Raw genomic sequence first — 57671 nt, 5'->3', positions numbered from 1 at the left:
CCCATTCCATCTGGATCTCAGGGACGGGGACCACGCTTTTTTCCTGCTGCTTGCGGGTGGTAAAATCGTCATCCTGCGGATGCCAGCCCATCGCTTTCCACACTAATGCAATAGCCTCAAACATGCGCAGGCGGAAGATCTCACGCTCTTGTTTTGGCATCGCCGACGGCAGGGTCAGGATCAGCGTACGCAGCTGGCGAGGCGAGGCCGGAAAACCAAGGCGCAGGCGTGTCGCCACGCTGTTAATTTGCCCCAGCGCCTGCGCCAGAACTTCGCACAGCATATGAGTCATCAGCGTGCTGCGACTGTACTGCGGTGAGAATACCGGCAGCCGGTCATCCTGCGGCAGGCTAAACAGCGGTTGACCATCATCGTTCATCAGATTCATCAGCGGGAAGGCAGTTGCCAGCGGTTCGCGCTGAGTTTTGCCATTCATCTGGCTAAAGCGCCAGTCGTGCAACACCGGTGTTTCATCCCACAGATACCGACGCGGGCTGGAGATCCCGCTGCTGCCTTCGGTGCCGACGCGCTGCATGGCCAGCTTGCGGGCTTCATCGCCGACACGAACGATCGACGGCCATATGAAGGCATCGTCACGACCGCTCTCCACGGAAAAGTGCTGTTTCCCAAAACGCGCCTCGGAAAACTCCAGTCGGCTGGTGAACAGCGGATCGTTGAGGTATTGCGGCTCGCTTAATGAACGGACCTGTAATTCTGCCGTCTGGCGTAGCCCGTCATTGGCGTCACCGTGATCTTCAATCAATACGCCGCAGGTATGGGTATTGCCGATATCCAAGATCAGATCGACGGGAATGGCCGGGGTGCTAAGGGTGTGCGTCACCAGCTTCACTTCCGGAATGGCAAGCTGCTCGCCTAACAGGGTCAGCACATTCAGCCAGTGCGCCTGATATTCGAAATTTCGCAGCGCGAGCTGGATCTCTTGTTCGGCGCGGTTTTCTTGTTGCGTCACATAGTGCAAAAAAGACTCGCGCAGCCAGCCGTCAATCCACGTCTGGTCGAGGAAATCAGCGATTTCTTTATCGTGCCAGGCCAGCGCAAATCGCGTGCCGTTGAGCAAATCGTTTTCATTTGGCGTCAATACGGCGGGGGCATGCTCGGTTAACTGGCTGTCCAGCGCCACGGTCACACGGTGCGTGTTGCCCGCGCTGTCCGGTTGTGCCAGCTTGCGCACCTGTACGCGCGCCCAGTTATCCGGGCCTTCGACAAATGTGCGCGGCGGGTTAAAGCGCAGGAACGGCAGCGGCAGCCAGACGCCGTCGAGCACGTCCAGTGAATAATGTAATGTCTGGGTGCTTTCTGGCTTGACCACTTCGGGTTGCCCGCCAGTGCTACCTGGTAACGTATAGCGACCCGTTGTCAGGTCGAAATCCAGTCGCAGCAGCGGGCCGTTGGCCGTTTTGCGCACAAAGCGCCCATGATGCGCGGATTCCTGCGGCGTCAGGCCAAAATCCAGAAACTGTACGCCGCTATTGGCGATGAGCGTCACGCTCTGTTTGTAATCACACAGATTCACCAACATAAAATCAGGCACCTATCTTTTTGATGGTCATGGGGATCTCCGCGTGATCGTCATAACGTGCGGTACAGGCGGCTACGTCGTTGGTTCCCGCTTTACAGGTGATTTCCGGCATCGGATAACGCGAGCCGTCCGTACAACGCGCGTTCCCACGACTTTTAATCATTAATTCACCCGACTGGTGCAGACCGGAGAAAATCTCCGCACGACACACCACATTGTCGCCGTGGACGACTCGCGCAGTGCCTTTATTGGTCTGGATCTGATAACGCAGCGAGGGCGCTTTACCGCTGACCGGATCTTTGATGTCGACCATCACGCGCCAGTTACCGTTGAGGAAGCGGGTGGTGCCGACCTTCATCTGGTTCGCGTCCATGACCAGCGCATCTTTCGGGATCGCGGCAATCACCACCGGCCCCTCGGCAGGCTTCTCTTTTTTGACCACCGGGACAACTTCCGCGCGATGCAGCGGCAGCGAAGGTGTCAGTACGGGTAGCGGCTTGATGTCGACCCTCGCAACCTCAATCGGCTGCAGCGCGGGCGCAGGGCGTGTCGCCTGCTGTTTCCACAGCAGCGGTCCAACGATAGCGGCAATGATGACCGCGGCAACCGGCAGGCTCCACAGCGGCAGTTTACGCGCAGGTGTTGGCAATACGGGCGGTGGTAAGACCTCGGGTTCATTTACGATGACCGGGGGCTGCGGTTCAGGTTCTGCGGGCTTGGGTGTTTCCACGACCGGAGTCAGTAAAGGTGCATCGGCTTCGGCAAAGGTGATTTCCGGGACGACCATATCTTCTTCAGGTTCGGCTTGCGGTGCGGGCATGACCGGAGGAATATCGGCAATCCGCAAGCAGTCGAGCACATCGTCACGCGTGTTTTCGTTCAGATTGACGAATCCCCAGAACGTTATCACCGGTTTGCCATCAACCAGAAAAACGTGATTTTCCCCAGGAAACTGAACGGCCTTTTCCAGCAGAGATCCAAACAATTGCAGCGAGGTTTTACCCGATTGCAGGCTTTTACGACTGAGAGTCGCCGCGCTGTCCAGCGTGCTAGCCAGATAGCGTAATGCCCGAAAGCGCGCATCTTCATCAGCGGCCTTCCAGGCGACGGCTTGTCCTTCAATCGGGGAATACCAGTCAACCCGATCGCCATTATCATTGACTTGCGGGATCGCCAGACAATCGGCCATGGCCTGCTGTTTTCGCAGACGAAGCGTTTCACGAATTTGCAATGCTGAATCAAAAACGGCCTGACCACCGCCGCCCACGGCCTGATAGTCATCCAAATTGCCGCTGCGCAAGAGAGTTTTTGCCACGTTGTTATCCCTTAGACTTCTTCACACATCTACTTTACGGCTTATAAACGCGAGCAAACGGTGGAAGAGAGGCAAAAAGGGGCGAATTTTCATGGCATAGAGCGCGGGGAAAAATCTTGACGTCTTGAAAAAGACTTAAGGGAAATTATTTCACCGGTGCTGTCGAATTAATCAGCGAAAACCACCGGATAAGAATAACCTGATAGTGATTTGTTATTAGTCAGTTTTTGTCAGCTATGCTCTGATAATGAGATGAATAATAAAATAAGAAGGTATACAACAATGATTGCAAGGAAAACGTTGCTCGCGCTGGCGCTCAGCGCGGTATTACCAACCGGTGCTGCATTTGCTGCCAATACCGACACCCTTATCTACTGCTCTGAAGCGTCTCCCGAATCCTTTAACCCGCAAATCGCCAGCTCCGGTCCGTCATTTGTGGCCAGTTCTCAGGTGCTGTATAACCGACTGATTAACTTTGATCCGGTGAAAAATACCCCGGTGCCGTCTCTGGCTACCGACTGGACGATATCCCCGGATGGCTTGACGTATACCTTTACCCTGCGTCAGGGCGTGAAGTTCAACAGCAATAAATTCTTCAAACCGACCCGTGATTTCAACGCGGATGACGTGCTGTTCTCGGTATTACGTCAGAAAGATGCCGAACATCCGTACCATAACGTCTCGCAGGGTAACTATGAGTACTTCAACGATGTCGGGTTGGACAAGCTGATCAAAGAGGTGAAAAAGGTTGATGATTATCATGTCCAGTTTGTGCTGAACGAACCTAATGCGGCGTTTCTGGCTGACTGGGGGATGGACTTCGCGTCCATTCTCTCTGCAGAATATGCCGACCAGATGCTAAAAAAAGGTACGCCGGAAAACGTCGATACCTGGCCGATTGGCACCGGACCTTACGTGCTGCAACAGTATAAGCAGGATTCACAGATCCGCTATCTGGCCAACCCGAACTACTGGGATGGTGACGTTCCGACCAAACACCTGATCTTCGCCATTACGCCAAACGTGCAAACGCGACTGGCAAAACTGCAAACCAATGAGTGCCAGATAATTCCCGCGCCTGCGCCGGTGCAGTTTGAGGAAATTAAGAAAAACAGCGACCTGACGCTGCATTCGGTCGATGCGCTGAACGTCGGTTATCTGGCGTTTAATACTGAGAAAAAACCGTTTGATAACGTATTGGTACGTCAGGCGCTGAATTACGCGACCGATAAAAAAGCGATCATTAACGCCGTCTTCTTAGGTTCAGGCACGGTGGCAAAATCACCGATTCCACCGAATATGCTGGGCTTCAACAACGATCTGAAAGACTACGATTTCGACCCGCAAAAAGCGAAAGAACTGCTGAAGAAAGCTGGGCTGGAGAACGGTTTTGAGGCGACGCTATGGTCGATGCCGGTTCAACGTCCGTACAACCCGAACTCCCGGCGGATCGCTGAGATGATCCAAAGCGACTGGGCGAAGGTTGGCGTGAAGGCGAAAATCGTTTCCTGGGAGTGGGGTGAGTACCTCTCCGGAATGCGTAAGGGCGAGCACGACACCGCGCTGTTTGGCTGGATGTCTGACAACGGCGATCCGGATAACTTCGCTGATGTCCTGCTGGGCTGCAACAGCATTAAAACCGGATCCAACGCCGCACGCTGGTGCGATAAAGCGTATAATGCGCTGGTGCAAAAGGCGAAACAGGTGAGCAAGCCGCAAGAACGTGCCGCGCTTTACCAGCAGTCGCAAGAGATTTTCTACCAGCAGGCGCCGTGGATCGCGCTGGCAAACGGCAAAACGTTCTATGCCACACGCAGTAACGTCAGCGGATACAGCGTTAGCCTGATGGGCAGTGATTTTTCAAAAGCTAAATTAAATTAATCAGTTAAGGAGAAAGTATGTCGCACCTGGATGAGGTCAGCGCCCGCGTCGACGCCGCCATTGAAGAGAGCGTCATTACGCATATGAACGAACTGCTGATTGCGCTCAGCGATGATGCAGAACTGAGCCGGGAAGATCGCTACACCCAGCAACAGCGTCTGCGCACGGCGATTGCGCATCATGGTCGTCAGTATAAAGAGGATATGGAAGCCCGCCGCGAGCAGCTCACCAAAGGTGGCACCATTCTCTGATATTTCGTGCCTGATACGCGCCCGCCATCAGGCCATTAAAACGCGCGTCTGGCTACCAGCCAGGCGCCGATTACCAGCAACACCGCGCCACAAACGGGCCCCACCAGCGCACGCAGCGGTACGCCGTTGCTTCGCAAGATATCCAGTAGCAGACCGCCAATCAACTGACTGGCAACCAGCACCGCAATGGTGGTGGCAGCCCCCACATTTTGATAGCCGCTAATACTGGCGAAGACAAAAAACGAACCCAATAAACCGGGAATTAACGTCCACCAGCGTACGCTGGAAACCAGCTCGCCAAACCCCGCCATACCTTGCTTAAACCACAGAATGCTGACAAACAGCACAATCCCCACCAGCGAATTGAGCAGCATGGCAATCAGAATGGTTGAAGAGGTCTGAGTAATACGTACCATTAAGGTGTTCTGCACCACCAGACCAATGCCGGCGGCAATCAGAAAGGAGAGGGTTAGCGTCGAGTTCATCCGCGTGCGTCCGGATCGCGGCGATCGTCCAGTTGCAGCTGCATAAAGGTCAGATCCAGCCAGCGGCCAAACTTCGTCCCCACCTGCGGCATTTGCGCGGTTAAGACAAAACCGAGCGTGCTGTGCAGGTGCAACGATGCCTGATTCTGCGACTCAATGCCCGCGACCATCACATGCTTACCGCACCTGCGGGCCTCATCAATCAACCGGCTGAGTAATGCGCGCCCCAGGCCTTTGCCTTGATGATCCGGATGCACATACACCGAATGCTCAACGGTATGACGAAAACCATCAAAATTACGCCAGTCACCGAAAGACGCATACCCGGTGACCACGTCATTCTCTTCACTCACCAGCACCGGATACCCCAGTATTTGCCGGGCTTCGTACCAGGAGATACGGTTTTCGGCATCAACAGTTTGATCGTTCCAGATAGCCGCCGTATGCAGCACCGCGTGATTGTAGATTTCTGCAATAGCGGCGCAGTCTTCTTTACTGGCAAAGCGAATTGACATGTTGAACCTCAGGTGTTGTTCACTATAGTATTACAATATGAATACTATTGAAGACAGCATAAATCAACGGATCGGTGCAAGAATTCGCATAGAACGGGAATCTCGCGGCTGGTCGCTGACGGAACTTGCCGAGCGCGCGGGCGTGTCGCGGGCAATGATCCATAAAATTGAGCGTGGCGAGAGTAGTCCAACGGCAACGCTGCTGGGGCGGCTTTCCGGGGCATTTGGCATCAGCATGTCAACGCTGATGGCGCGGGCTGAAATGCAAGAGGGCAAGCTGCTGCGCTTCGCCAACCAGCCTGTCTGGCACGATCCGCAAAGCCATTATCTGCGCCGCCACGTCTCCCCGCGCAGCGATCTGCCCATCGATCTGGTGCAGATAGAACTGCCAGCCGGGAGCGACATTCCCATGCCCGCTTCGTCCTACGTGCAGGCCAGACAGCTAATCTGGCTGCAGCAGGGGGAGTTAGTGTTTGTCGAAGGGGACACGCGCCACGAAATGAAGGCCGGTGATTGTCTGGAACTCGGCCCGCCGAATGACTGCCGATTTATTAATGAAACCGCGCAACCCTGTGTTTATCTGGTTGTGCGGTTAAACGCCGTCGGCAATTAATGTGAAAGCATCGCTAGCGCGGGGCGTCTACTATTGATGGATTCATGCCAAAAGCAGAGGAGAACATCAATGAGTCAACAACTGCAACGCAATCGCCGCTGGGTACTGGCTTCGCGCCCCCATGGCGCTCCGGTACTCAGTAATTTCCGTCTGGAAGAGGGTGCTGTCGCCACTCCCGGGGACGGGCAAGTTTTACTGCGCAACGTGTATCTGTCTCTCGATCCCTATATGCGCGGTCGCATGAGCGATGAGCCTTCATATTCTCCCCCGGTGGAGATTGGCGCGGTGATGGTCGGCGGTACCGTCAGCCGGGTGATGGCATCAAATCATCCTGATTATCACGTTGGTGAATGGGTTCTGAGCTACAGCGGCTGGCAGGATTTCGACATCTCCGATGGTAGCGGGCTGGTAAAATTAGGCGATAACCCTGAACATCCATCCTGGGCGTTAGGTCTGTTGGGGATGCCGGGCTTTACCGCGTATATGGGGCTGCTGGATATCGGCCAACCTAAAGCCGGAGAGACGTTGGTGGTGGCAGCAGCCACCGGGCCGGTAGGCGCAACCGTCGGGCAAATTGGCAAACTCAAAGGGTGTCGGGTAGTCGGCGTGGCCGGTGGAGCGCAAAAATGCCGTCATGCCACCGAGGTGCTCGGCTTTGATATTTGCCTCGATCACCATGCGCCTGATTTCGCGCAACAGCTGGCGCAGGCTTGTCCGCAGGGGATCGACATCTATTATGAAAACGTTGGCGGCAAAGTCTTCGACGCGGTGCTGCCGTTACTCAACACCTCTGCACGCATTCCGGTGTGTGGGCTGGTCAGCGGTTATAACGCCACGGCGTTACCGGCAGGTCCCGACCGCTTACCGCTGCTGATGGCCACCATACTGAAAAAGCGCATCCGGATGCAGGGCTTTATTATTGGTCAGGATTACGGTCATCGCATTCATGAGTTCCAGCAGGAGATGGGGCGCTGGGTCAAAGAAGGCAAAATCCAGTACCGGGAACAGATTACGGAGGGGCTGGAGAATGCTCCGGCAGCCTTTATTGGTCTGCTGACCGGGAAAAACTTTGGCAAGGTTGTGATCCGGCTCGCTGAAGATTAATCGCGAAAATCCGCTGTGCCGCTCTGTTTGTGAGCGGCACGTTAAGCATTTATGGAGAAAATAAGAAGGTTGTTGCCAGAAAGCGAATAAACACTCCACTTTGAGATAAATAATGATTACTATTCTCATTCTTAAAAAGGCAAAACCATGATTTTGCTGATTGAAGCATTGTGAAGCAGTAACAAATGAATTTATCAAAGGGAGTCGTCATGTCTTTACGTCATCTGTTTTCACCGCGTCTGCGTGGTTCTTTACTGTTAGGTTCACTGCTTGTTGCATCCTCTTTTAGTACGCAGGCTGCGGAAGAACTGCTGCGCAAAGCGGTAGGCAAAGGCGCCTACGAAATGGCGTACAGCCAACAGGAAAACGCGCTGTGGCTTGCCACCTCCCAGAGTCGTAAGCTGGATAAGGGCGGGGTGGTTTACCGTCTCGATCCGATCACGCTGGAAGTGACTCAGGCGATTCATAACGACCTGAAACCGTTTGGCGCCACCATCAATAATGCGACACAGACCCTGTGGTTTGGCAATACTGTCAACAGTGCAGTCACCGCGATGGATGCTAAAACCGGCGACGTAAAAGGCCGTCTGGTACTGGATGCGCGTAAACGTTCGGAAGATGTCCGTCCGCTGCAGCCGCGTCAGCTGGTAGCCGATGACGCCACCAACACGATCTACATCAGCGGGATTGGTAAAGAGAGCGTGATCTGGGTGGTCGACGGTGAAACCATCAAACTGAAAACCACCATTGCTAACACCGGTAAAATGAGCACCGGTCTGGCTGTCGACAGCAAGGCTAAACGCTTGTACACCACCAATGCTGACGGTGAGTTTATTACCATCGATACCGCAGACAATAAAATCATCAGCCGTAAAAAGCTGCTGGATGACGGCAAAGAGCATTTCTTTATCAACCTGAGCCTTGATACCGCTGGTAACCGCGCGTTTATTACCGATTCTAAAGCGGCAGAAGTGCTGGTGATTGATACCCGTGACGGCAAAGTACTGGCGAAAGTCGCCGCGCCGGAATCTCTGGCTGTGCTGTTCAACCCTGCGCGCAATGAAGCCTACGTGACGCATCGTCAGGCCGGTAAGGTCAGCGTGATTGACGCCAAAAGCTATAAAGTCGTCAAAACATTCGACACCCCGACGTACCCGAACAGCCTGGCGCTCTCCGCTGATGGCAAAACCCTGTATGTTAGCGTGAAACAAAAATCTTCACGTGAGCAGGAAGCCACACAGCCGGATGATGTGATTCGCATCGCGCTGTAATTTACCCGGAGGGGGAAACCCCTCCTGTCATTTATCCATACCCCACGATACGCCTCGTTACACCCCATCGCTGGCCTGATAAACATCAGGGACTTACACTAGGTCCTTATCGGCTCATTACATAACACAGGAATATCATGAAAAAGCCATTTATCTGCCTTTGCGCAGGCGTAATGCTGTTTACTCTGGCAGGTTGTTCAACGGATTACGTCATGACCACGAAAAGTGGGCAAACTATCGTCACCCAGGGCAAACCGCAGTTGGATAAAGACACCGGGATGACCAGCTATACCGATCAGGATGGCAACGCGCGGGAAATTAACAGCAATGATGTTGCGCAGTTAATCGAAGCCAACTAAGAAAGCAGGCCTGACGGGGATACGCTGTCAGGCCTGAATGCGATTACGGTGCGGTGCGCTGGATTTCCGCCACGCGTTTACGCACGCCAAACCATCCGGCAACCAGCAGAATAGCAATCAACGGTAACGACGCGATGGTGTAGGTGCCGTTCGGATAATCAAAGGCCATCAGCACCAGCACGCTTAGCAGGAACAGCAGCGTTAACCACGAGGTAAACGGCGCGCCCGGTAGCTTGAAGCTGACGTCTGCCGCTTTGCCGTCTTTAATGGCCTGACGCAAACGCATCTGGCACACCACGATAAATCCCCACGACGCAATAATCCCTAACGACGCGAAGTTCAGCACGATCTCAAACACCTGCGAAGGCACCAGATAGTTGAGGAAAACGCCGACCACATACACCACCAGTGTGGCGAGGATCCCAGCCCAGGGGACCTGCTGACGGCTCATTTTCGCCATAAATTTGGGGGCTGAACCGCCCATCGACATCGAACGTAAAATTCGCCCGGTGCAATACAACCCCGAGTTGAGGCTGGAAAGGGCGGCAGTCAGCACCACAATGTTCATGATACTACCGATATACGGCACGCCGAGTTTCGAGAAGAAGGTCACAAACGGACTTTGGCCCGCTTGATAGGCGTTCCATGGCAGCAGCAGCACCAGCAGTACGACGGAGCCGACGTAGAACAGACCAATGCGCCAAATCACGCTATTGATCGCTTTTGGCACCATGGTTTGCGGATCTTTGCATTCTCCGGCGGCCGTACCCACCAGTTCAATAGAGGCAAAAGCAAAGACCACACCTTGTACCAGCACCAGCGCGGGTAACAGACCGTGCGGGAAGAAGCCACCGTTATCGGTGATCAGATGAAACCCGGTGGTGTTACCGTCCAGCGGTTGTCCGGTACCTAAAAAGACGGTACCAACCACCAGAAAAATGACGATTGCCAACACTTTGACCAGCGCAAACCAGAACTCCATCTCGGCGAACCATTTCACGCCAATCATGTTCATGGTACCAACAATCGCCAATGCACCAAGGGCAAATACCCACTGTGGCACATCGCCAAACGCCCCCCAGTAGTGCATGTACAGCGCGACGGCGGTGATATCGACGATCCCGGTCATCGCCCAGTTGATGAAGTACATCCAGCCAGCCACGTAGGCCGCTTTCTCTCCCAGGAACTCACGGGCGTAGGAGACAAAACTGCCGCTGGAAGGGCGGTGCAGAACCAGTTCTCCGAGCGCACGAAGAATAAAGAATGAAAAAATACCGCATACCAGATACACCAGCGCTAAAGCGGGTCCAGCCATTTGTAAACGTGCCCCGGCCCCTAAAAACAACCCGGTACCAATCGCGCCGCCGATGGCGATCATCTGTACCTGTCGGTTGCCCATCGCTTTGTGATACCCCTCTTCGTGAGCATTCAGCCAGCGTCGTTTCGCCGCATGTTGTTCTGCGGCTTGCGTGTTGTGTGTGTTCATTGCGTTTCCTGTTGGCCTGACAAATTAACAAAATCCTTTTTGCCGCCCATGCAGCGGCGAAAACAGCGTTACCCTTCATTGTGTTAGAGGGGAAAACTGTCGGCCGAGCATCCTACAGTCAATTAATCAGTGACGCAAAGCCTGCATTATGCCGATACGCCAAAGACCTGAACGGCCTGCTGCAGTCGTGAGGAACGCTGAGTTAAATCGGCGGTGGCATCAGTGACACGTTCCACCATCTCGGCGTTAGTGTGGGTCATGGTGCCGACGCGTGAAATTGAGTCATTGATCAGATCCAGCGCCTGGGTTTGTTCCCGCGTCGCGAGGCTGATGTCTTTAATCATCATCGACATCTGCAATACGTCACCGATCATGCCCGTGAGATGCGTTTCCGTCTGCTCCACCATTCTTACGCCGGAGTTGACGTTCGCGACGTTCTTTTCAATTAGCTGCTTGATCTCTTTGGCGGCTGAGGCGGAGTGCTGCGCCAGGTTGCGTACTTCCGCCGCCACAACGGCAAAACCACGACCGGACTCCCCGGCGCGTGCGGCCTCGACGGCAGCATTCAGCGCCAGAATATTGGTCTGAAAGGCGATACTGTCGATAACACCGATGATGTCGACGATCTGACTGTTATCACGCGAGATAGCCTGCATCATGCCGATGGTCTGTTTCATGATATCGCCGCCTTCCGTCGCGTTGACGCTGGTTTTATCGGCCATGGTCATCGTTTGTGCGGCAGTATCGGCGGTTTGTTGCACCGCGCTGCCAATTTCTTCAATGGCGGCGGCGGTTTGCTGCAGGTCAGCGGAGGTTTCTTCGGAACGTGTATGCAGTGCAACGCCTTCTTTTGATACCCGTTGACTGATTTCGCGGATCCCGGCGATTTGGGTACTGACATCATCCACCAGAGAATTTAGATTCAGCCCGGATTGATTAACCAGTCGCATCAGCATCCCGATTTCATCTACGCGATTTAAATGACAGTTATCGGGTTTACGGCCGGAGACAACTTTTTTCATTTGGCTGAGTAGCGTATTAACTGGCTGACAAATTTGGCACTTAAGGTAAATACCAAATAGCAGAAATAGCACGATCATTCCGCCAGCCTGAATAAATGAATTCACCGGTGCGAGTGTTAATAATACGCAGAGCAGGGCTACTACCCCTAAAGCATAGTTGACTCGCTGACTTATGCTTAACCATTTAAACGCAGATGTCCATGCCAGTATGCCACGGCGAATAACAATGCCTTTAAAAAGTCGGAAACCTTTAAATTGCTGGCTATTTATTTTTTCATACAGCTGCTCACTCTGGGCTATTTCTTCCCGTGATGGAACGGTACGCACAGAGATGTAGCCGGTTAATTTTTCACGGTGCCAGACGGGGGTGACGTTGGCGCGAACCCAGTAATGGTCACCATTTTCCCGGCGATTTTTCACCATCCCGGTCCAGCTGTCACCCTGCTGGAGCGTGTGCCACATGTCGGCGAAGGCTGCAGGGGGCATATCGGGATGACGGATAATATTGTGGGGTTCGCCCATGAGCTGGCTTTCATTAAAGCCGCTGGCTTCAATAAAAGCCGTGTTGGCATAGGTAATGTGGCTTTCTTTATCCGTCGTCGACAGCAGCGTCGCTTTCGCGTTAAGTGTGTGCTCAACTTGTGTAACGGGCATGTTACTTTTCATAGCGATCCCTGGTGGTATGTTCAAGTCATACAAAAATCCCCGGAATAATACCAGGGGATATTAAAAAGCTGTTTTAAACCATTTTTAATAAGAAACGCTGCATTCTCTACTAATCATTAGCCTGACGAAAGTATTTCAAATAAAATTTTTGTTGTATGCAGTTTGTTAATGGTCATAAATATGAAACAATAAATACAAGTGTATAACCTAAAGAGATACTTCAGCTGACTTAAATTAAATTCAGCATAAATATAGTGCGCAAAAATAAAACTATCGCAAAATGATATTGTTGGGTTTCTGGCATAAACAGTAACCCTATTATATTTTGTAGGGTATGTTTTTTCTGCTTCTTATACCTGCCCAGGAGAGACCTTACCCGTAGTAGAAGTAAGGTTGGTTAGCGATTTTTTAGCTGAGTAAATGTGAATTAAATGTTTCTGAATGGTTGTTTGATAATTTAATAATGACGACATGTTAACAATCGTGAGCCTGTAACATGTCATATCGCCTGAGTATTCTCGATAAAAGCCCCGTAGGGGAAACCGAAACTGCCGCCATTGCGCTTGCCCGTACGCTACAGCTGGCACAGCAGGCAGAGGCGTGGGGATACCACCGCTTTTGGATAGCGGAGCATCACAATACGCCGCAGCTAGCCAGTCCGTCACCGGAGCTGGTGATCGCCTGGATCCTTGGCCAAACACAACGTATCCGCGTTGGCTCTGGTGGCGTTATGCTGCAACATTACAGCCCGTATAAAGTAGCGGAAAACTTCAATTTATTGGCATCACTGGCCCCAGGGCGCGTTGATCTCGGCGTGGGGAAAGCCCCTGGCGGTTTACCGCTGTCAACGCAGGCGCTCCAGCAGGGGCTGCATCAGCGTGAAAAAGGCAGCTTTGCCGAGCAGCTTTCGCAGCTCGACGCCTGGCTGGCATTGACCGGGACGGAAACCGGGCACGCGGTATTTCCGACGCCGATCCCTCCCTCTCCGCCGCAAAGATTCGTGTTGGGGGCCAGCGTGCCAAGCGCACAGTTGGCGGCAGAGTCTGACTGGAATTTTATCTTTGCCGCGCACCTGAACGGTGATCCGGCGCTGCTAGGCGATGTTCTGACTTACTGGCAAGCCAACAGTGTGCGCCCGACGATTGTCGCCGTGCAGGTGATTGTGGCGAACAATCCGGAGACTGCCGCGCAATTGGCGGAGAACGTACAAATATGGGGCGTTGAGCTGGAAGATGGTCAACGCGTGACGGTGGCCAGTGAAGAGCAGGCGTTGGCATTCGCCGCACAGGCGGGCAGCGTGCCCCGAAAAATTGCCCGTCGAGCGCAGGTATTGTTGCACGGAACGGCCGAAGATGTGGCCGCAAAGCTGAACAGCCTGCACGCGCAGTACGGCATTGATGAATTTATTATCGATACCCCGCTAGCAGAAGGTCATGCGCGTCTGACATCGCTGCATTTGTTGGCGCAGGCCCATTCCGCTGTGGAGGTCATCTGATGTCATTGGCCTCGACGCTTATCGGCTGGCGCCGTGAACTGCACCAGCACCCGGAGTTGTCCTTACAGGAGGTGGCGACTACAGCACGTATTCGCGACTGGTTGCGTGCTGCCGACGTCAACATTTTGCCCTTTGAACTGAGCACCGGTCTGGTGGCTGAGGTTGGGCGAGGAGACGATATTGTCGCCCTGCGGGCTGATATCGACGCCTTGCCGATAGAAGAGAACGCCGATGTGGCGTTTCGCTCCGTTACGCCGGGCGTCATGCACGCCTGCGGACACGACGTGCATACCAGCGTCATGCTCGGTGCGGCGCTGTTGTTGAAACAGCAAGAAAGCGCATTGCCGGGGCGGGTTCGCATTCTGTTTCAACCCGCGGAAGAAAACTTTGGTGGCGCGAAAGCGTTAATCCGCGCCGGGGCGCTACAAAACGTAGCGGCGATTTTCGGTATGCACAACGAGCCTGGGTTACCGGTGGGTGAGTTTGCCACGCGTGGTGGCGCATTTTATGCCAACGTCGATCGCGTCGTGCTGCGTGTCCATGGCAAAGGCGCACATGCCGCACGTCCACATGAAGGCAAAGACGCCATTCTGCTTGCCAGCCAACTGGTGACGGTGTTGCAAGGCGTGGCCAGCCGGGAGGTTAACACGCTGGATTCGGTGGTGCTGAGCGTGACCCGTATTCAGGGCGGCAACACGTGGAACGTGCTGCCAGAATCCGTTGAGCTGGAAGGGACGCTCAGAACCCATCGCACAGTCGTTCAGCAGCAGGTCAAATCACGGGTGAATGACATCGCTGCCGGATTTGCCCACGCCTTTGGCGTACAAATTGATGTTATCTGGCACGCAGGTCCCACGGCGTTGGTCAACGACTCGCGCTGGGCAGAGATTGCCACTGAGGTCGCAAAAACGTCCGGGTACACGACTCACTATGCCGATCTGCATATGGGGGGGGAGGATTTTGCCGTCTATCTGCAAAATACGCCCGGGGCATTTGTCAGTATTGGCAGCGCCAGCGAATACGGATTACACCATCCGGGATTTAATCCGGACGAACGATTAATTGAACCCGCCGCGCAGTACTTTACGCATTTAGCAAAAACGGCATTCACACACCTTTAATTTCACCTGTTGGGTAGGGGTTACTATGGCTAAAAAAAGGCAACTACGGTTGGGTACTATTCTGCATGGTGCCTCCGGGAATATGTCAGCATGGCGTCATCCGGCAGCACTTGCCGATGCCAGTATTAATTTTGAGTTTGTCAAAGACACCGCATTAATTGCCGAGAAAGGTAAGCTGGATTTTATTTTTGTTGCCGATGGTTTGTATATCAATGAGAAATCCATCCCGCATTTTTTAAATCGCTTTGAACCGCTAACGGTATTGTCGGCACTGGCGAGCATCACCAACAATCTGGGACTGGTGGGTACGGTTTCAACGTCATACAGCGAGCCGTTTACCACCGCGCGGCAGTTTGCCAGCCTCGATCATCTCAGCCAGGGGCGCGCCGGATGGAATGTGGTGACATCGCCCCTGGAGGGGTCAGCAAAGAACTATTCTCGCGTACAGCATCCGGAACATGCTCAGCGCTATCGTATTGCCGATGAATATTTGCAGGTGGTCAAAGGGTTGTGGGATTCGTGGGAAGAGGATGCGTTTACCCGCAATAAAACCAGCGGCGAGTTCTTTAATCCGCAGAAACTGCATACGCTCAATCATCATGGCGATTATTTCCAGGTTGCCGGCCCTTTAAATATTGCCCGTACACCACAAGGACGGCCGATTATATTTCAGGCTGGCGCCTCTGAGGATGGCAAGAAATTAGCAGCAACACACGCTGACGCCATTTTCACCCATCAGGAATCACTGGCAGAGGCCAAAGTTTTTTATCAGGATGTGAAAAGCCAGTTGGAAATAGCGGGGCGGGGTGACGATGACCTGCATATTTTCCAGGGCGTCAGCGTCATTGTGGGTGACAGCGAGCAGGATGCTGAACAGCAATATCAAACCACCGCAGCGCTGGTTTCCATTAACGACGCGCTGAATTACCTCGGCCGCTATTTTGAACATCACGATTTCGCGCAATATTCCCTTGATGCGCCGTTCCCGGAGCTCGGCGATCTCGGGCAAAACAGTTTTCGCAGCACTACCGATGAAATCAAGCGTAATGCACGTGATCGCGGGTTAACCCTGCGCCAGGCTGCGCTGGAAGCGGCCAGCCCACGCCCCCGCTTTAGCGGTACGCCGGAACAGGTGGCTGACGGCCTGCAGCAGTGGTTCGATGAGAGAGCCGCCGACGGATTTATCATTCAGGGCGGCACGCCGGACACCTTCCCACGCTTTGTTGAACAGGTGATCCCGTTACTTCAGGCGCGCGGTCTGTTCCGTCTTGACTACCCCGGTACGACTTTGCGTGCCAGCCTTGGCTTAGCGACACCTGCCAATCAATTCACACAATAAGAGACAAACACGATGCAGAAAAAATCATTACTTTTGGCGCTGTCCCTGGCTTTCAGCGCTTCCGTCTGGGCAAACGATGTCACCATCAACGGCACGGGCGTAAGCCTGGAGGCCAATAAAACGCCGATTAACACGGTGAAAAACGCGCAGGCGATCGCGCAGTTGCCCGCCAGGCTGCAGCTGGCCGTACCGGGTAAATTCACGGTGGCGATTGCCGGACTGAGCCAGCCGCCGCTGACGGTGTTTGCAGATGACAATAAAACGCTGATCGGCAGCGAGGCGGATATCGCCCGTCTGGTGGCCGACAGTCTGGGGCTGGAGCTGAACGTGGTGCCAACGTCGTGGGAAGACTGGCCGTTGGGCGTGGTTTCTGGCAAATATGATGCTGCGATCAGCAATATTACCGTCACCAAAGCACGCAAAGAGAAGTTCGACTTCGCCACGTATCGTAAAGATTCACTCGGTTTTTACGTCAAAACCGGCAGTAAGTTGACCAAAATTGAACAGGCAAAAGATATCGCCGGGCTGCGCATTATTGTCGGCTCCGGGACCAACCAGGAAGCCATTCTTCTGGCATGGAATGAAGAGAACCTGAAGAAAGGGTTACCGGCGTTTACGCCAGTCTATACCAAGGATGATGCCGCCCAGACGCTGGCGCTACAGTCAGGCCGCGCCGATGCCTATTTTGGCCCTAACGTTATCGGCGCGTGGAAAGCAGCGCTCAATGGAAAAACGCAACTCGTGGGTAGCGTCGACGGTGGCTGGCCAAAGGCCGCGCATATCGCCGTAACGCTGAAAAAAGACAGCGGGTTGGTGCAGCCGGTGCAAACCGCACTTAACGGTGTGATCGCCAACGGTGACTACGACAAAGTCTTGAATCGCTGGGGAGAGGGGGTGGAACGCATTCCACAATCAGAAATCAACCCGGCCGGTTTAGGCGACTGAGGAGGCAACGTGAGCGATCAATTCCGCGTGGTCTCGCCGGAGGCGGCAGAACTGCAGCCGATTCTGAACGGTCTGTTTGCCGAATATGCCGCGCGCTATGGCGATTATTTTTCCCGTGATGCTGAAGTTGAATTGACTGAATGGTATCTGGCGCCGCAGGGGATCTTTGTGGTGCTGGAGCGCGACGGCGAGATTATCGCCACCGGGGCCTACAAACCTTACGACAAAGACACGGCTGAGATTAAACGTATCTGGACCCAAAGCACCCTGCGTAAGCAGGGGCTGGCGGCGCGCGTGGTACAGGAACTGGAACGACGGGCGCTACTGGCGGGCTACAGCCGTATCTACCTGACGACAGGGTTTCGCCAACCGGAGGCCGTTCAGCTCTATTTGCGTCAGGGGTACGATCCACAATTTGATATTGCACGTAACCCGGAAGAGTACAGCCTGCCGCCGTTTGACGGTCGGCTGCGCTTTACCAAACTGTTGACCATCGCAGGTCAGGCAAAAATTGCCTGAGGAGAAAAAATGAAAACGACGGAAACCATCAAAGTCGTCCCGGCACGCTATCCGATGCGCACGGCAGGTGCGATAGTCGCGCTGTTTGTGCTGGCGGTGATTATCCAGTCGGTGGCGTTTAATCCGCGTTGGGAGTGGGGCGTGTTTGCCCGCTGGTTCTTCGACCCGGTGATTTTGTCCGGTCTGGGGCAAACGCTGCTGCTGACCCTTATCGGCACACTGTTGAGCGTGGTGTTCGGTGGATTGCTGGCACTGGCACGTCTCTCATCATCGTGGCTGCTGAATAGCCTGGCCTGGGGATACATCTGGCTGTTTCGCTCGCTGCCGCTGATCGTGGTGCTGATAATCTTATACAACTTCTCGTATCTGTACGACACGCTGACGATTGGCATTCCTTTCACCCACGTTCAGTGGGGCAGCTTCGCGACCATCAATGTACTGGGTCAGTTTTCTACCTCGGTAGTGGGTTTGACGCTGGTGCAAAGCGCCTATACCGCCGAGATTATTCGTGGCGGATTTCTCGGTGTCGATCACGGTCAGTATGAGGCCGCGGCAGCGCTGGGTTTACCAGCCTGGCGACGCACGCTGCGCATTATCCTGCCGCAGGCGCTGCGCACCATTTTGCCTGCCGGCTTCAATGAGATTATTAGCCTGGCGAAAGGCACGGCGATGGTTTACGTGCTGGCGATGCCGGAGCTGTTTTACACCATCCAGATGATCTACAACCGTACCCAGGAGGTGATCCCGTTGCTGATGGTTGGGGCGGTGTGGTATCTGGCGATCACCAGCGTTCTGTCGCTGATTCAACATCTGGTTGAACGCGCGCTGGCCCGCAGCGAACGGCGCTCGGCCATCAATACCACCCGCGTCAGCCGCGCAGTTAAAGGTCGCCGTCAACTTACGCCTCAGGAGGCCGTCCATGTCCCACTCGCCTGAAGGCCATATTTCCATTACTGGCGTCAGCAAGTCCTTCGGCCGCCATAAAGCGCTGGATGACGTGTCGCTGGAGATCCCGCCTGGTACGGTAACGGTTATTCTCGGGCCATCGGGTTCGGGAAAATCCACGTTACTGCGGGCCATCAACCATCTGGAGCGCGTCGATGAAGGCTTCATTCAGATCGACGGCGACTATATAGGTTATCGCCGACAGGGAGACAAGCTGTATGAACTGAAAGAGGCGGATATTCTGCGCCAGCGCATTAACGTGGGTTATGTGTTTCAGAACTTTAATCTCTTCCCACACTTAACGGTACTGGAGAACCTGATTGAAGCGCCAGTGTCTCACGGACTCGCGTCACGGAAATCCGCTACCGAGCGGGCATTAACCCTGCTGGATGCGGTAGGTTTGCGGCATAAAGCCGATGCCTGGTCACGCCATTTATCTGGCGGGCAGCAGCAGCGTATCGCCATCGCTCGCGCGCTGGCGTTGAACCCGCGTGTGATGCTGTTTGATGAACCGACATCCGCGCTTGATCCTGAACTGGTGGGCGAAGTGCTGGATGTCATTAAAGCCCTGGCAAAGTCCGGTACCACGTTAGTGGTGGTGACGCACGAGATTGGTTTTGCCCGGGAGGTGGCGGATCAGGTAGTGTTTATGGTCGATGGTAAAATCGTCGAGCAGGGCAGCAGCGAGCAGGTACTGAATCATCCGCGTCATCCGCGCACGCAGCAGTTTTTGTCGAAGGTGCTGTGAACCGGGGCACGCTATGTGCCGCGGGAAAATGGCTAAGCTCGATGCAGCGAGCGCTGAGCAAATCGTAGCCGTAAAAAAACGCTGTTCCGCAGGAGTGCAAGTCCCGGAACAGCGGGCGAAATATCGCCATACGGTTAAATCACGCGACGGACGGCGTCAGGGTAATACGATCCAACGGTCCGACGACAAACAGATACGAACACAGCCCAATCAGCCCCATCGAGCCGACGTATAAAATGGCGTAATCAAACGACTGGGTATTGGCAAGGATGACGCCGATAACCAGTGGGGTGATAATACTGGCCATGTTGCCGCACATATTGAACACGCCTCCGGCAATGCCCAACACTTCTTTTGGTGAGGTATCGCTGAGTACGCACCAGCCCAGATTGCCAAAACCTTTGGCGAAAAATGCCAGGCTCATGGCGGCAATCACCACAAATTCTGAAGAGGTGTAGTTGGCGATAACAATCACGCAGGAAAGCAGCATCCCGCAGATGACCGGCAGCTTGCGGGCAACCGTCAGGCTGTAGCCGCGTTTCAATAACCAGTCAGAGAATACGCCACCTAACAATCCACCGATAAAACCGGCAATCGCAGGAATACTGGCGACAAACCCGACCTTGAGAATCGACATTCCCTTAGCCTGGTACAGATAAGTCGGAAACCAGGTCAGGAAGAACCAGGTAATGGATGTGACACAGAACTGCCCGATATAAACACCGATCATCATCCTGTTGACGCAAACGCTTTTAATCTGCGCAAAGGTGATTTTTTGTGGTTCTTTCTTATTTCCCAACGATGGTTCGCCACCGCCATTACGAATGTAATCAAGTTCCTGCTGGTTAACTTTCGGGTGATGCATCGGATCTCTGATCTTAACCAGCCAGAATATACCCAGAATAACGCCAATTGCCCCGATATAATAAAAGACAAAATGCCAGCTCAAATTATGCAATATGAGGGTCATCAGCGGCGTAATAATGCCTAGCGAGATATATTGCGCTGCCTGATAAACCGAGGTGACAAACCCGCGCTCGTTATTAGGAAACCACTGTACACTCAGGCGACTGTTGGCGGGGAAGGCGGGGGCTTCGATAGCGCCCATCATCAGACGTAAGATAATCAATACGATCAGCGGACTGGCGTACAGATAAATGGTGCCCTGAAACATGGTCACCAGCGACCAGCCGATCAGCGCGCAGCCGTACACCAGGCGAGAGCCGTAGCGGTCCAGTAACCAGCCGCCTGGCAATTGCATAATGACGTATGAAATACCAAATGCAGAAAAGGCCAGCCCCATTGCTTCAGGGTCAAAACCCAACTCTTTACTCATAATCGGTGCGACAACGGATAACGTTGCACGATCGGCATAATTAAATACGGTGGCCAGAAACAGAAATATCAAAATACTGTAACGCACTTTAGTGCGCTTTATTATTGTGTTCATCACCCACTCCTGTTATTAGGTTTGAGAGCGTTTCTGTAGGGAAAGAGGGCGGGTATTATTCCCCGCCAGATACGTTAAGGGCGCGTGCCAAATTCACAGCTTAACTGCGTCCAGCGGCGTGCCTGTTCGCTAATACTGAATCCCAGACCATGGCGATCTGAAACCCACATCCGACCATCGCGCAGTTCCAGTTGTTCATTGAATAACGGGTTCAGCCATTCAAAATGCTCCAGCCACGGTTCAAGTGGGTAAGCGGCGGACAGATGCAGGTGCACTTCCATGGCAAAGTGTGGAGCCAGCTTGCGCCCGTGTTTTGCCGCCAGGTCCATAATTTTAAGGAATGGAGAAATACCGCCCACACGTGGGGCGTCGGGCTGCACAAAATCACTGGCGTTGCCGAGGATCAACTGCTCGTGCTCGCGGAAACTGGTCAGCATTTCGCCGGTGGCAATCGGTGTATCAAGCGCAGCAGCCAGTTGAGCGTGGCCTTCAATGTCATAGGCATCCAGCGGCTCTTCAATCCAGATCAGATTGAACTGTTCCATTTTGCGGCCCATGCGAATGGCGGTTTCCCGATCCCACTGCTGATTGGCGTCAACCATCAGCGGGAAGTCATCGCCCAGCGCTTCACGCACCGCGGTTAAGCGACGAATATCTTCGGCGCAGTTTGGCTGACCGACTTTCAGCTTGATGCCGCCAATGCCGTTTTCGCGGGAGATAACCACGTTTTTCAACACCTGATCCAGCGGCGTATGCAGGAATCCTCCGGAGGTGTTATAGCACTGAACGGAGTCGCGATGTGCGCCCAGCAGTTTTGCCATCGGCAGGCCCGCGCGCTTGGCCTTCATATCCCACAGGGCGATGTCGAGAGGGGAGATGGCCTGGACCGCCATCCCGCTGCGGCCAACGGAAGCGCCGGCCCACAGCAATTTGGTGTAGATCTTGTCTATATCGTTCGGATCTTCGCCAAGCAGATTATCGGCGATCTCTTTGGCATGCGCATAAATACCCTGACCGCCTGCGCGCTTCGAGTAGCTAAATCCCACCCCTTCAAATCCGTCACGGCTACGGATCTCAGCGATGATAATGGCGACTTCAGTTAACGGTTTCTGGCGACCGGTGAGCACTTTAGCATCGCTGACTGGCGTTGCCAGCGGCAGAAAGGCCAGAGACAGTTTTACCCACTCAATACGGTCGCCTGTTTCAGCCGCTGTTTTTGCGTTGGCCGTTTTGGCATAGGTTACGGCATCGGAATTCGCACTTAGTGACATCTTGTTCTCTCCTGATAGCTATAAAATGATTGCGCTAACATTTTTAATGGTGGCGCAATCATTACGCCAGTAAATTGCTTCCGATTTGAACAATCGATCACAAATGCGGAGATAACAGGGGCTGTTTTTATAAACAGCATCACATTCCAACGCATTGTGTGAAAATGCACAAATCATTATGATGGCGCTAACATTTTACAAGGCGTTATTTCACTAAGCTGCTGTTTTCTCTGCGTTATGCACCAGGGATGCTGGCAATGGCCGAAATCATGATGAATAATGCACAAATCCATCGGCGATTTTTACAAAGGCATCAACCGTGAAAAATTCCAGACCTCCCCGCGCACCAACGCTGGAAGATGTTGCCCGCACCGCGGGATTATCGCCAATGACCGTAAGCAGGGCGCTGAATACCCCGCAAATGGTGCGCCCGAAAACAGTAGAAAAGGTGATGCAGGCCGTTCGCGCCACCGGGTATATTCCCAACGCACTGGCGGGGGGGTTGGCCTCACGTCGCAGCAAACTGATTGCGGTAGTGGTCCCACAAATTAACAACAATATGTTTGTCGATACCATTCAGTCGTTGAGCGACGAACTGGCTGAACGTGGGTATCACATCTTGCTGTGCGTGGCTGGGTATACGCAGCAAACCGAAGCCGAGCTGGTAGCGACGCTGCTTTCTCGTCGACCGGACGGCGTGGTGCTCACGGGTATCCACCACACCGTTGAGCTGAAAAAAGTGATCCTCAACGCCGCCATTCCGGTGGTGGAAATCTGGGATTTGACGCCAACCCCCATCGATATGCTGGTGGGGTTCTCGCACGAAAAAGTCGGGCAGGCGGTGGCTGACTATCTCCTTGCAAAAGGTTATCGTCGCCCGGGCCTGTTATGGACCGCCGATCGCCGCGCCGGCCAGCGTAAACACGGGCTCTGTGATGTGTTGAGTCGCCATGGCATTACCACGGTGCCGCAGGTGGATGTGCCGCTTCCGGCTTCGCTGGCGTTGGGACGCAGTGGCTTGACGCAGCTTTTTGCCGACAGCGAATTTGATGTGATTGTCTGTAGCTCGGATACCCTCGCGCAGGGGGCAATTATGGAGGCGGAAAGCCGTGGTTTGGCGGTACCACACGATTTAGCGGTGGTGGGCTTTGGCGATCTTGATTTTGCCGCTAGCAATCGCCCGGCAATTACCACCGTCAGCGTAGACCGACGTGCCATTGGACAGCGGGCCGCCTCGCTGCTCGCCGACAGAATTGAGCACATTCCTCGTGAAGACGATATTATCGATGTCGGATTTCATCTTATCGTACGCGAGTCCGCGTAAAGACAATAATAAGGAACCTGCTATGCCGCACGTTGATATTAAATGTTTTCCCCGCGATTTGAATGACGAACAAAAATCCGCGCTGGCGGCGGAGATTACCGAGGTGATCGTTCGCCATCTGCAAAGTAAAGACAGCTCGGTGAGCGTCGCGCTCAATGAGGTTGACCCAAAAGCCTGGCAGCAGGTGTGGGATAGGGAAATCGCACCGCACATGGATACGCTGATTAAAAAACCGGGTTACAGTATGTGAGAGAAAACGGGCGGATAATCCGCCCGTTGTACGTTATGTTTAAGGGGTAACGATATTGAACCAGAACTCGAATTTATCCATGTAGCCCAGCATAGAATCAAGTTTAGCGCCGTCACCGGTCACCTTCACATCGCCACTCTGTTCAGCCTGTTTCAGCGTCACTTCCTTAAGGATGATTTTGTTCAACGTGTCACGGTTGAGCGTGATAGTTGCGTCTGCGTCTTTGGCTTCAGAATTGGCGGTGTGGTTTAGCACGCCGTTTTCCAGCTCCAGCTTGTATTTACCGCCGTCGCTACCGAGGTCGATGTTGAATACTGATTTCGCGTCGCCCGCTTTCTGCCCGTTAATATGCACGGCCAGATAGTCAAAGAACATTTCTGTCGTCATCGCGCGGACGGTATCCGGGCTGGCGGTATTCGGGGTTGGCCCTTTGATCACGCCGTTACGCAACTCTTGTGCGCCGGTGAGGTAGAAGTTACGCCACGGTCCGGATTCAGCCTGGTAGCCTAATTGTTCCAGCGCATCGGCTTCCAGATTACGCGCGGCCTGGTTGTTCGGATCGGCAAACACCACTTTGCTCACGACCTGCGCCACCCAGCGGTAGTTACCCTGGTCATAGTCGGCTTTCGCTTTTTGCAAAATAGCATCGGCACCGCCCATATAGTCGACGAATTTCTTCGCGGCTTCTTCCGGCGGCAATTCATCAAGCGTGGCCGGGTTGCCGTCAAACCAGCCGAGATACAGCACGTAGGTGGCTTTCACATCGTGGCTAACAGAGCCATAGTAGCCCCGGTTGGCCCAGGTATGGGCCAGCGAGTCCGGCAGTTTAAAGTTCGCGGCGATCTCGTCACGGGTCAGACCTTCGTTGGCCATACGTAACGTTTGATCGTTGATGTAACGGTACAAGTCACGCTGGCTTTTCAGCAGTGTCATGACCTTGTCGTTACCCCAGGTTGGCCAGTGGTGCTGCGCCATCAGGATTTCAGCTTTGTCCCCCCAGCGCACAATCGCTTCGTTGATGTATTTGGACCACGGCAGCGGTTCACGGATTTTAGCGCCGCGCAGCGAGTAGGTGTTGTGCAGGGTATGGGTGACATCTTCGGCAGATTCAATCAGCTTTTTCTCTTCGATGTACCACAGCATTTCCGACGGGGCTTCAGAGCCTGGTGCCAACATGAAATCATAGGTCAGACCGTCGATAACTTCTTTTTGCCCATCTTTCTCAATGATATTGGTGGGTGCAATCAGAGTAACCGTGCCCGCAGAGGTGGTGGTGCCGAGTCCCGCGCCGACCTGGCCTTTGGCGTCCGGTTTTAGCAGGTTACCGTACATATAGCTGGCGCGACGGCTCATGACGTTACCGGCCATGATATTTTCCGCCACTGCGGCTTCCATAAAGCCAGCTGGCGCATAAATCTTCACTTTGCCCGCTTTCACGTCGGCTTCATCAACAACGCCGCGTACGCCGCCATAATGGTCAACGTGGCTGTGGGTGTAAATTACCGCGACAACCGGTTTGTTACCCCGGTTTTTAAAGTAAAGATCCATCCCTACTTTAGCTGTTTCAGCAGAGACCAGCGGATCAACCACGGTGATGCCTTCTTTACCTTCGATAATCGTCATGTTCGACAAATCGAGGTTACGGATCTGGTAGACGCCATCCGTCACTTCAAACAATCCGCTGATGTTGATTAGCTGAGCCTGACGCCACAGGCTAGGGTTAACCGAATCCGGTGATTTATCGCCTTCTTTAATAAAGGCGTACTGTTGCGGGTTCCAGACCACGTTACCTTGCTCACCTTTAATCACCTCCTGAGGAATCGGGGCGATAAAACCTTTATGGGCGTCGGTAAAGTCGGTGTTATCAGAGAACGGCAGTTGATTGTAGAGCGCATTGTTGGCCTGTTGCGTGGCGGCAGTGGCGTCTTTTGGCGCTTCAGCAGCCATAACAGGGACGGTAAACGATGTTAATAACCCAGCCAGGAGTAAACTTTGTGCGATTCTATTAAGTTGCATCGTTAATCCTCTCAGAGACTTCAGGACGTGCGGTGTCTACGGATAGCGTTTTGGTTAAATATTTGAATTAGAGCAAACTTAACTATAATTCACATGAATGAATCAGCAAGGTCGCGGTGGCTGTTTTATCCAATTGTTTTTTTGGAAGTTTTAAGAAAAAGTAGAATAAAAAAACGTGGATGACAGGGGGGCTGTCATCCGTTCCGATCACTCACCTGCAGTAATGCGTTTTCCGCTGGTGATAAAGGTGCCCGCACCGAGATGATGCAAGGTGTTGAGTTTGTCATCATCGAACTGCCAGCGTCCGTCGACAAAGACGCGATCGTCCGCTGCAGCGGAAACAACCTGGCCGAACAGGGTGTCATACTTCTCTTGCGCAGATGTTGCAGGCAGCAGGCGACACTCCATCCACGCCAGGCATTTAGCCTCTATCAGCGGTAAGCCCAGAACCGGACCTTTGACTACCGGAATACCGTAGCAGTTAAATTTATCTTCCACGCGACCAGAAACGCTGCCCACCGCATAGGTCCAGTTAGTTGCCGCCACGCCGGGAATGACAATGCCAAACATGCCGCTACGTTCAATGAGTTCACGCGACCAGGCGGTCTTATCCACCACAATGGCAATACGCGGCGGGTCAAACTCAACGGGCATGGACCACGCCGCCGCCATCACATTTCGCCGCTGCGTATTTTCATCACGACTGGTTATCAAGACCGTTGGACCGTGATTTAACAGTCGGCTGGCATGGTGTAATTCAACCGGACGGAAATGACTCATGGTGGATCCTCAGTTGAGTGGATAGTGCACACAATTAATATAGATATTAACGGGATTAGCGATTTTGTCGCCCGGCATACGGCGGGAGCGCACAAAATCGACGGCGGAAAATGAAAAATGCGTTATAAGTACAACATTCAACGCACAGGGATCCGGTATGACGCCTTTTTTAACCGCTTATTTTTCCCGTATTGGCTGGTCAGGTACGGCTAACGTCAACATTGACACTTTGCAGACGCTGCATTTACTGCACAACGGTGCGATTCCGTTTGAAAATCTCGATGTGCTGCTGCCGCGAGAAATGCAGCTCGACGATCAGTCGCTGGAAGAGAAACTGGTGGGCGCGCGTCGCGGCGGCTATTGCTTTGAGCAGAATGGGGTATTTGAGCGCGCGCTGCGGGAGATTGGCTTTACCGTGCGCAGTTTACTTGGGCGGGTGGTGCTGGCAAATCCGCCCAGCTTGCCGCCGCGCACGCATCGACTGTTACTGGTCGAATTACAAGGTGAAGCGTGGATTGCCGATGTTGGTTTTGGCGGACAAACGCTAACCGCGCCGATTCGTCTGCAGGCCGACATTGAACAGCAGACACCGCACGGTGAATATCGGCTGATTCGGGAAGACGAAGACTGGATCCTGCAGTTCCGTCATCATGAGCACTGGCAATCGATGTACCACTTCGATCTGGTCACTCAGCATCAGAGCGATCATCTGATAGGTAACTTCTGGTCCGCGCATTGGCCACAGTCGCATTTTCGTCATCACCTGCTGATGTGTCGTCATCTGCCAGACGGCGGTAAGCTGACCCTGACCAACTTCCATTTTACGCACTATGAAGCGGGCCATGCGGTAGAGCAGATTAACTTACCTGACGTCGCGAGTCTGTATGCCCTGTTACAGGACCGCTTTGGTCTGGGAGTTGATGATGCCAAACACGGCTTTACCGAGGCGGAACTGGCAACGGTGATGGCGGCGTTTGATACGCATCCGGAGGCGGGTAAATAGGGTGATGATTTGCCGGATAGCGACGCGATGCGTCTTATCCGGCCTACCGACTCAATTAAAATCTATCGCCCATTCGGCATGAAACAGGATCACCGCCGCACCGGTAATCGTCACTTTTTGCGGCTGATTGTCCTGGATTGCCACCGTCACCTCGACAATGCCGTCGCGTCCCAGCGCTCGGCCTTGATGCCCCTGAACATGCAAGGTTTTTCCGTCATGAACCATCAGGTTGTGGTGCACCAGCCATGCGCCCATTGGACCATTGGCATTGCCGGTGACCGGATCCTCCACAATGCCAATCGCCGGTGAAAACATGCGGCCATCGGTGGCGTTTTCCCCTGGACGGATCTGAAACGGGAAGAAGCCGTTGCAGCCAATATGCTGGCTGAGTGCGGTTAATGCCGACAGGTCCGGGGACAGGGCATCGAGGTCAACCTCTGATTTCAGCGGGATCATCACTTTCGAATGCCCGGTAGAAGCAATCTGGATCGGCAGTCCCGGCAGCATATCGTCTTCGGTCAGATGCAGGGCGGCGATGATGGCTGCACGCATGGGCCCCTCCAGCGGTGGCTCAAAAGTCGGCGTACCCTGTTCCAGACTGATGCGATAGTCGTTATCTTCAGCATGAATATCAACGCGATGACGCCCGGCCAACGACGTCTGCCAGACAGTGGTGTTGCCCAGCCCAAGCACGCTGGCGCGAACATAGTGTGCGGCGACGGTGGCGTGCCCACAGATAGGTACTTCGACCGTTGGCGTGAAGTAGCGAATACGCACGTCACTGTCGTTGCTGGTGAGCAGAAAAGCGGTTTCAGAATGACGCAGTTCACGCGCAATCAGCTGCATCTGCGCCTCACTCAGTCCGTCAGCATGCAGCACAACGCCTGCGGAATTGCCGCGAAACGGGTGTGGAGTAAAGGCATCGACGTGGTAAACCTGTGGTTTCATTAGCGTTCTCCCTGAAGTGGAGAAGCATCATAACGTGCAAAATGCTGGATGGCGACGCCCTGCGTCTTATCCGGCCTACGGAATCTCCCTGTAGGCCGGATCTGGCAATACAACGCGAATTTATCGGCGAGAACGGACGATCTGGTTACGACGGGTGAAATATTCGACCGGCGCGCTCCACACGTGGACCAGACGGGTGAACGGGAACAGAAGGAAGATGGTCATCCCCAGAACCAGATGGACGCGGAAAATTAGCGCCACGCCATCCAGATGCGCAGACGCGCCGCCCTGGAAGGTCACCACCGACTGCGCCCAGCCCACCAGTTTCAGCATTTCACTGCCGTCCGGATGTTGTGCTGAGAACGGAATGGTGGTCAGACCGAGGATACACTGAACCAGCAGAACACACAGGATCAGAATATCAGCGGTAGAGGATGTCGCGCGAATTCGCGAATTCGTCAGACGACGAACCAGCAAACCCGCGCCGCCTACCAGCGTCAGCACGCCGCAAATCCCGCCCGCAATCATCGCCATTTGCTGCTTCACTGCGATAGGCAGGAACCAGGCATACATCCAGTGCGGGGTTAACATGCCAAACAGATGGCCGAAGAAAATCCCCAAAATGCCGATGTGGAACAGGTTTGACCACAGCACCATGCCGCGTTTGTCCAGCATTTGGCTGGAGGAGGCGCGCCAGGTGTACTGGCCGTAGTCGTAGCGTAGCCAGCTGCCGAGGATAAACACTGTCCCGCACAGATACGGGTAGATGTCGTAAAAAAAGACGTTCAGGTACTGTATCATTTCGGGCCTCCCGAGCTGACGTCAACATACTGTGGCGCCACGTCCTGGCTAAAGCGCCGTTGGTAGCTTTGCAATGGTGAACTGTCACAGGCGGTGGCGTTATCCTCAATGAACTTCACCTGTTCCTCTTCCCATACAGCGTCGAGCGCCTGGCGGGTATCGTCCCGGGTTTCTGCACCAACCTGTTTCGTGACACTGTCACTTGAAAGCGGACTGCCCGCCAGCATGAGAAGGGCGTCAAACAGCTGATACCATGGGGTATCACGCTGCTTCAAGCGCCCACCAAGCAGCGCTAGGATCGGCGCGACGTTTTGCAATCCCTCTTTAGCCTCTGCCTCCGGCAGCACGCTCAAATACTCCAGATACAACGGCAGGTGATCCGGCAGCTCACGACAGGCGAGCTGTAACCCGACCTTTTCGTACTGCGCCAGCAGGTCGACCATCGCCTGACCGCGGTCGCGTGATTCCGCATGAACGTGTTCAAACAACAGCAGCGAGGTGGCGCGACCGCGGTCAAACACCTCGCACCATTCGGCCTGCTTATCCAGCAGCGGGGCATTTAACAACTCACGGGTGAATTCGCTCAGCATCGGTGCATCACTGGCGACTAGCGCCAGTGCATCGTCCTTACATTCCCACAGCAATTCGTCCGGATACTCCATCAACAGCCCGATAATCTTGAGGATTTGCATTATTCACCCTCCGCTTTATCGCGCACTTCGGTGATGTCGATAGCATCAATGCGGCTGCTGTTGAACAGGTTGAATTTGGTGTCGGAACCGTGGCAGCCATCGCCGAAGGTAAAGCCGCAGCCGTTTTTCTCCGGGAAGGCATCGCGGGCCATTTCGCGGTGACTGGTTGGGATCACGAAGCGGTCTTCGTAGTTGGCAATCGCCAGATAGCGATACATCTCTTCGACCTGCTCCACGCTCAACCCGACTTCATCGATGGCGCGGGTATCGGTGACACCTTCAACGGTTTGCGAGCGCATGTAGTGACGCATCGCCATCATACGTTTCAGCGCGCGCAGCACCGGGCCGGTATCGCCCGCGCTGAGCATGTTGGCGAGGTATTGCACAGGAATACGCAGTGATTCTACCGCTGGCAGGATATTGCCATTGTGCGGCAGGCCACCGGCGTCGGCGATCGACTGAATCGGTGACAACGGCGGCACATACCAGACCATTGGCAGGGTGCGATACTCCGGATGTAGCGGCAGCGCCAGCTTCCAGTCCATTGCCATTTTGTAGACCGGCGAGCGCTGGGCGGCGTCAATCACGTTTTGCGGAATACCCTGTTTCAGCGCTTCTTCAATGACCGCTGGATCGTTCGGGTTGAGGAACACGTCGCACTGGCGCTCGTAGAGATCGGTTTCATGCTCGGTGCTGGCCGCTTCTTCAATGCGGTCGGCGTCGTACAGCAAGACGCCGAGATAGCGAATGCGCCCGACGCAGGTTTCTGAACACACCGTCGGCTGGCCGGATTCAATGCGCGGATAGCAGAAAATACATTTTTCCGACTTGCCGCTCTTCCAGTTAAAGTAGATTTTCTTATACGGGCAACCGCTGATACACAAACGCCAGCCGCGGCATTTATCCTGGTCGATCAACACAATGCCGTCTTCTTCACGCTTGTAGATGGCACCGCTCGGGCAGGTCGCCACACAGCTAGGGTTCAGGCAGTGTTCACACAGGCGCGGCAGATACATCATGAAGGTGTTTTCGAACTGGCCGTACATCTCCTTTTGCATCTTCTCGAAGTTACGATCGCGTGCGCGCTTAGAAAACTCGCCGCCGAGCAGTTCTTCCCAGTTTGGCCCCCAGATAATCTTGTCCATCCGTTTGCCATCAATCAGCGAACGCGGACGGGCGGTGGGCTGATGTTTGCCTTCCGGTGCACTATGCAGATGCTGGTAATCGTAGGTGAACGGCTCGTAGTAATCATCGATTTGCGGGATCACCGGGTTGGCAAAAATTTTGGTGATCACGCCCATTTTGCCGCCCAGGCGCGGTCTGATTTTACCGTTAACGTCGCGGATCCAGCCGCCTTGCCACTCTTCCTGATCTTCCCAGTTTTTGGGGTAACCAATCCCCGGTTTGGTTTCGACGTTGTTAAACCATGCGTATTCCATACCTTCACGTCCGGTCCAGACGTTTTTACAGGTGACGGAGCAGGTGTGGCAGCCGATGCACTTATCCAGATTAAGAACCATGCCTACCTGTGAGCGTATTTTCATTTTTTCGCCTCCTGTACCTGATCGCGACCTTCATCATCCAGCCAGTCAATATTTTTCATTTTTCTAATCATGATGAACTCATCGCGGTTAGAGCCGACGGTGCCGTAGTAGTTAAAGCTGTAGGACAGCTGCGCATAGCCGCCGATCATGTGCGTCGGTTTCGGACACACGCGGGTCACTGAGTTGTGAATACCACCGCGCATGCCGGTAACTTCAGAACCGGGGATATTCATGATTCGCTCCTGCGCGTGGTACATCATGGTCATTCCCGGCGGCACACGCTGGCTGACCACCGCACGGGCGGTCAACGCGCCGTTGGCATTGAAGGCTTCGATCCAGTCGTTATCCTCGATCCCCAACTCTTTGGCGTCGGTTTCACTGATCCAGACAATCGGCCCGCCGCGCGACAGCGTCAGCATCAGCAGGTTTTCGCTGTATGTGGAGTGAATGCCCCATTTCTGGTGCGGCGTCAGGAAGTTCAGCGCTTTTTCCGGGAAGCCGTTCGGTGGAACCTCACGCATTTCCGTCACGCTACGGGTATCGATTGGCGGTCGATAAGCCACCAGGCTTTCGCCAAAGGCACGCATCCACGCGTGATCCTGATACAACTGCTGGCGACCGGACAGGGTGCGCCATGGGATCAGTTCGTGTACGTTGGTATAGCCGGCGTTGTAGGAGACATGCTCGCTTTCAAGACCCGACCAGGTTGGGCTGGAGATGATTTTACGCGGCTGTGCCTGAATATCGCGAAAACGAATCTTCTCGTCTTCTTTGTTCAGAGCCAGATGCGTGTGATCACGCCCGGTCATCGCCCCCAGGGCTTGCCAGGCTTTCACCGCCACCTGACCGTTGGTTTCTGGCGCCAGCGCGAGGATCACTTCAGAGGCGTCCAACGCGGTGTCGATCAGCGGTCGGCCTTTCGCCGGGCCTTCACGCTTGGTGTAGTTCAGCTTACCGAGGAAATCGACTTCAGCCTGGGTGTTCCACGAAATGCCTTTCCCGCCGTTACCCAGTTTATCCATTAGCGGACCGAGCGAGGTAAAGCGTTCGTAAGTGGCGGGGTAGTCGCGTTCGACAACCGTAATATTGGGCGCCGTTTTACCGGCAATGAGGTCACATTCACCCTTGCGCCAGTCCTGAATATCAAACGGCTGCGACAGCTCTGCCGGAGAGTCATGCTGGAGCGGTTGCAACACCACATCGGTTTCCTGGCCCAGATGCCCCACGCAGACCTCGGAGAACACTTTGGCAATGCCCTTGTAAATCTCCCAGTCGCTTTTGGATTCCCAGGCAGGATCAACCGCCGCTGACAGGGGGTGAATAAACGGATGCATATCCGAGGTATTCATGTCGTCTTTTTCATACCAGGTGGCGGTCGGCAACACGATATCGGAGAACAGGCAGGTGCTGGACATACGGAAATCAAGCGTGACCAGCAAGTCAAGCTTGCCTTCGATGGCCGCCGTTTGCCATTCCACCTCTTCAGGTTTAATGCCCTCGCTTTCGCCCAGCGCTTCACCCTGAATACCACTTTCGGTACCCAGCAAATATTTGAGCATGTATTCATGCCCTTTGCCGGAGGAGCCAAGCAGGTTCGAACGCCAGACAAACAGGTTACGCGGGTGGTTACTGCCGTTGTCCGGTTGCTCACAGGCCATGCGGATATCACCGGACTTCAGCGCTTGCGCGGTGTATTCCGCTGGAGACAATCCCGCCTGTTCCGCTCGGGCTTTAACGGTTAATGGGTTCAGGTTGAGCTGTGGGGCAGAAGGCAACCAGCCCATACGCTCGGCACGGACGTTGAAATCGATCAGATGTCCGGTAAATTTCGACGCGTCGGCCAGCGGAGAGAGCAACTCCTGGGCGGTGACTTTTTCATAGCGCCACTGGCTGGAATGGTTGTAGAAAAACGAGGTGCTGTTCATCTGACGCGGAGGGCGGTTCCAGTCCAGCGCAAAGGCCAACGGTAACCAGCCGGTCTGCGGGCGCAGTTTTTCCTGTCCGACATAGTGCGCCCAGCCGCCGCCGCTTTGACCGACACAGCCACAGAACACCAGGATGTTAATCATCCCACGGTAGTTCATGTCCATGTGGTACCAGTGGTTGACGCCTGCCCCGAGGATGATCATCGAACGACCATGGGTTTTGTGCGCGGTATCGGCAAATTCACGGGCAATTTGTTCGATATGACGGCGAGGCACGCCGGTGATTTGTTCGCCCCAGGCCGGGGTGTAGGCTTTAATCTCACTGTAATCACGGGCCGCGAGGTCATCATCAAGTCCGCGATCGAGCCCGTAGTTCGCCAGGACTAAATCGTAAACGCTGACCACCGGACAACGGCGGCCATCAGCGAGGGTAAGGTGCTTAACCGGTAGTTTACGCACCAGCACCGGCTCCTGCTTCACGCTGCGAAAATGCGGATTTTCGTTACCACCAAAATAGGGGAACGCCACACCCGCCACCTCATCATGCTGGCCGAGTAACGACAGGGACAGTTCTGTTTCCGTGCCGGCAGCCAGCGACTCGAGGTTCCATTTGCCTTTTTCGCCCCAGCGAAAACCAATAGAACCATTCGGTACTACCAGTTCACCGGCGCTGTTGAAGGCCACAGTTTTCCATTCAGGATTATTGTTTTCACCCAGTCCGTCGACGAGGTCCGAGGCGCGCATCATCCGTCCAGGTACAAAGCTACCGTCTTCCCGGGCATCCAGCAGCACCAGCATCGGCATATCGGTATAACGGCGGCAATAGTTGATGAAGTAGTCGCTGGGCTTCTCAAGATGGAATTCTTTGAGGATAACGTGACCCATGGCCATCGCCAGCGCGCTGTCAGTGCCTTGCTTCGGTGCCAGCCACTGATCGCACAGCTTGGCAACTTCCGAGTAGTCCGGCGTAATGGCGATGGTCTTGGTGCCTTTATAGCGGACTTCGGTAAAGAAGTGAGCATCTGGCGTACGGGTCTGTGGAACGTTAGATCCCCAGGCAATGATATAGCTGGAGTTATACCAGTCGGCGGATTCCGGCACGTCAGTCTGCTCACCCCAGGTCATAGGCGAGGCCGGAGGCAAGTCACAGTACCAGTCATAGAAGCTCAGGCAGGTGCCGCCGAGTAGCGACAGATAGCGTGTCCCCGCTGCGTAGGAGACCATCGACATGGCAGGGATGGGGGAGAATCCGGCTACGCGATCCGGGCCGTAGGTTTTCACCGTCCAGACGTTAGCGGCGGCGATCAGTTGATTTAATTCTTTCCAGTTGGAACGGATAAATCCGCCACGTCCGCGTACCTGTTTGTAGCTCTGGCACTTTTGCGGATCGTGCATAATGGATTCCCACGCCAGTACCGGGTCGGGCTGGCGGGAAAGGGCGTCGCGCCACAGTTCGACCAGGCGTTTACGCACCAGCGGGTATTTCAGGCGGTTGGCGCTGTAAAGATACCAGGAATAGCTGGCACCGCGCGGGCATCCGCGAGGTTCATGGTTGGGCAGGTCCGGGCGGGTACGTGGATAGTCAGTTTGCTGGGTTTCCCAGGTGACCAGGCCGTTTTTAACGTAGATTTTCCAACTGCATGAGCCGGTACAGTTGACGCCGTGGGTCGAGCGGACAATTTTATCGAACTGCCAGCGCTGACGATAGCTGTCTTCCCAGTCCCGATTGGTGTGCATGACTTGCCCGTGTCCGTCGGCAAACGTATCGCCCTTTTGTTTAAAGTAACGAAAGCGATCCAACAGTTTACTCATGACATTTCTCCTGCTCCTAATGGACGCTGCCTACGATCTGCAGGCCAAATAGTTGTTATTTTTTTTGTGATTTGCGGCCATAGACCAGCCAGGTCACCAGCACGCAGACGATGTAAAACACTAAAAATATTTTCATGGCGCCCACGGGTGATCCAGTCAGCGCCAGCGAGGTGCCGAAGGCTTTCGGGATAAAGAAACCGCCCACTGCGCCAATGGCCGAGATAAACCCGAGGGCCGCTGCGGTATCGGTTACCGCTTCGCGCTGGGCCTGTTCTTCCGTACCACCGTGCAATTTCACGCGGTAAATGGTTATTTTGCGAAAGATCACCGCAATCATCTGGAAGGTTGAGCCGCTGCCCAGACCGGCGGTCAGGAACAGTCCCATAAACACCAGGTAGAAGGCGGTGAAGTTTCCAGAACCCGAACCCGGCAAGGTGAGGAACAGCAGGCCGCTAAACAGTGCCATAAACATAAAGTTGATTAACGTCACCCGCACACCGCCAAACTTGTCCGAGATAACGCCGCCCGCTGAGCGCGCCAGTGCGCCGATAAACGGCCCAAAGAACGCCAACTGCAGAATATTCACGTCAGGAAACTGGGTTTTGGCCAGCATGGCAAACCCGGCGGAAAAACCGATAAATGAACCGAAGGTGGCGAGATACAACAGGCTTAACAGCCACAGATGAAAACGCTTAAGTACCGGCAGCTGTGAGGCGATAGAGGCTTTGGAACTGGCGATATCGTTCATGCCGATGCCCGCTGCCAGAGTGGAAAGCAGCAGCAATGGCACCCAAATCCAGGCGGCGTTGGTCAGCGACAGTAATGAACCATCAGGTTGCGGCACGCCCTGGACGCCGAGGAAGGTAAAAATAGGCAGAAAAATCACCAGTGGAGCGATCAATTGCATCACGCTGACGCCCAGATTGCCGAGACCGCCGTTAACGCCGAGTGCGCTGCCTTGCTTCGCTTTCGGGAAGAAGAAGCTGATATTGCCCATGCTGGAGGCAAAGTTGGCACCAGCAAAACCACACATCAGCGCAATAACGATAAATACGCCAAACGGAGTAGCTGTATTTTGCACCGCAAATCCGAGCCACAGGCACGGGATAACAAGAATCGCAGTGCTAAAAACTGTCCAGCGGCGGCCGCCAAATATAGGCACCATAAAGGAGTAGGGGACGCGTAATATTGCACCAGAAAGGGACGGTAATGCGGTTAATAAAAAAAGTTGATCGGTGGTGAAATTAAAACCAATTTTATTTAAGTTTACTGCTACGGCGCTAAATAGCATCCAGACACAGAACGCAAGAAGGAGACAACTGACTGATATCCAGAGGTTTCTTCGGGCAATATGCTTACCTTTATTTTCCCAAAAGGCGGCATTTTCTGGTTTCCAGTCGGTTAAAAGATAACGATTATTTTTCTCATTTGAAGGTGACATATTATCCTCACATGCGCACGTCGTTCAAGAAATAAACGCATACAGAGCCGTACTGGCCCTGATTAGAAATTATTGAAAAGCGTTAAGAATATTGAATGAAAGGATAGATAAAAAAGCGCAATAGTGCGGAGTGAGGGGAGAATTAAGCGTTGCTTATGTGTTACTAATTGTAAATATAAAAGATACATTGTTAATACATCTATAACATCAGTTTTATAACTTCAACGTCATCATATGTCCAAGGTTTTGATTTAAGACAGGGTTATCAGAAAGCTAGCGTTTGATAACGACGAAACTGATAACTATTGTCGCATCAAGCCATACTTTTTCTCCTACAGGGAGCTGTCGGGTTAGGGTCAGAGGCGAGACTCTACATGGGTGCGTGACCGCGTGACGCTCTATTGCTGACAGGAGATAGAGGTATCACAGTATCTCAAAATTAATCCAAATATTGATATATTCTGATTTTTCGCATTAGTATGATTTGAATATATTTGTAGAGTAATTAGTATGATAGGATGGTTTAAATTAAAAAATGAATTGACCGCACTTAAAAAGGGATAAAAATGATTTTTTTAAAATCTAAAAAGAATTTCTTGTTATTATCTATTCCATTGTTTTTAATTGGCTGTAAAGAAGCAGAGATTAAAGGAGAGTGGATGAACTCAAAAAATAGCTTTAATAAAAGCTATGTCGTTTCATTAATAACTGGCATCGATCAAAACCTAATTTCAAAAGACATTAATGTTTCTGAATTAAAAAATTCTGGCAATGACTATTTTTTTTATGTTACGTTAGTAGATAAGAACTATTCTCGAGAACAACTGGAATCGTTGGTATCAAACGTTGAACGACTAAAAAAATCCCAGAACACAAGCTTAACCGTCAATTTTACTAATATTGCCAATGCCCAAAATGCGAGTGAAAGAGACTTACTTAATGTAGTACAAAAAGCTGGGATGGAGAAAAATGGCAGCCAGATTACGAATATTAACTGGGAAAAAGCGAGTGTTGCTGTCTATACTCAAGAGATACGCATTATGGGGCAAACTAACCCCTATAGCGACTTAAACCAAAAGGTCTACTGTCAACTGAACGTACCATTAACCAATGAGTTAGAAGGTTTGATTATTGATAAACCGTTCAAATATATCACTTCAAGCGATGTTCCGGAACATATAGCCAGCACTATGTCACCAGCACAGTTAGATAAATATATTAAAGATGAAAATGGTCTCCGCCGTTACGTAAACATTGGTCTGGAACTTAGAGGTGTCACTTATCCTCATAAAATAGTTTTTGGAGATGCCTTTATAAAAGGATTTAAAGAAAGTGTTGGTATTTACACTCAATCCCTACCAATGACTTATAATATCGATGCACATAATATCTATTTTAATTTTGGTGGTATCCCTGGTGCTAATCCCGTTTTAGGGATGAATGATTTTGGCGGCGTAATACACGACAAATGCGCTAAGTTGATTGAAAAATCGTCCCCTGAAATCGATAAGAAATGGAGTTCTGCAGTTCAATTAGCACAGATTGGTAGATTTACAATAAATCCAGAATGGAAACCGGATAAATAATATTTCAATGCAGTTATGCCATAAGAATGTCTTGAATTGTTGATTGTAGAGACCGATAAAAAACCGCGAAGAATGATAGCCTTTTGTTCTCAGTAAGTTAAAGGAATAGAAAATGAAACATATATTCTTACTTGCCCCTCTCTTTGTCCTCGTGCATACCGCTTGGGCTGATACCCGAGATTTAAACGGTAAATTGCAGTTTGTTGAACCAAATCAGGCGTGAAATATCATGTTGATTGGCCCTTGATCTCGACAAAAGGTGGACAAAAATTCACGATTCGTTATGTTGACGGTACACCTTATCTGCAATCTTTTATTAAAGACCCGAAAAGTAATTCATTGTTTAGTAAGGATAATATGCGAGGTGGATATCGCTATTATCACCGTAACGGCAAGCTAGAGTGACAGGGTCAGTGGAGTGATGACGGGTTCCCCATTGGCAAAGAAATGAACTACAGTGAACAAGGCTTGCCTGAAGAAGAACGATACTATCCGACAGGTGGGTGGTTCGTCATTACAAAATCCTGGCATAAAAACGGTCAAATCAGCTCTGAGAATATTGGCTATGATGGTAAGAGATTTAGGGAAAGTAAAATGTATTCTGCTGATGGCAAACTTGAATCCAGGGAATATAGAAAAACACAAAATGGCATCATTAAAGAGATAATTGATTATTACGACTCACACGGTAAAGTGGATAAATACACTGAAAAATATGGTGGCGATCCTATTTTTGAAACCACCTACAATACCAGTGGCAATGTACTCATAAGAAAAATTTACATGGTTGCGGAGGGGCGGGCAAAAGAAGAACAATTTAATGACAGAGGTTAAGGACAATATTGTTACTTATCAATCTGGCATGCGAAAAGTCAAAGAGAACTTAAATGATTATACTTGGGTTTCACCTGTGGAATTTAACCGTCAGGTTCGATCGTTTCCTTTGACACTTGGGAAAACATGGAAGAATAGCTATCAGGCACAAATTAAGGTTCATGCACAGGAAGGAACAGAATGGGAATATACATATAAGGCGGAGTCTTCATCTTATATTGCAGCAGTAGAGAAAATAACCGTCGCAAGCGGTACCTTCGATACCCTGGTCATTGAACGAATTATACAGTGGACGAAGTCGAATCCGCATTATACGGGGATACCTCCGGAAAGTCCGATGGTATGCGGGGAAACATCCTGCGAACTACAGGGGATTACGTCAGAAATATTATGGTATGCGCCAAAAATTGGTCGCGATGTATTAAAATCCGTTGAAATTAGTGGTTCACCGGCGATGATTTCACGCAGTCACGAGTCTACGTTAAAAAATAGTGCGGCACTTGTTTCGGAGTTGACTGGATATGGCATGCAGGTTCGCACAGGGAAGGATTTACCTGCAGCGAAATTCGCGCACGAGATCCCGGATAATGCCTTTATCAAGGGCTTTCGGCTGATGATGAATAATTCCTGGGAATTTGCGATGAGTCGTGATCCCGTGACCGAATAGTCCGTCGCATTTGAGCGGATCATGTACTGGCGCTGCGCTCTCATGATGGGAGAAGTTCTAGCGTAATCATCCGGCTAAGATGTTTATCGAAGTCTTCCGCTGCCAGTTCTGGCAGTCTTAGTATATAGATACCATCCAGGCCGCAGACGAGGGCGATTAGCCGCCAGGCGATATTGTCCGCGCTGTCTTGCGGTTGAAATTCTCCTGCATTGGTTCCGTGCTCAATAATCTTCCGAGTTTCCTCATGCCACATGGTCATCGTTAACAAATAAGCACTTTTTATATCGCTGTCGCTTGCAGCCAGTAGCTGCGCTTCCCGCCATAGGCGCACATAAGGCTCCAGACGGCCGTCGTCGCTGCCGAGCATGGAAAACAGTCGCTCGTAACTGTTAACGTCATCAGTTACCAGTGGCATATCGAGCATTTCGCGGATCACCTGTACAAATGCGAGGGACTTCAGTTCACCAATGGAGGCAAAGTGGTGATGCAGTTGGCCGGTCGCCACTTTCGCCTCGGTTGCAATGCGTCGCACCGTCATGGCGCTAAACCCTTCTTCCAGCGCGACGCGCATTGCCGCCTGCAGGATCACTTCCCGACGTTCATCCCGATTCAAATAACTCATACATCCCCCTCTACCTACGTTGAAAGCAGTCTAACAAAAAGTTGGACATATGTTCAATTTTCCGTAGGATCGTTAAAGCTGGACATGTGTCCAGTTTAAGTTTTGTAGGGAGTTTTATGTTTCGTCAGTGGTTAACGTTAGTGATTATTGTGCTGGTCTACATCCCTGTTGCGATTGATGCAACGGTGCTGCACGTTGCCGCGCCCACGCTGAGTATGACGCTGGGTGCCAGTGGTAACGAGCTGCTGTGGATCATTGATATTTATTCCCTGGTGATGGCAGGGATGGTGCTGCCGATGGGGGCACTGGGCGATCGCATTGGCTTTAAACGCCTGCTGCTGTTGGGCGGAGGCCTGTTTGGTCTGGCCTCGCTGGCTGCAGCCTTTGCCCATACCGCCGGATGGCTTATCGCCACGCGCGCCGTGCTGGCAATTGGTGCGGCGATGATCGTCCCGGCGACGCTGGCCGGTATTCGTGCAACCTTTGCTGAACAGCGCCACCGTAATATGGCGCTTGGCGTCTGGGCGGCAGTCGGTTCCGGCGGGGCAGCATTTGGTCCGCTGGTTGGCGGTATGCTGCTGGAGCACTTCTATTGGGGTTCTGTATTCTTAATCAATGTGCCGATTGTGTTAGTGGTGATGGCACTGACCGCGCGTTACGTTCCGCGCCAAACCGGTCGTCGCGATCAGTCATTAAATTTCGGTCATGCGATTATGCTGATTGTCGCCATTCTGCTGCTGGTGTATAGCGCGAAAACGGCGCTGAAGGGACACATCGCGACGGGCGTGATTGTGCTGACGCTGTTGGTGGGCGCTTTACTGCTGGGGCAGTTCGTGCGCATCCAGCTTGCCGCATCGCGCCCGATGATCGATATGCGACTGTTTACCCATCGCATTATCCTAAGCGGCGTGGTGATGGCAATGACCGCGATGATAACCCTGGTGGGCTTTGAACTATTAATGGCCCAGGAACTGCAGTTTGTGCACGGATTAACACCGTATCAGGCGGGGCTGTTTATGCTGCCGGTGATGCTGGCCAGTGGATTCAGCGGGCCGATTGCCGGGATGCTGGTGTCGCGTCTGGGGCTACGCTGCGTGGCTACCGCGGGCATGGCGCTGAGTGCCGTCAGCTTCTATGGGCTGGCGATGACCGATTTTAGCACCCAGCAGATCCAGGCCTGGATATTAATGGCCCTGTTGGGCTTCAGTGCCGCCAGCGCGCTGTTAGCCTCCACGGCGGCCATTATGGCGGCGGCACCCGCAGAAAAAGCGGCCGCCGCCGGGGCTATCGAAACCATGGCCTACGAGCTGGGCGCGGGTCTGGGGATCGCGATTTTTGGTTTACTGCTGAGCCGCAGTTTTTCCGCGTCAATTCTGCCGCCTGCAGGACTTAACCCACAGGAGCTTGAGCGCGCCTCATCATCGATGGGCGAAGCGGTACAGCTGGCGCACTCGCTTCCGCCCTCACTCAGTGAGGCGCTGTTGACGGCCGCCAGAGACGCCTTTACCTGGTCGCATAGCGTGGCATTGAGCAGCGCGGGCAGCATGCTGATCGTCCTGGCGGTAGGAATGTGGTTCAGTCTGGCAAAAGTGAAACAGCAATAACTAGTGGGCTAAATGGCAGGGGTAATCCATCTCTTCGACTTCCTTTCCACTCAGTCGAGCATATTGCCCCGTCAGTCTCCAGAACGCAGGCTGTGTTTCAGTGTAGATCTCTGCCGCTAAAATCAGGCGGCGGCGGTCTACTTCGTTAAGTTCCAGCAAGGTCCACGGAATAAAGTAGCGTTCGCTGTCGGTCAACGTAAACCACAGTGGGCATCCGCAACCGGAACAGAAGAAACGTTCACCACGATTTGAAGAAGGGAAGTGCGAAGGTTCCGCAGATTCTGGCGACATCAGCGGATGACCGCTGGCTTCCAGATACATGGCGATGCCGCCAGACCACTTCTGGCACAGCGTGCAGTGGCAGGCATAGACATCAAGCATGTCGACGTTAACGGTAAAATGACTTTGTCCGCAAAGACAACGACCTGTGAACGTCTGCACGTCATACTCCTTATGACCGAGTCTACTTCAAGAGAAAAAGCCAGCCCGTAGAGGACTGGCTTTGTATTTCACTTACAACAAAATTAGAACTGGTAGTTCAGACCAACTGCCACGATGTTGTCAGTGCTAACGCGTGCGTCAGAAGTGAATTTGTTGTCGTCCAGCAGGTTGATTTTGTAATCAACGAAGGTGGACATGTTTTTGTTGAAGTAGTAGGTCGCACCCAGATCTACGTATTCAACCAGGTCCTGGTCGCCGTAAACACCCAGATCTTTACCTTTGGATTTCAGGTAAGCGATGGACGGACGCAGACCGAAGTCGAACTGGTACTGAGCAACTGCTTCAAAGTTCTGAGCTTTGTTAGCGATACCGTCAACTTTACCGAACTTGGTCATGTTACGGGTTTCAGAGTAGGTGGTTGCCAGGTAGATGTTGTTCGCATCATATTTCAGGCCAGCAGCCCATACTTCTGCGTTTTTACCGGAAGCGTAGAATTCGTTATTGCCATTACGCATCTGGTCATCAGTACGGTCAGATTTCGCATAGGTTGCACCGATGCCGAAGCCTTCGTATTCATAAGTAGTAGACAGACCGAAACCGTCGCCATTTGCTTCAATGTCTTTACTGCGATCGTTTTTGCCCTGGTACTGCGCGGCAAAGTTCAGACCTTCAACCAGACCGAAGAAGTCGGTGTTACGGTAAGTTGCAACACCGGTAGCACGCTGGGTCATGAACACGTCAGTCTGGGTCCAGGTATCACCGCCGAACTCAGGCAGAACGTCGGTCCATGCGCCGATGTCGTAGGCTACGCCGTAGTTACGGCCGTAGTCGAAAGAACCATATTCAGCGAATTTCAGGCCAGCGAATGCCAGACGGGTTTTGTCTGCTTCGGCACCCTGATCTTCAGAACGGTTACCTTTGAATTCATATTCCCACTGGCCATAACCAACCAGCTGGTCGTTGATCTGGGTTTCGCCTTTGAAGCCCATACGTGCGTAAGTTTTGTCGCCATCGCTGCTGGTGTCGTCAGAGAAGTGATGCTGAGCGTGAACTTTACCGTACAGATCCAGTTTGTTGCCGTCTTTGTTATATACCTCAGCTGCGTTTACCGCACCTGCTGCCAACAGGGAAGTCACTGCCACTGCAACTAATTTAAGTTTCATTCTTAATAATCCTTATAATTTTCTTCTTGGTGTGATTCCTAAACCATTGCTAAACGAAGGGGTTCGTCAATGGCGAACTATTTTTAAATGACCTTGTGGTATGAGTTCAATAATAAGTTTCATAATATTGCAGAATATTTGAAGTTGTGTGATCTAGATCTACTTAATACAACTGATTATATTAGTCATAATAGGTGACTTATCTGGAAGGGTATATTTACACCAGGAACTATTATGCTGACTATGGTTTAATTAGCGTTAGTTACGTATGTGTAATATATACATTTAGAGGGTTATAGATAACCATGCAATACTTTCATGGGTTAATTAATTACCATATATTTAACATTTAATTAAACAAAATAAAACATAAAACACAAGTGGAATGAACAATAAATACCCATTAATTTGACGATAATATAACCGGATTTCGCTTTGAGGCTCCACCCGGCATCTTTTTTCAGGCGCGGCGTGTTGCCAGCCAGCACAGCAAAGAGCCAGCACAGACCATCAGTGCACCTTGCCAGAACGAAAATGACAGCGGGGCGCTCAGCAGCACGGCGGCAAGTGCTGAAGAGAGGACCGGTGTGAAATAAGAGCCAACGGCCATAACCGTGACGTTCCCGTGCAGGATACCGATATTCCACGCCGCATAGGCAAATCCTAAGGTTAATGCGGCGGTAAACAGTTTAATGGTCACCGGCGTGCTGAACACCATCTCAGGTTGTGGCGTAATAAAATAATAAATCCACAAACTGGTGGCCGTCAGTAAAACGAACACGGTGATGCCGTTAAAGCCTTTTGCATATTTATTGGTCACAGTGCAATAGGTTGCCCAGATAAATGCGCCAAGAAAAGCGAGAAAATAACTGAGCGGGCTACTGGCGACGTTGCTGACAATTTCACCTAAGTTAAGTCCATTATCTCCACCTAATACCCAGCAAACGCCGGTCAATGCCACGATTAATCCGGGGATGACCAGCCAGGTTGTTTTTTGACCATTAAATAATATCGCAAACAATATGGTCAGGCTGGGCCAGAGATAATTAACCATACCGACCTCAATCGCCTGGTGGCGGGTGGCGGCATAGCCCAGCGCTAACGCTAAACATATTTCATAGCTAACGAACAGTATGCTGCCGGCGATTAAATAGCGAACAGGAAACTGACGGATATTCGGGAAGCCAACGGTGAATATTAGCAGCAGACCGCTTAAAGAAAAGATCATGGCAGCGCCGCCAGCGGGCCCCAGTCCCTCGCTAACGCCACGGATCAGCCCAACCATGGTGCTCCAGAGGATGATGGCGATAAGCCCAATCAACGTTGCTTTTTGTTTTGTCATTCGGTTTGTCTGTCCATAGTACTGGCAAAAAAATGGAGCTGAAATGTATAGCACTTTTAGGTCGTAGCACGCTAACGAATTAGCTTTTGGCTAACCCCTTATGGGTATGAGGGTAAAACAAACTGCACTATTTAGTAGCGGAACCGTTTCGTTATTGATTTGACGCAAAAAATTTATGGATATAGCTGTTAGTTTCGTCGCGAAGTTGTACACATCACCTTTCAAGCTGCCGCTTTAGTGCAACGAGAAAGTGCCAGTGTACGCATCCCTGCAAAAAAGAGGAAAGCAATGGACGTCAGCCGCAGACAATTCTTTAAAATCTGCGCGGGCGGTATGGCGGGAACAACAGTAGCCGCACTGGGTTTTGCACCCAAGATGGCTCTGGCTCAGGCGCGAAATTACAAGCTGATACGCGCGAAAGAGATCCGAAACACCTGCACATACTGTTCCGTAGGTTGCGGGCTATTAATGTATAGCCTGGGTGATGGAGCAAAAAATGCCAAAGAATCGATTTACCATATCGAGGGGGATCCGGATCATCCGGTGAGCCGTGGGGCATTATGTCCGAAGGGCGCAGGATTGCTGGACTACGTACACAGTGAAAACCGTTTACGTTATCCTGAATATCGCGCACCGGGTTCCGATAAATGGCAGCGCATTAGCTGGGATGAAGCATTCACCCGCATTGCAAAATTAATGAAAGCTGACCGTGACGCCAACTTCATTGAGAAGAATGAGCAGGGCGTAACGGTAAACCGCTGGCTTTCAACCGGGATGCTGTGCGCATCTGCGGCAAGTAATGAAACCGGCATGCTGACGCAAAAATTTGTGCGCTCACTCGGCATGCTGGCGGTAGATAACCAGGCGCGCGTCTGACACGGACCAACGGTAGCAAGTCTTGCTCCAACATTTGGTCGCGGTGCGATGACCAACCACTGGGTTGATATCAAAAACGCTAACGTCGTGATGGTGATGGGCGGTAACGCCGCTGAAGCACATCCGGTGGGATTCCGCTGGGCGATGGAAGCCAAGAACAACAATGATGCCACGCTGATTGTTGTCGATCCCCGTTTTACACGTACAGCCTCCGTCGCGGATATTTACGCGCCGATTCGTTCCGGTACGGACATTACGTTCCTTTCCGGTGTGTTGCTGTACCTGATTGAAAACAACAAAATTAACGCTGAATACGTTAAGCACTATACCAACGCCAGCCTGCTGGTGCGGGATGACTTTGCTTTCGAAGAGGGTCTGTTCAGCGGCTACGACGCAGAAAAACGTCAATACGATAAATCGTCGTGGAACTACCAGTTCGATGAAAACGGCTACGCCAAACGCGATGAAACGCTGTCCCATCCGCGCTGTGTCTGGAACTTGCTGAAACAGCACGTTTCCCGCTATACGCCGGACGTGGTGGAAAACATCTGCGGTACGCCAAAAGCCGACTTCCTGAAAGTGTGTGAAGTGCTGGCCTCTACCAGCGCGGCCGATCGTACCACCACCTTCCTGTACGCACTGGGCTGGACTCAGCATACCGTGGGCGCGCAGAACATCCGCACCATGGCGATGATCCAGTTGCTGTTGGGTAACATGGGGATGGCCGGTGGCGGCGTCAACGCTTTGCGCGGTCACTCCAATATTCAGGGGTTAACCGACTTAGGTCTGCTGTCTACCAGCCTGCCGGGCTATCTGACGCTGCCGTCTGAGAAACAGACCGATCTGCAAACGTATCTGACGGCGAATACGCCAAAAGCCACGCTGGCCGATCAGGTGAACTACTGGGGTAACTATCCTAAGTTCTTCGTTAGCCTGATGAAATCTTTCTACGGCGATGCGGCGCAGAAAGACAATGACTGGGGCTTTAACTGGCTGCCGAAGTGGGATCAGTCCTACGACGTCATTAAATACTTCAACATGATGGATAGCGGGAAAGTCACCGGCTACATCTGTCAGGGCTTTAACCCGGTTGCGTCCTTCCCGGACAAAAACAAAGTGGTGCAGTCGCTGAGCAAACTGAAGTATCTGGTGGTTATCGATCCGCTGGTGACAGAAACCTCAACGTTCTGGCAAAACCATGGCGAATCGAACGATGTCGATCCGTCGACTATCCAGACCGAAGTGTTCCGTCTGCCATCAACCTGCTTTGCGGAAGAAGACGGCTCAATTGCCAACTCCGGACGCTGGCTGCAGTGGCACTGGAAAGGTCAGGATGCACCGGGCGAAGCGCGCAATGACGGTGAAATTCTGGCCGGTATTTACCATCGTCTGCGCAATATGTATCGCACTGAAGGTGGTAAAGGCGTAGAGCCAGTACTGAAAATGAGCTGGAGCTACAAGCAGCCGGACGAACCGCATTCAGAAGAAGTGGCGAAAGAGAACAACGGCTATGCACTGGAAGATCTCTATGATGCCAACGGCGTGCTGGTTGCGAAGAAAGGTCAGTTGCTGAACAGCTTTGCGCTGCTGCGTGATGACGGTACTACGGCATCCTCCTGCTGGATTTACACCGGTAGCTGGACCGAGCAGGGCAACCAGATGGCTAACCGCGATAACTCTGACCCGTCGGGGCTGGGGAATACGCTGGGTTGGGCATGGGCATGGCCACTGAACCGCCGCGTGCTGTATAACCGCGCATCGGTCGATCCGCAGGGTAAACCGTGGGATCCGAAGCGCATGCTGATCAAGTGGAACGGAACGAAGTGGACGGGTAACGATATCCCGGACTTCAACAACGCACCGCCAGGTAGCGCGACCAATCCGTTTATCATGCAACCGGAAGGTCTGGGTCGTCTGTTCGCCATCGACAAGCTGGCGGAAGGGCCGTTCCCGGAACACTACGAGCCGATGGAAACGCCGCTGGGTACCAACCCGCTGCACCCGAACGTCATCTCTAACCCGGCAGCACGTCTGTACGAAGCGGATGCGTTACGTATGGGGAATAAGAATGACTTCCCATATGTTGGTACGACCTATCGTCTGACCGAACATTTCCACACCTGGACCAAGCACGCGTTGTTGAATGCGATTGCCCAGCCAGAGCAGTTTGTGGAAATCAGCGAAACGCTGGCGGCGGCGAAAGGGATTGCCAACGGCGATCACGTGAAAGTCAGCAGCAAGCGCGGGTTCATTCGTGCGGTTGCGGTGGTGACGCGTCGTCTGCGCTCGCTGAACGTCAACGGTCAGCAGGTAGAGACGGTGGGGATCCCGATTCACTGGGGCTTTGAAGGAGTCGCGCGTAAAGGCTTTATCGCCAACACCCTGACACCAAATGTCGGTGATGCAAACTCGCAAACGCCGGAATACAAAGCGTTTTTAGTTAACATCGAGAAGGCGTAAGGGAGGCGATCATATGTCTATGGAAACGCAGGACATCATCAAAAGGTCCGCTACCAACTCCATCACGCCGCCTCCTCAGGCACGTGATTACAAAGCAGAAGTCGCGAAGCTGATTGACGTTTCCACCTGTATTGGTTGTAAAGCCTGTCAGGTGGCATGTTCAGAGTGGAACGATATCCGTGATGAAGTCGGCCATTGCGTCGGGGTGTACGACAACCCTGCCGATCTCAGCGCCAAATCCTGGACGGTGATGCGTTTTACCGAAACCGAACAGAATGGCAAGCTGGAATGGCTGATTCGTAAAGACGGCTGTATGCACTGTGAAGATCCGGGCTGCCTGAAGGCGTGCCCGTCTGCCGGAGCCATCATCCAGTACGCCAACGGGATTGTTGATTTCCAGTCAGAGCATTGCATTGGCTGCGGTTACTGTATTGCCGGGTGTCCATTTAATATTCCGCGCCTCAATAAAGAGGATAACCGCGTGTATAAGTGTACGCTGTGTGTGGATCGCGTGAGCGTCGGGCAGGAACCTGCCTGCGTGAAAACGTGTCCGACCGGGGCGATACATTTCGGCACCAAGCAAGAGATGCTGGAAATGGCCGAGCAGCGCGTGGAAAAACTGAAATCGCGCGGCTACGAACATGCCGGTGTCTACAACCCGGAGGGTGTGGGTGGGACGCACGTTATGTACGTCCTGCATCATGCCAACCAGCCGGAGTTGTACCACGGTTTGCCAAAAGATCCGCAGATAGATACTTCTATCAATCTGTGGAAAGGGGCACTGAAACCGCTGGCCGCCGCCGGATTTATCGCCACCTTCGCCGGGCTGATTTATCACTACATCGGTATTGGCCCGAACAAGGAAGTGGACGACGACGAGGAGGATCATCATGAGTAAGTCGAAAATGATTGTGCGCACGAAGTTTATCGACCGCGCCTGTCACTGGACAGTGGTGATCTGCTTCTTTCTGGTGTCGCTGTCGGGGATTTCGTTTTTCTTCCCGACGCTGCAGTGGCTGACGCAGACCTTCGGTACACCGCAAATGGGCCGCATTTTGCACCCATTCTTCGGTCTGCTGATTTTCGTCGCGCTGATGTTCATGTTTGTGCGCTTTGTGCACCACAACATCCCGGATAAGAAAGATATTCCGTGGCTGAAAAACATTGTGGAAGTGCTGAAGGGCAATGAACACAAGGTGGCGGACGTCGGTAAGTACAACGCCGGACAAAAAATGATGTTCTGGTCGATCATGAGCATGATTTTTGTGCTGTTGATTACCGGCGTGATTATCTGGCGTCCGTACTTTGCGCAGTTCTTCCCAATGCAGGTTGTGCGTTACAGCCTGCTGATCCACGCTGCGGCGGGTATTATTTTGATGCACGCCATCCTCATCCATATGTACATGGCATTTTGGGTGAAAGGATCGATTAAAGGCATGGTCGAAGGGAAGGTCAGCCGCCGCTGGGCGAAGAAGCATCACCCTCGCTGGTATCGCGAAGTCGAAAAAGCCGAAGCCAAAAAAGAGAACGAGCAAGGGCTGCAATAACCCATTGACGTTCTGCTGATAAAAATGGCGCTACCGATGTAGCGCCATTTTTTTGTCCATTAAGACCTGCCGGATAACGCAGGTTTATCCAGCCTACAATACCGTTACTGTGCTACCAGTTTGCGCAGACGTGAGATATCCACGCTTTTTTGCGCTTCAGCCAGACTCCAGGCATTCTGCAGATTCAACCACATTTCGGGCGAACTGCCGATCACCACTGAAAGTTTGATCGCCATTTCCGGGGTTAATGCTGCCTTGCCCGTTAACAGTCGGCTCGCGGTTGAGGGGGCAATCTCCATTGCTCTGGCAAATTCGCGCAGGCTGACGTTTAACTCATCCAGCGCTTCCTGAATAATATCCCCCGGACGGGGATGATTAGCCATTTTCATCAATGATAGTCCTCGTAATCCAGTATATATGCATCGCCATTGACGAATTCAAACGTAATACGCCAGTTGCCTGAAACAGAAATCGACCAAACGCCGTCGCGATCGCCAGTTAACGCATGCAGTTTATAACCAGGCATATTGATATCTGTTACATGGCTCGCTGCATCAATAACGGCAAGTCGGTGCCGCAATCGCCGGACATGCTTCGCCGTCACGCCTGATGTTCGCCCCTGAAGAAACAAGTCGCGCAATCCTTTGTGTCTGAAGTTCATGATCATCCATACCGTCCTTGTTCCCTCAAAAGGAACACTATCATTAATGTTCCTCTGAACGCAACATTAATCGCCGAGTTTTGCCAAAGTGTGCAGCGAGTACGTTAAAAGGAAAAGCGGGCAGGAGGATAAATGGAAAGCGGCGCGCAAGATTCGCCAGACGGCGACATAATGCCGCCATCCGGCAACCGTTTTACTCCAGTAGTGAATTCAGATGCTCAATCTCCTTGCGCCATTGTGCCTGCAACTGCGGTTTTTGATGTTTGGTTTTACGTGACAGGTCATCAGACAGCCGCTGCTCCAGCTCGAGAAGTTTCTCCAGTATTTCGTCGCCATGATGATGCGGATCAGAAACAACCTCTGCCACCTTTTTGCTCGCCGCTAGCTCACTGGCGGTTTCCTGAATGCGGGCGTTAATCGCTTCCAGGTCGTGCCATTCGCTAAGTTCACCCTCATCAATAAACCAGAAGCGGTTGCAGCTTTGGCGGATAAGCTGACGGTCGTGACTGACCAGCAGCACGCCGCCGCTGAAGTGTTGCAGCGTGTGCGCCAGCGCTTCTTTGCCTTCCATATCCAGATGGTTGGTCGGCTCGTCGAGCATCAACAGGCTATAGCGGGCAAGCGTCAGCCCGATAAACAGCAGGCGCGAACGTTCGCCGCCGCTTAAGGTGCTGACCCGTTGAGCGTGGCGGATCCACGGGAACCCCGCGCTAATCAGTGCCATTTTGCGCACATCCGGCTGCGGGGCAAACGGCTCGAGAGCCTCGAACAACGAATCATCATCCGCAAGCTGGTTGAGCGACTGGTCGTAATACCCCAGCGTCACCCGCGGGTGCAGCACCAGCGATGTCGTGGTCATTTGCGCCTGATATTGCTGCCAGATAAGCTTTAATAGCGACGATTTTCCACAGCCGTTACGCCCGACAATCGCCACGCGATCGCCGCTTTTGATGCGAATACCGGCAATGGAAAACAGCGTTGCCGCATCCGCTGCCGGAGAGACGGGGAGGTCTGTCATTTCCAGCAAGCGGTCGGCACGCAGGGCATCGCCATGCAATGTTAGTGACCACTGACTTCCGGCGGTGACATCCGTCTGGTCATCCTTCAGGCGCTGCACTTGTTTTTCCATCTGTTTGGCTTTGCGAGACAAATCTTCGTTGTCGTAGACCCGTCCCCAGGTGGCCAGACGTTTGGCGCTGGCAGTAACGCGATCGATTTCCTTTTGTTCTGCCTTATGGCGCAGGGCATCGCTGGCATCTCTGTCCACCAACGCCTGGCGCGCCGCACTACAGGGGAGATCGAACGCATGCAGGGAATGATCCCGGAGGATCCACGTTCCGTGCGTCACTGCATCCAGCAATTGTGGATCGTGAGACACCACCACAAAACTGCCGGACCAGCGCTGTAAAAACTGCTCCAGCCACAGCAATGTGGGCAAATCCAGATGGTTACCCGGTTCATCCAGCAACAGCAGGTCGGGATTGCGCATCAGCGCGCGGGCCAGCAGCAGGCGCGTGTGCTGGCCGCCGCTCAGCGTTTGTGCGGTGAGGTGCAAATTCTCAGGCGTAAAGCCCATCTCTGCGAGTAGTGACTCAACCCGCCATTGCTGACCCGCGTGTTCATGCTCGGGAAGTTGTGCCAGTACGGCTTCCTGGAGTGTTAGCGGCAGGATCTCATCCGGCAAATGCTGTTCTACGCGCGCAAGATGACAGTGATGTGCCTGGGCAAGGGATCCGCTGGTGGGAGAAATCGTGCCATCCAGCAGTTTTAACAGCGTGCTTTTGCCGCAGCCGTTGTAGCCGATAAGCCCAATGCGGTCGCCTTTTTTCAGGGTAAAAGTGAGATCGTCGAATAGCGTGCCAAATGCCGTATCAACGTGTAAGGATTGTGCGGTAAGTAATGTGCTCATTGTTGCTTACTCAAGAGTTACAGACGTAAAAACGCCTCGTCAAACATCGCTGACGATAACCCGGTAAGCCCGAGAGAAGGGGATTTAGACGTTAGCTTCGCTCAAGCAGAAGTTATCGCAGCACGATACCGATAACGCTTGAGCACTGGCGATCGCCAAAAGCATGTGAAACGATCAAACGTTCACAGTACAGCATAAGTATCCTCCTTAGTTTTTTCCCGAATGTTAATCGATGGTGAAAGTGTAATCGCAAGTCGCTGAATTGTGCAAGTGTTGAACACCCGGCGGCAGGGCGCCGCCGGGTAAACCGTCAGATAGAGGTACGACGGTAGTCGCGATATTCTGCTTGCCAGAAATTCTCGTCAATCGCCTGCTGCAGGGCTTCAGCCGATGTTTTCACTGCCATGCCTTGCTGCTGGGCCATTTTACCGACGGCAAAGGCTATGGCGCGGGAAACGGTCTGAATATCCTTCAGTTCCGGTAATACCAGCCCTTCGCCGTTCAACACCAGCGGTGAATACTGTGCCAGCGTTTCGCTGGCCGACATCAGCATTTCATCAGTGATGCGCCTGGCGCCAGAGGCGATCACGCCAAGGCCGATACCCGGGAAGATATAGGCGTTGTTACACTGGGCAATCGGGTAGATTTTATCTTTCCAGGCGACGGGAGCAAACGGGCTACCGGTAGCCACCAGCGCATTGCCTTCGGTCCAGGCAATAATATCCTGCGGCGTGGCTTCCACGCGCGACGTCGGGTTAGACAGCGGCATGACGATTGGGCGCGGACAGTGCTTGTGCATCTCACGAATAATTTCTTCGGTAAACAAACCCGTCTGACCGGAGACACCGATCAGAATGTCCGGCTTCACGTTGCGAACCACGTCGAGCAGAGACAGCACATCTTCTTTCGTATCCCAGTGCTGCAGGTTTTCGCGCTTTTGCACCAGTTTGGTCTGGAACGAGAGCAGGTTCGGCATTTTGTCGGTTAACAGACCAAAGCGGTCAACCATAAACACACGCTGACGTGCGGCTTCTTCACTTAATCCTTCACGCTGGATCTGCGCGATGATCTGCTCGGCAATCCCGCAACCGGCGGAACCCGCACCAAGGAAGACAATATTTTGTTCGCTCAACTGGCTGCCCGCCGCGCGGCTGGCTGCAATCAGCGTCCCGACGGTAACCGCCGCCGTGCCCTGAATATCGTCATTAAACGAGCAAATCTCATCACGATAGCGGGTCAGCAACGGCATGGCGTTTTTCTGCGCGAAGTCTTCAAACTGCAGCAGCACTTCTGGCCAGCGATGTTTCACCGCCTGAATGAACTCATCAACAAATTCGTAGTACTCATTGTCGGTTATGCGCGGATTACGCCAGCCCATATACAGCGGGTCGTTCAGCAACTGCTGATTGTTGGTACCGACATCCAGCACCACCGGCAGGGTGTAAGCCGGGCTGATGCCGCCACAGGCGGTGTACAGCGACAGTTTGCCGATAGGAATGCCCATCCCGCCGATCCCCTGGTCACCAAGACCCAGAATACGTTCACCGTCGGTCACGACGATAACTTTGATATTGTGGTTCGGGACGTTTTGCAGGATATCGTCCATGTTATGGCGGTTCTGGTAGGAGATAAACACGCCGCGCGCGCGACGATAAATCTCGGAGAAACGCTCACAGGCGGCACCCACCGTCGGGGTATAGATAACCGGCATCATCTCATCAAGATGGTTTTGTACCAGTCGGTAAAACAGGGTTTCGTTGGTATCCTGAATGTTGCGCAGGTAGATATGTTTGTCGATTTCCGTTTTGAATCCCTGATATTGGATCCAGGCGCGTTCGGCCTGCTCTTCAATCGTCTCGACCACTTCCGGCAGTAACCCCAGCAGGTTGAAGTTACGGCGTTCTTCCACACTGAAAGCACTCCCTTTGTTCAGTAAGGGAAATTCCAGCAGTACCGGGCCAGCGTAAGGGATGTAAAGGGAACGCAGTTTGTTAGTTTCGTTTTCCATGTCACTCACTCTTTTTTGAATAACCCTCCCTGGCACTGTTTATGATCGTAGGTTGCCTTCCGCCAGGGAAACGGCCGAAGTATAAAGCATTGTGAATGGGTTAAGGGGTTTTATAAGCAAAAACACCACTGCGGTTGCAATGGTGTATATCATCATTATTCAGTATAACGTGCGGGGTATTACTTGGCGTCAGCGCGGCGTTTTCTTCCGGTAGGGTTGTTGACCACGCTGGTTTTGTCGCCTTCGGTCACGGTTTTACGTTGATTGGAGATTTTGTGGTCCAGTCCAAGAACATGACGGGCCTGACGGTTCGATTTCATTCTAACTCCTTAATCCTGTTACTGGTTTCAAGGGCGAGCCCGCGTAAGCGCGGACGAAATACAACCTGATTAACAGCCGGTGTCTAAAATAACGGCTTTCTGGATGGTCGGTCATTTCATCTGAAAGGTCAATGCTTAAGCAGTTAATACAGAACTATCCAATATGCGTCATGTGTTTCCCTCAGCGTCCTATACTTGTTACTCCGACGACAACACAGGAGAGCGGTAATGACTATCCATAAGAAAGGTCAGGCACACTGGGAAGGCGACATTAAACGCGGTAAAGGGACCGTGTCGACCGAAAGTGGCGTGTTGAACCAGCAGCCGTATGGGTTTAATACGCGATTTGAAGGTGCGAAAGGCACCAATCCTGAAGAGTTGATTGGCGCGGCTCATGCGGCCTGCTTCTCGATGGCTCTTTCGTTAATGCTGGGTGAGGCGGGCTTCACGCCAGACGCCATTGATACCACTGCCGATGTTTCTCTGGATAAGGTGGATGCGGGTTTTGCCATCACCAAAGTGGCGCTGCACAGTGACGTTTCCGTCCCCGGCATTGATGCCGCAACCTTCGACGGAATTATCCAGAAAGCGAAAGCCGGATGTCCGGTATCACAGGTTCTGAACGCGGAAATTACGCTGGATTACCAGCTGAAGTCTTAACGATGATGTGCCGGATGCGAGAGCGCATCCGGCTGACATAACTTACTGCGCCACCCAACCGCCGTCCATATTCCACGCCACACCGCGCACCTGCGCCGCACCGTCTGAACATAAGAACAGCGCCAGCTCTCCCAGTTGTTCCGGGGTGACAAACTCGCGTGACGGTTGCTTCTCCGCGAGCAGAGCATCGCGCGCAACATCCGGCGCGGTGCCCTCGGCAATGCGCTTGTCGATCTGCTGTTGTACCAGCGGCGTCAGCACCCAGCCGGGACACAGTGCGTTACAGGTTATGCCGGTCTGCGCTGTCTCAAGTGCGGTGGTCTTGGTTAGCCCCACCACGCCGTGTTTAGCCGCGACATAGGCCGATTTTTCTTTTGACGCCACCAGCCCGTGCACAGAGGCGATATTAATGATGCGGCCCCAGTTGCGTTGACGCATGCCGGGCAGCGCCAGACGGGTAGTGTGAAAAACGGAGGACAGATTAATCGCGATGATCGCATTCCATTTATCGACCGGGAACGTCTCCAGCGGTGAAACATGCTGGATCCCGGCGTTGTTGACCAGAATATCCACGCCGCCGAACTCGCTGTCGGCGTAGCGCATCATCTCGGTAATTTGCGCTGCATCGCTGAGATCCGCCCCGTGATACCCCGGTGTTTTGCCATACTTCGCCACGGCATCTTTTGCCGCCTCAGCATCACCAAAGCCGTTAAGAATCAGTGTGGCGCCAGCTTTCGCCAGCACCTGCGCAATGCCTAATCCAATACCGCTGGTGGAGCCGGTAACCAGGGCCACTTTTCCCGTTAAGTTCATGATGATTCTCCTTAAACAATGCCGGTGGTGTAGAAGACGCCGATCACAAACAGAACGGCCAGACTTTTGATTATGGTGATGGCGAAGATCCCACCATATGCCTGACGGTGGCTGAGACCGGTGATGGCCAGCAGCGTGATTACCGCCCCGTTATGCGGCAGAGTATCCATGCCACCACTGGCCATAGAGGCCACGCGGTGAAAGACTTCCAGTGGAATGTTGGCGGCATGTGCGGCGGCGATAAAGGTGTCTGACATTGCCGCGAGCGCAATACTCATCCCGCCGGATGCTGAACCGGTGATCCCGGCCAGAGTGGTGATGCTGATGGCTTCGTTGAGCAACGGGTCGGGAATGGCCGCCAGCGCTTTTGACAGTACCAGGAAGCCCGGCAACGCGGCGATCACTGCGCCAAAACCGTATTCTGAAGCGGTATTCATTGCCGCGAGGATCGCACCTCCCACCGCCGTTCGGCTGCCTTCCGCCAGGCGACCTTTGATATTACGAAAACCAAAAATCACGACCAGCAGGATCCCGGCAATCAGCGCGGCTTCCACCGCCCAGATAGCGGTAATTTTGCCGACTTCAGTGGTAATCGGTTTGGCAAGACCCGGCAGCTCAAGTTGATGCGTTGAACCATAAAATACCGGGATCCAGCGGGTGAACAACAGGTTAAACACTCCCACCAGAATCAGCGGCGAAATCGCAATAATCGGGTTTGGCAGATTAATATTATCCGGCGTTTCCGGTTCGTTAAGCAGTTCAGTGCCATAGCCTTCGTTCTTTGCCTGCGCTTTGCGGCGCTGACGCTCAAGGTAAATCAGGCCGACAAAGATAATAAACAGCGAACCTATCAACCCCAGCCAGGGCGCGGCCCAGGCGTTGGTACCAAAGAAGCTGGTCGGGATAATGTTCTGGATCTGCGGTGTACCGGGCAGCGCATCCATGGTGAAAGAGAAGGCGCCCAGCGCCACAGTTGCCGGGATCAGTCGCTTAGGAATGTTGCTTTGACGGAACAGCTCGGCGGCAAACGGATACACTGCAAACGCCACCACGAACAACGAGACACCGCCGTAAGTCAGCAGCGCACACACCAGTACGATGACAGGAATGGCGTGTCGCCGACCGAGAATATTGATGGCGGCGGCGACGATTGAACGGGAAAAACCGGATAATTCGATTAACTTGCCAAACACCGCGCCCAGTAAGAACACCGGGAAGTACAGCTTCACAAAACCGACCATTTTTTCCATAAACAGGCCGGTAAAGGCAGGGCCGACGGCG

The 57671-nt window shown here is 52.9% G+C and carries 49 protein-coding genes and 1 pseudogene (2 of these 50 cut by a window edge); 23 read left to right on the top strand and 27 right to left on the bottom strand.

Annotated features, from left to right (window positions below):
• Together FDW98_RS13010 and FDW98_RS13005 are read right to left on the bottom strand one after the other, a co-directional pair.
• Positions 1 to 1540 carry the 5' portion of a virulence factor SrfB gene (locus FDW98_RS13010; protein WP_096759398.1) on the bottom strand. It extends 1442 nt beyond the left edge of the window, so the window shows 1540 of its 2982 coding nt (coding positions 1-1540); it begins with the start codon at positions 1538 to 1540; its stop codon lies off the left edge, out of view.
• A 4-nt stretch (positions 1541 to 1544) separates the two neighbouring features.
• Positions 1545 to 2855: an SrfA family protein gene (locus FDW98_RS13005; RefSeq protein ID WP_096756990.1), complete on the bottom strand. Its 1311-nt coding sequence runs from the start codon at positions 2853 to 2855 to the stop codon at positions 1545 to 1547.
• A 282-nt stretch (positions 2856 to 3137) separates the two neighbouring features.
• Here FDW98_RS13005 and FDW98_RS13000 point away from each other — a divergent pair, with 282 nt between their 5' ends.
• Complete coding sequence (locus FDW98_RS13000; protein ID WP_096756991.1) at positions 3138 to 4736, top strand: ABC transporter substrate-binding protein; 1599 nt, start codon at positions 3138 to 3140, stop codon at positions 4734 to 4736.
• Between the two features lie 17 nt (positions 4737 to 4753).
• Entirely contained in the window at positions 4754 to 4987 is a 234-nt protein-coding gene (locus FDW98_RS12995; RefSeq protein WP_096756992.1) for a YdcY family protein, read from the top strand.
• A 35-nt stretch (positions 4988 to 5022) separates the two neighbouring features.
• Here the strand turns inward: FDW98_RS12995 and FDW98_RS12990 are convergent, their stop codons facing one another.
• Together FDW98_RS12990 and mddA are read right to left on the bottom strand one after the other, a co-directional pair.
• Complete coding sequence (locus FDW98_RS12990; RefSeq protein ID WP_096756993.1) at positions 5023 to 5472, bottom strand: DMT family transporter; 450 nt, start codon at positions 5470 to 5472, stop codon at positions 5023 to 5025.
• The gene (gene mddA, locus FDW98_RS12985) at positions 5469 to 5987 is read right to left on the bottom strand and encodes an L-methionine sulfoximine/L-methionine sulfone acetyltransferase (RefSeq protein WP_096756994.1); all 519 of its coding nucleotides are present in this window, start codon (positions 5985 to 5987) and stop codon (positions 5469 to 5471) included. The genes FDW98_RS12990 and mddA overlap by 4 nt, the downstream gene beginning before the upstream one ends.
• Before the next feature lie 37 nt (positions 5988 to 6024).
• Between mddA and FDW98_RS12980 the strand changes: the two genes are divergently transcribed.
• The 4 genes from FDW98_RS12980 to FDW98_RS12965 all read left to right on the top strand — a co-directional run bounded on the left by FDW98_RS12980 (position 6025) and on the right by FDW98_RS12965 (position 9334).
• Positions 6025 to 6600 (top strand): XRE family transcriptional regulator, encoded by a 576-nt coding sequence (locus FDW98_RS12980; protein WP_096756995.1) that lies wholly within the window; start codon positions 6025 to 6027, stop codon positions 6598 to 6600.
• 69 nt (positions 6601 to 6669) lie between these two features.
• Positions 6670 to 7704 (top strand): NADP-dependent oxidoreductase, encoded by a 1035-nt coding sequence (locus tag FDW98_RS12975; protein ID WP_096756996.1) that lies wholly within the window; start codon positions 6670 to 6672, stop codon positions 7702 to 7704.
• Positions 7705 to 7913: 209 nt separating this feature from the next.
• Positions 7914 to 8975, top strand: a complete 1062-nt coding sequence (locus tag FDW98_RS12970; RefSeq protein ID WP_096756997.1) for a YncE family protein — start codon at positions 7914 to 7916, stop codon at positions 8973 to 8975.
• Between the two features lie 137 nt (positions 8976 to 9112).
• Positions 9113 to 9334 carry a YgdI/YgdR family lipoprotein gene (locus tag FDW98_RS12965; RefSeq protein ID WP_096756998.1) on the top strand — a complete coding sequence of 74 codons (222 nt, stop codon included), beginning with the start codon at positions 9113 to 9115 and terminating at the stop codon, positions 9332 to 9334.
• A gap of 43 nt (positions 9335 to 9377) precedes the next feature.
• On the opposite strand, the gene ansP is transcribed toward FDW98_RS12965, so the two are convergent.
• Positions 9378 to 10820: an L-asparagine permease gene (ansP, locus tag FDW98_RS12960; protein ID WP_096756999.1), complete on the bottom strand. Its 1443-nt coding sequence runs from the start codon at positions 10818 to 10820 to the stop codon at positions 9378 to 9380.
• A gap of 146 nt (positions 10821 to 10966) precedes the next feature.
• Positions 10967 to 12508: a PAS domain-containing methyl-accepting chemotaxis protein gene (locus FDW98_RS12955; RefSeq protein ID WP_096757000.1), complete on the bottom strand. Its 1542-nt coding sequence runs from the start codon at positions 12506 to 12508 to the stop codon at positions 10967 to 10969.
• 496 nt (positions 12509 to 13004) lie between these two features.
• Between FDW98_RS12955 and FDW98_RS12950 the strand changes: the two genes are divergently transcribed.
• The 6 genes and pseudogenes from FDW98_RS12950 (at position 13005) to FDW98_RS12920 (ending at position 19620) form a co-directional block, all read left to right on the top strand.
• A complete protein-coding gene (locus FDW98_RS12950; RefSeq protein ID WP_096757001.1) occupies positions 13005 to 14003 on the top strand; it encodes an MsnO8 family LLM class oxidoreductase in 999 nt (332 codons plus the stop codon).
• Positions 14003 to 15124, top strand: a complete 1122-nt coding sequence (locus tag FDW98_RS12945; protein ID WP_096757002.1) for an amidohydrolase — start codon at positions 14003 to 14005, stop codon at positions 15122 to 15124. Before FDW98_RS12950 ends, FDW98_RS12945 begins: the two co-directional genes overlap by 1 nt.
• Positions 15125 to 15149: 25 nt before the next feature.
• A pseudogene (locus tag FDW98_RS23415) lies at positions 15150 to 17408 on the top strand (NtaA/DmoA family FMN-dependent monooxygenase).
• Positions 17409 to 17417: 9 nt separating this feature from the next.
• Positions 17418 to 17927 (top strand): GNAT family N-acetyltransferase, encoded by a 510-nt coding sequence (locus tag FDW98_RS12930; RefSeq protein WP_096757005.1) that lies wholly within the window; start codon positions 17418 to 17420, stop codon positions 17925 to 17927.
• A gap of 9 nt (positions 17928 to 17936) precedes the next feature.
• On the top strand, positions 17937 to 18863 hold the full coding sequence (locus tag FDW98_RS12925; RefSeq protein WP_137398861.1) for an amino acid ABC transporter permease: 927 nt from the start codon (positions 17937 to 17939) through the stop codon (positions 18861 to 18863).
• The gene (locus tag FDW98_RS12920; RefSeq protein WP_096757007.1) at positions 18847 to 19620 is read left to right on the top strand and encodes an amino acid ABC transporter ATP-binding protein; all 774 of its coding nucleotides are present in this window, start codon (positions 18847 to 18849) and stop codon (positions 19618 to 19620) included. The genes FDW98_RS12925 and FDW98_RS12920 overlap by 17 nt, the downstream gene beginning before the upstream one ends.
• Before the next feature lie 139 nt (positions 19621 to 19759).
• Here FDW98_RS12920 and FDW98_RS12915 read toward each other — a convergent pair whose 3' ends face one another.
• Entirely contained in the window at positions 19760 to 21070 is a 1311-nt protein-coding gene (locus FDW98_RS12915; protein ID WP_096757008.1) for an MFS transporter, read from the bottom strand.
• Positions 21071 to 21144: 74 nt separating this feature from the next.
• Entirely contained in the window at positions 21145 to 22341 is a 1197-nt protein-coding gene (locus FDW98_RS12910; RefSeq protein WP_096757009.1) for an L-talarate/galactarate dehydratase, read from the bottom strand.
• Between the two features lie 388 nt (positions 22342 to 22729).
• Here FDW98_RS12910 and FDW98_RS12905 point away from each other — a divergent pair, with 388 nt between their 5' ends.
• A complete protein-coding gene (locus FDW98_RS12905) occupies positions 22730 to 23665 on the top strand; it encodes a LacI family DNA-binding transcriptional regulator (RefSeq protein ID WP_249420988.1) in 936 nt (311 codons plus the stop codon).
• 22 nt (positions 23666 to 23687) lie between these two features.
• Complete coding sequence (gene pptA / locus FDW98_RS12900; protein ID WP_096757011.1) at positions 23688 to 23915, top strand: tautomerase PptA; 228 nt, start codon at positions 23688 to 23690, stop codon at positions 23913 to 23915.
• A 39-nt stretch (positions 23916 to 23954) separates the two neighbouring features.
• Here the strand turns inward: pptA and FDW98_RS12895 are convergent, their stop codons facing one another.
• Entirely contained in the window at positions 23955 to 25931 is a 1977-nt protein-coding gene (locus tag FDW98_RS12895; protein WP_096757012.1) for an alkyl/aryl-sulfatase, read from the bottom strand.
• A gap of 207 nt (positions 25932 to 26138) precedes the next feature.
• On the bottom strand, positions 26139 to 26711 hold the full coding sequence (locus FDW98_RS12890) for a flavin reductase family protein (RefSeq protein ID WP_096757013.1): 573 nt from the start codon (positions 26709 to 26711) through the stop codon (positions 26139 to 26141).
• A gap of 157 nt (positions 26712 to 26868) precedes the next feature.
• Here FDW98_RS12890 and nhoA point away from each other — a divergent pair, with 157 nt between their 5' ends.
• Positions 26869 to 27714 (top strand): N-hydroxyarylamine O-acetyltransferase, encoded by an 846-nt coding sequence (gene nhoA, locus FDW98_RS12885; protein ID WP_096757014.1) that lies wholly within the window; start codon positions 26869 to 26871, stop codon positions 27712 to 27714.
• Between the two features lie 51 nt (positions 27715 to 27765).
• Here nhoA and FDW98_RS12880 read toward each other — a convergent pair whose 3' ends face one another.
• From FDW98_RS12880 to FDW98_RS12855, 6 genes are all read right to left on the bottom strand, one after another.
• On the bottom strand, positions 27766 to 28662 hold the full coding sequence (locus FDW98_RS12880; protein ID WP_096757015.1) for a PhzF family isomerase: 897 nt from the start codon (positions 28660 to 28662) through the stop codon (positions 27766 to 27768).
• 120 nt (positions 28663 to 28782) lie between these two features.
• The gene (narI, locus tag FDW98_RS12875; RefSeq protein WP_096757016.1) at positions 28783 to 29463 is read right to left on the bottom strand and encodes a respiratory nitrate reductase subunit gamma; all 681 of its coding nucleotides are present in this window, start codon (positions 29461 to 29463) and stop codon (positions 28783 to 28785) included.
• Positions 29460 to 30155: a nitrate reductase molybdenum cofactor assembly chaperone gene (narW, locus tag FDW98_RS12870; protein ID WP_096757017.1), complete on the bottom strand. Its 696-nt coding sequence runs from the start codon at positions 30153 to 30155 to the stop codon at positions 29460 to 29462. The genes narI and narW overlap by 4 nt, the downstream gene beginning before the upstream one ends.
• On the bottom strand, positions 30155 to 31699 hold the full coding sequence (gene narH / locus FDW98_RS12865; RefSeq protein ID WP_096757018.1) for a nitrate reductase subunit beta: 1545 nt from the start codon (positions 31697 to 31699) through the stop codon (positions 30155 to 30157). Before narH ends, narW begins: the two co-directional genes overlap by 1 nt.
• Positions 31696 to 35436: a nitrate reductase subunit alpha gene (locus FDW98_RS12860; protein WP_096757019.1), complete on the bottom strand. Its 3741-nt coding sequence runs from the start codon at positions 35434 to 35436 to the stop codon at positions 31696 to 31698. Before FDW98_RS12860 ends, narH begins: the two co-directional genes overlap by 4 nt.
• 55 nt (positions 35437 to 35491) lie before the next feature.
• Positions 35492 to 36877, bottom strand: a complete 1386-nt coding sequence (locus FDW98_RS12855; RefSeq protein WP_096757020.1) for a NarK family nitrate/nitrite MFS transporter — start codon at positions 36875 to 36877, stop codon at positions 35492 to 35494.
• 566 nt (positions 36878 to 37443) lie between these two features.
• Between FDW98_RS12855 and FDW98_RS12850 the strand changes: the two genes are divergently transcribed.
• From FDW98_RS12850 to FDW98_RS12840, 3 genes are all read left to right on the top strand, one after another.
• The gene (locus FDW98_RS12850) at positions 37444 to 38463 is read left to right on the top strand and encodes a hypothetical protein (RefSeq protein ID WP_096757021.1); all 1020 of its coding nucleotides are present in this window, start codon (positions 37444 to 37446) and stop codon (positions 38461 to 38463) included.
• Between the two features lie 447 nt (positions 38464 to 38910).
• Positions 38911 to 39297 carry a hypothetical protein gene (locus tag FDW98_RS12845; protein ID WP_096757022.1) on the top strand — a complete coding sequence of 129 codons (387 nt, stop codon included), beginning with the start codon at positions 38911 to 38913 and terminating at the stop codon, positions 39295 to 39297.
• Positions 39284 to 39964, top strand: coding sequence for a hypothetical protein (locus FDW98_RS12840; RefSeq protein WP_096757023.1), 681 nt, complete (start codon positions 39284 to 39286; stop codon positions 39962 to 39964). Before FDW98_RS12845 ends, FDW98_RS12840 begins: the two co-directional genes overlap by 14 nt.
• Positions 39965 to 40004: 40 nt before the next feature.
• On the opposite strand, the gene FDW98_RS12835 is transcribed toward FDW98_RS12840, so the two are convergent.
• Complete coding sequence (locus tag FDW98_RS12835) at positions 40005 to 40586, bottom strand: TetR family transcriptional regulator (protein WP_096757024.1); 582 nt, start codon at positions 40584 to 40586, stop codon at positions 40005 to 40007.
• Between the two features lie 116 nt (positions 40587 to 40702).
• Here FDW98_RS12835 and FDW98_RS12830 point away from each other — a divergent pair, with 116 nt between their 5' ends.
• Positions 40703 to 42190, top strand: coding sequence for an MFS transporter (locus FDW98_RS12830; RefSeq protein WP_096757025.1), 1488 nt, complete (start codon positions 40703 to 40705; stop codon positions 42188 to 42190).
• On the opposite strand, the gene FDW98_RS12825 is transcribed toward FDW98_RS12830, so the two are convergent.
• The 3 genes from FDW98_RS12825 to yddG all read right to left on the bottom strand — a co-directional run bounded on the left by FDW98_RS12825 (position 42191) and on the right by yddG (position 45136).
• Positions 42191 to 42571: a GFA family protein gene (locus FDW98_RS12825; RefSeq protein ID WP_096759399.1), complete on the bottom strand. Its 381-nt coding sequence runs from the start codon at positions 42569 to 42571 to the stop codon at positions 42191 to 42193. It lies immediately after the preceding gene.
• 143 nt (positions 42572 to 42714) lie between these two features.
• Positions 42715 to 43794, bottom strand: a complete 1080-nt coding sequence (gene ompD, locus FDW98_RS12820) for a porin OmpD (protein ID WP_096757026.1) — start codon at positions 43792 to 43794, stop codon at positions 42715 to 42717.
• A gap of 460 nt (positions 43795 to 44254) precedes the next feature.
• Positions 44255 to 45136 (bottom strand): aromatic amino acid efflux DMT transporter YddG, encoded by an 882-nt coding sequence (gene yddG / locus FDW98_RS12815; protein ID WP_096757027.1) that lies wholly within the window; start codon positions 45134 to 45136, stop codon positions 44255 to 44257.
• Positions 45137 to 45424: 288 nt separating this feature from the next.
• Here yddG and fdnG point away from each other — a divergent pair, with 288 nt between their 5' ends.
• Genes fdnG through fdnI form a run of 3 tightly spaced genes read left to right on the top strand, consistent with a single transcriptional unit; the run spans position 45425 to position 50019 of the window.
• Positions 45425 to 48472 carry a formate dehydrogenase-N subunit alpha gene (gene fdnG / locus FDW98_RS12810; RefSeq protein ID WP_137398860.1) on the top strand — a complete coding sequence of 1016 codons (3048 nt, stop codon included), beginning with the start codon at positions 45425 to 45427 and terminating at the stop codon, positions 48470 to 48472.
• 13 nt (positions 48473 to 48485) lie between these two features.
• A complete protein-coding gene (fdnH, locus tag FDW98_RS12805; RefSeq protein WP_096757030.1) occupies positions 48486 to 49370 on the top strand; it encodes a formate dehydrogenase N subunit beta in 885 nt (294 codons plus the stop codon).
• Positions 49363 to 50019, top strand: coding sequence for a formate dehydrogenase-N subunit gamma (gene fdnI, locus FDW98_RS12800; RefSeq protein ID WP_096757031.1), 657 nt, complete (start codon positions 49363 to 49365; stop codon positions 50017 to 50019). Before fdnH ends, fdnI begins: the two co-directional genes overlap by 8 nt.
• A 104-nt stretch (positions 50020 to 50123) precedes the next feature.
• Here the strand turns inward: fdnI and FDW98_RS12795 are convergent, their stop codons facing one another.
• The 5 genes from FDW98_RS12795 to sra all read right to left on the bottom strand — a co-directional run bounded on the left by FDW98_RS12795 (position 50124) and on the right by sra (position 54917).
• Complete coding sequence (locus FDW98_RS12795) at positions 50124 to 50408, bottom strand: HigA family addiction module antitoxin (RefSeq protein WP_096757032.1); 285 nt, start codon at positions 50406 to 50408, stop codon at positions 50124 to 50126.
• A complete protein-coding gene (locus tag FDW98_RS12790) occupies positions 50408 to 50686 on the bottom strand; it encodes a type II toxin-antitoxin system RelE/ParE family toxin (RefSeq protein ID WP_096757033.1) in 279 nt (92 codons plus the stop codon). The genes FDW98_RS12795 and FDW98_RS12790 overlap by 1 nt, the downstream gene beginning before the upstream one ends.
• Before the next feature lie 187 nt (positions 50687 to 50873).
• A complete protein-coding gene (locus FDW98_RS12785; RefSeq protein WP_096757034.1) occupies positions 50874 to 52589 on the bottom strand; it encodes an ABC-F family ATP-binding cassette domain-containing protein in 1716 nt (571 codons plus the stop codon).
• 310 nt (positions 52590 to 52899) lie between these two features.
• On the bottom strand, positions 52900 to 54597 hold the full coding sequence (gene maeA, locus FDW98_RS12780) for a malate dehydrogenase (RefSeq protein WP_096757035.1): 1698 nt from the start codon (positions 54595 to 54597) through the stop codon (positions 52900 to 52902).
• A gap of 179 nt (positions 54598 to 54776) precedes the next feature.
• Positions 54777 to 54917, bottom strand: a complete 141-nt coding sequence (gene sra, locus FDW98_RS12775) for a stationary-phase-induced ribosome-associated protein (RefSeq protein ID WP_096757036.1) — start codon at positions 54915 to 54917, stop codon at positions 54777 to 54779.
• Positions 54918 to 55145: 228 nt separating this feature from the next.
• Between sra and FDW98_RS12770 the strand changes: the two genes are divergently transcribed.
• A complete protein-coding gene (locus FDW98_RS12770) occupies positions 55146 to 55577 on the top strand; it encodes an OsmC family protein (protein WP_096757037.1) in 432 nt (143 codons plus the stop codon).
• A 42-nt stretch (positions 55578 to 55619) separates the two neighbouring features.
• Here FDW98_RS12770 and FDW98_RS12765 read toward each other — a convergent pair whose 3' ends face one another.
• Together FDW98_RS12765 and FDW98_RS12760 are read right to left on the bottom strand one after the other, a co-directional pair.
• Positions 55620 to 56390 (bottom strand): 3-hydroxybutyrate dehydrogenase, encoded by a 771-nt coding sequence (locus FDW98_RS12765; RefSeq protein ID WP_096757038.1) that lies wholly within the window; start codon positions 56388 to 56390, stop codon positions 55620 to 55622.
• Positions 56391 to 56401: 11 nt separating this feature from the next.
• Positions 56402 to 57671: the 3' portion of a GntP family permease gene (locus FDW98_RS12760; protein ID WP_096757039.1), read on the bottom strand. Its footprint extends 122 nt past the window's final position; 1270 of the gene's 1392 nt are visible here — the last part of the coding sequence; the start codon falls outside the window, past its right edge; the stop codon is at positions 56402 to 56404.

The organism is Citrobacter sp. wls711, from assembly GCF_005281055.1.
Lineage (GTDB): Bacteria > Pseudomonadota > Gammaproteobacteria > Enterobacterales > Enterobacteriaceae > Citrobacter > Citrobacter gillenii.
Note: the sequence above shows the minus strand (reverse complement) of the source record. Positions and strands in the feature narration are given on the sequence as shown.

Coding starts and splice junctions, on each gene's coding strand:
- FDW98_RS13000 (WP_096756991.1), top strand. CDS start 3,138: ATGATTGCAAGGAAAACGTTGCTCGCGCTGGCGCTCAGCGCGGTATTA.
- FDW98_RS12955 (WP_096757000.1), bottom strand. CDS start 12,508: ATGAAAAGTAACATGCCCGTTACACAAGTTGAGCACACACTTAACGCG.
- yddG (WP_096757027.1), bottom strand. CDS start 45,136: ATGACAAAACAAAAAGCAACGTTGATTGGGCTTATCGCCATCATCCTC.
- FDW98_RS12840 (WP_096757023.1), top strand. CDS start 39,284: ATGACAGAGGTTAAGGACAATATTGTTACTTATCAATCTGGCATGCGA.
- FDW98_RS12980 (WP_096756995.1), top strand. CDS start 6,025: ATGAATACTATTGAAGACAGCATAAATCAACGGATCGGTGCAAGAATT.
- pptA (WP_096757011.1), top strand. CDS start 23,688: ATGCCGCACGTTGATATTAAATGTTTTCCCCGCGATTTGAATGACGAA.
- narW (WP_096757017.1), bottom strand. CDS start 30,155: ATGCAAATCCTCAAGATTATCGGGCTGTTGATGGAGTATCCGGACGAA.
- ompD (WP_096757026.1), bottom strand. CDS start 43,794: ATGAAACTTAAATTAGTTGCAGTGGCAGTGACTTCCCTGTTGGCAGCA.
- FDW98_RS12995 (WP_096756992.1), top strand. CDS start 4,754: ATGTCGCACCTGGATGAGGTCAGCGCCCGCGTCGACGCCGCCATTGAA.
- narH (WP_096757018.1), bottom strand. CDS start 31,699: ATGAAAATACGCTCACAGGTAGGCATGGTTCTTAATCTGGATAAGTGC.
- ansP (WP_096756999.1), bottom strand. CDS start 10,820: ATGAACACACACAACACGCAAGCCGCAGAACAACATGCGGCGAAACGA.
- FDW98_RS12785 (WP_096757034.1), bottom strand. CDS start 52,589: ATGAGCACATTACTTACCGCACAATCCTTACACGTTGATACGGCATTT.
- FDW98_RS12965 (WP_096756998.1), top strand. CDS start 9,113: ATGAAAAAGCCATTTATCTGCCTTTGCGCAGGCGTAATGCTGTTTACT.
- sra (WP_096757036.1), bottom strand. CDS start 54,917: ATGAAATCGAACCGTCAGGCCCGTCATGTTCTTGGACTGGACCACAAA.
- FDW98_RS12850 (WP_096757021.1), top strand. CDS start 37,444: ATGATTTTTTTAAAATCTAAAAAGAATTTCTTGTTATTATCTATTCCA.
- FDW98_RS12790 (WP_096757033.1), bottom strand. CDS start 50,686: ATGATCATGAACTTCAGACACAAAGGATTGCGCGACTTGTTTCTTCAG.
- maeA (WP_096757035.1), bottom strand. CDS start 54,597: ATGGAAAACGAAACTAACAAACTGCGTTCCCTTTACATCCCTTACGCT.
- mddA (WP_096756994.1), bottom strand. CDS start 5,987: ATGTCAATTCGCTTTGCCAGTAAAGAAGACTGCGCCGCTATTGCAGAA.
- FDW98_RS12890 (WP_096757013.1), bottom strand. CDS start 26,711: ATGAGTCATTTCCGTCCGGTTGAATTACACCATGCCAGCCGACTGTTA.
- FDW98_RS12835 (WP_096757024.1), bottom strand. CDS start 40,586: ATGAGTTATTTGAATCGGGATGAACGTCGGGAAGTGATCCTGCAGGCG.
- FDW98_RS12905 (WP_249420988.1), top strand. CDS start 22,730: ATGACCGTAAGCAGGGCGCTGAATACCCCGCAAATGGTGCGCCCGAAA.
- FDW98_RS12770 (WP_096757037.1), top strand. CDS start 55,146: ATGACTATCCATAAGAAAGGTCAGGCACACTGGGAAGGCGACATTAAA.
- FDW98_RS12895 (WP_096757012.1), bottom strand. CDS start 25,931: ATGCAACTTAATAGAATCGCACAAAGTTTACTCCTGGCTGGGTTATTA.
- FDW98_RS12915 (WP_096757008.1), bottom strand. CDS start 21,070: ATGAACACAATAATAAAGCGCACTAAAGTGCGTTACAGTATTTTGATA.
- FDW98_RS12825 (WP_096759399.1), bottom strand. CDS start 42,571: ATGCTTGATGTCTATGCCTGCCACTGCACGCTGTGCCAGAAGTGGTCT.
- FDW98_RS12950 (WP_096757001.1), top strand. CDS start 13,005: ATGTCATATCGCCTGAGTATTCTCGATAAAAGCCCCGTAGGGGAAACC.
- FDW98_RS12880 (WP_096757015.1), bottom strand. CDS start 28,662: ATGAAACCACAGGTTTACCACGTCGATGCCTTTACTCCACACCCGTTT.
- FDW98_RS12845 (WP_096757022.1), top strand. CDS start 38,911: ATGAACTACAGTGAACAAGGCTTGCCTGAAGAAGAACGATACTATCCG.
- FDW98_RS12945 (WP_096757002.1), top strand. CDS start 14,003: ATGTCATTGGCCTCGACGCTTATCGGCTGGCGCCGTGAACTGCACCAG.
- FDW98_RS12860 (WP_096757019.1), bottom strand. CDS start 35,436: ATGAGTAAACTGTTGGATCGCTTTCGTTACTTTAAACAAAAGGGCGAT.
- fdnH (WP_096757030.1), top strand. CDS start 48,486: ATGTCTATGGAAACGCAGGACATCATCAAAAGGTCCGCTACCAACTCC.
- FDW98_RS12970 (WP_096756997.1), top strand. CDS start 7,914: ATGTCTTTACGTCATCTGTTTTCACCGCGTCTGCGTGGTTCTTTACTG.
- FDW98_RS12920 (WP_096757007.1), top strand. CDS start 18,847: ATGTCCCACTCGCCTGAAGGCCATATTTCCATTACTGGCGTCAGCAAG.
- fdnI (WP_096757031.1), top strand. CDS start 49,363: ATGAGTAAGTCGAAAATGATTGTGCGCACGAAGTTTATCGACCGCGCC.
- FDW98_RS12795 (WP_096757032.1), bottom strand. CDS start 50,408: ATGAAAATGGCTAATCATCCCCGTCCGGGGGATATTATTCAGGAAGCG.
- FDW98_RS12855 (WP_096757020.1), bottom strand. CDS start 36,877: ATGTCACCTTCAAATGAGAAAAATAATCGTTATCTTTTAACCGACTGG.
- FDW98_RS12975 (WP_096756996.1), top strand. CDS start 6,670: ATGAGTCAACAACTGCAACGCAATCGCCGCTGGGTACTGGCTTCGCGC.
- FDW98_RS12830 (WP_096757025.1), top strand. CDS start 40,703: ATGTTTCGTCAGTGGTTAACGTTAGTGATTATTGTGCTGGTCTACATC.
- FDW98_RS12910 (WP_096757009.1), bottom strand. CDS start 22,341: ATGTCACTAAGTGCGAATTCCGATGCCGTAACCTATGCCAAAACGGCC.
- nhoA (WP_096757014.1), top strand. CDS start 26,869: ATGACGCCTTTTTTAACCGCTTATTTTTCCCGTATTGGCTGGTCAGGT.
- FDW98_RS12990 (WP_096756993.1), bottom strand. CDS start 5,472: ATGAACTCGACGCTAACCCTCTCCTTTCTGATTGCCGCCGGCATTGGT.
- FDW98_RS12765 (WP_096757038.1), bottom strand. CDS start 56,390: ATGAACTTAACGGGAAAAGTGGCCCTGGTTACCGGCTCCACCAGCGGT.
- narI (WP_096757016.1), bottom strand. CDS start 29,463: ATGATACAGTACCTGAACGTCTTTTTTTACGACATCTACCCGTATCTG.
- FDW98_RS12925 (WP_137398861.1), top strand. CDS start 17,937: ATGAAAACGACGGAAACCATCAAAGTCGTCCCGGCACGCTATCCGATG.